The 56,932-nt window shown below is 75.0% G+C and carries 50 protein-coding genes and 1 pseudogene (2 of these 51 only partly in view); 34 read left to right on the forward strand and 17 right to left on the reverse strand.

Translation table 11 applies throughout. The features are described 5' to 3' along the window. From GA0070610_RS29585 to GA0070610_RS29605, 5 genes are all read left to right on the forward strand, one after another. On the forward strand, window positions 1–837 hold the 3' portion of the coding sequence (locus GA0070610_RS29585) for a CapA family protein (protein ID WP_089003064.1). Its footprint begins 327 nt before the window's first position; 837 of the gene's 1,164 nt are visible here — the last part of the coding sequence; the start codon falls outside the window, past its left edge; the stop codon is at window positions 835–837. A 61-nt stretch (window positions 838–898) separates the two neighbouring features. Next, window positions 899–1,687, forward strand: a complete 789-nt coding sequence (gene nth / locus GA0070610_RS29590) for an endonuclease III (RefSeq protein ID WP_172896620.1) — start codon at window positions 899–901, stop codon at window positions 1,685–1,687. A gap of 55 nt (window positions 1,688–1,742) precedes the next feature. Further along, entirely contained in the window at window positions 1,743–2,405 is a 663-nt protein-coding gene (locus GA0070610_RS29595; RefSeq protein ID WP_089003066.1) for a TlpA family protein disulfide reductase, read from the forward strand. Continuing rightward, on the forward strand, window positions 2,402–3,094 hold the full coding sequence (locus tag GA0070610_RS29600; RefSeq protein ID WP_089003067.1) for an NUDIX hydrolase: 693 nt from the start codon (window positions 2,402–2,404) through the stop codon (window positions 3,092–3,094). The genes GA0070610_RS29595 and GA0070610_RS29600 overlap by 4 nt, the downstream gene beginning before the upstream one ends. Window positions 3,095–3,157: 63 nt before the next feature. Continuing rightward, on the forward strand, window positions 3,158–4,336 hold the full coding sequence (locus tag GA0070610_RS29605) for a MarP family serine protease (RefSeq protein WP_089003068.1): 1,179 nt from the start codon (window positions 3,158–3,160) through the stop codon (window positions 4,334–4,336). 118 nt (window positions 4,337–4,454) lie between these two features. On the opposite strand, the pseudogene GA0070610_RS29610 reads toward GA0070610_RS29605, so the two are convergent. The 3 genes and pseudogenes from GA0070610_RS29610 to eccCa form a co-directional block, all read right to left on the reverse strand. After that, a pseudogene (locus tag GA0070610_RS29610) lies at window positions 4,455–5,180 on the reverse strand (phosphatase PAP2 family protein); the annotation flags it as partial. A 46-nt stretch (window positions 5,181–5,226) separates the two neighbouring features. After that, a complete protein-coding gene (gene mycP / locus GA0070610_RS29615; protein WP_089003070.1) occupies window positions 5,227–6,633 on the reverse strand; it encodes a type VII secretion-associated serine protease mycosin in 1,407 nt (468 codons plus the stop codon). Between the two features lie 110 nt (window positions 6,634–6,743). Next, a complete protein-coding gene (gene eccCa, locus GA0070610_RS29620) occupies window positions 6,744–10,709 on the reverse strand; it encodes a type VII secretion protein EccCa (RefSeq protein ID WP_089003071.1) in 3,966 nt (1,321 codons plus the stop codon). Between the two features lie 101 nt (window positions 10,710–10,810). Here eccCa and eccD point away from each other — a divergent pair, with 101 nt between their 5' ends. Further along, window positions 10,811–12,211: a type VII secretion integral membrane protein EccD gene (gene eccD / locus GA0070610_RS29625; protein WP_089003072.1), complete on the forward strand. Its 1,401-nt coding sequence runs from the start codon at window positions 10,811–10,813 to the stop codon at window positions 12,209–12,211. 34 nt (window positions 12,212–12,245) lie between these two features. Here the strand turns inward: eccD and GA0070610_RS29630 are convergent, their stop codons facing one another. Then, a complete protein-coding gene (locus tag GA0070610_RS29630) occupies window positions 12,246–12,752 on the reverse strand; it encodes an inorganic diphosphatase (protein ID WP_089003820.1) in 507 nt (168 codons plus the stop codon). Between the two features lie 528 nt (window positions 12,753–13,280). Here GA0070610_RS29630 and dacB point away from each other — a divergent pair. From dacB to GA0070610_RS29650, 4 genes are all read left to right on the forward strand, one after another. Beyond that, window positions 13,281–14,738: a D-alanyl-D-alanine carboxypeptidase/D-alanyl-D-alanine endopeptidase gene (gene dacB / locus GA0070610_RS29635; RefSeq protein WP_231926257.1), complete on the forward strand. Its 1,458-nt coding sequence runs from the start codon at window positions 13,281–13,283 to the stop codon at window positions 14,736–14,738. A 99-nt stretch (window positions 14,739–14,837) separates the two neighbouring features. After that, a complete protein-coding gene (locus GA0070610_RS29640) occupies window positions 14,838–15,908 on the forward strand; it encodes a zinc-dependent metalloprotease (RefSeq protein WP_089003074.1) in 1,071 nt (356 codons plus the stop codon). Window positions 15,909–15,918: 10 nt separating this feature from the next. Beyond that, a complete protein-coding gene (gene tilS / locus GA0070610_RS29645; protein ID WP_089003075.1) occupies window positions 15,919–16,911 on the forward strand; it encodes a tRNA lysidine(34) synthetase TilS in 993 nt (330 codons plus the stop codon). 127 nt (window positions 16,912–17,038) lie between these two features. After that, window positions 17,039–18,682: a gamma-glutamyltransferase family protein gene (locus tag GA0070610_RS29650; RefSeq protein ID WP_089003076.1), complete on the forward strand. Its 1,644-nt coding sequence runs from the start codon at window positions 17,039–17,041 to the stop codon at window positions 18,680–18,682. Between the two features lie 57 nt (window positions 18,683–18,739). Here the strand turns inward: GA0070610_RS29650 and GA0070610_RS29655 are convergent, their stop codons facing one another. Then, complete coding sequence (locus GA0070610_RS29655) at window positions 18,740–19,699, reverse strand: GlxA family transcriptional regulator (protein ID WP_089003077.1); 960 nt, start codon at window positions 19,697–19,699, stop codon at window positions 18,740–18,742. Between the two features lie 138 nt (window positions 19,700–19,837). Between GA0070610_RS29655 and GA0070610_RS30775 the strand changes: the two genes are divergently transcribed. The 4 genes from GA0070610_RS30775 (at window position 19,838) to folE (ending at window position 23,904) form a co-directional block, all read left to right on the forward strand. Next, complete coding sequence (locus GA0070610_RS30775) at window positions 19,838–19,987, forward strand: hypothetical protein (RefSeq protein ID WP_157747276.1); 150 nt, start codon at window positions 19,838–19,840, stop codon at window positions 19,985–19,987. 101 nt (window positions 19,988–20,088) lie between these two features. Next, a complete protein-coding gene (gene hpt / locus GA0070610_RS29660; RefSeq protein WP_089003078.1) occupies window positions 20,089–20,664 on the forward strand; it encodes a hypoxanthine phosphoribosyltransferase in 576 nt (191 codons plus the stop codon). 511 nt (window positions 20,665–21,175) lie between these two features. Continuing rightward, the gene (gene ftsH, locus GA0070610_RS29665) at window positions 21,176–23,200 is read left to right on the forward strand and encodes an ATP-dependent zinc metalloprotease FtsH (RefSeq protein ID WP_089003079.1); all 2,025 of its coding nucleotides are present in this window, start codon (window positions 21,176–21,178) and stop codon (window positions 23,198–23,200) included. Between the two features lie 38 nt (window positions 23,201–23,238). Continuing rightward, on the forward strand, window positions 23,239–23,904 hold the full coding sequence (folE, locus tag GA0070610_RS29670; RefSeq protein WP_089003080.1) for a GTP cyclohydrolase I FolE: 666 nt from the start codon (window positions 23,239–23,241) through the stop codon (window positions 23,902–23,904). A gap of 66 nt (window positions 23,905–23,970) precedes the next feature. Here the strand turns inward: folE and GA0070610_RS29675 are convergent, their stop codons facing one another. Both GA0070610_RS29675 and GA0070610_RS29680 read right to left on the reverse strand, forming a co-directional pair. Then, a complete protein-coding gene (locus GA0070610_RS29675) occupies window positions 23,971–24,771 on the reverse strand; it encodes a hypothetical protein (protein ID WP_089003081.1) in 801 nt (266 codons plus the stop codon). After that, window positions 24,768–27,314, reverse strand: a complete 2,547-nt coding sequence (locus GA0070610_RS29680) for an FtsK/SpoIIIE domain-containing protein (protein ID WP_089003082.1) — start codon at window positions 27,312–27,314, stop codon at window positions 24,768–24,770. Before GA0070610_RS29680 ends, GA0070610_RS29675 begins: the two co-directional genes overlap by 4 nt. 195 nt (window positions 27,315–27,509) lie before the next feature. Here GA0070610_RS29680 and GA0070610_RS29685 point away from each other — a divergent pair, with 195 nt between their 5' ends. Beyond that, the gene (locus GA0070610_RS29685) at window positions 27,510–28,073 is read left to right on the forward strand and encodes a hypothetical protein (protein WP_172896731.1); all 564 of its coding nucleotides are present in this window, start codon (window positions 27,510–27,512) and stop codon (window positions 28,071–28,073) included. A gap of 3 nt (window positions 28,074–28,076) precedes the next feature. Here the strand turns inward: GA0070610_RS29685 and GA0070610_RS29690 are convergent, their stop codons facing one another. The 7 genes from GA0070610_RS29690 to GA0070610_RS29720 are packed head-to-tail and all read right to left on the reverse strand — an operon-like array spanning window position 28,077 to window position 36,514. After that, complete coding sequence (locus GA0070610_RS29690) at window positions 28,077–28,679, reverse strand: hypothetical protein (RefSeq protein WP_089003084.1); 603 nt, start codon at window positions 28,677–28,679, stop codon at window positions 28,077–28,079. Window positions 28,680–28,692: 13 nt separating this feature from the next. Further along, window positions 28,693–29,859: a M23 family metallopeptidase gene (locus GA0070610_RS29695; RefSeq protein WP_089003085.1), complete on the reverse strand. Its 1,167-nt coding sequence runs from the start codon at window positions 29,857–29,859 to the stop codon at window positions 28,693–28,695. Further along, the gene (locus GA0070610_RS29700) at window positions 29,856–30,404 is read right to left on the reverse strand and encodes a hypothetical protein (RefSeq protein WP_157747277.1); all 549 of its coding nucleotides are present in this window, start codon (window positions 30,402–30,404) and stop codon (window positions 29,856–29,858) included. Before GA0070610_RS29700 ends, GA0070610_RS29695 begins: the two co-directional genes overlap by 4 nt. A 5-nt stretch (window positions 30,405–30,409) precedes the next feature. Beyond that, window positions 30,410–32,371 (reverse strand): MFS transporter, encoded by a 1,962-nt coding sequence (locus GA0070610_RS29705; RefSeq protein ID WP_089003087.1) that lies wholly within the window; start codon window positions 32,369–32,371, stop codon window positions 30,410–30,412. A 1-nt stretch (window position 32,372) separates the two neighbouring features. After that, complete coding sequence (locus tag GA0070610_RS29710; RefSeq protein ID WP_089003088.1) at window positions 32,373–35,774, reverse strand: ATP-binding protein; 3,402 nt, start codon at window positions 35,772–35,774, stop codon at window positions 32,373–32,375. 49 nt (window positions 35,775–35,823) lie between these two features. Then, window positions 35,824–36,186: a hypothetical protein gene (locus GA0070610_RS29715; protein WP_089003089.1), complete on the reverse strand. Its 363-nt coding sequence runs from the start codon at window positions 36,184–36,186 to the stop codon at window positions 35,824–35,826. A gap of 13 nt (window positions 36,187–36,199) precedes the next feature. Continuing rightward, entirely contained in the window at window positions 36,200–36,514 is a 315-nt protein-coding gene (locus GA0070610_RS29720; protein ID WP_089003090.1) for a hypothetical protein, read from the reverse strand. Between the two features lie 343 nt (window positions 36,515–36,857). Here GA0070610_RS29720 and folP point away from each other — a divergent pair, with 343 nt between their 5' ends. The 7 genes from folP to GA0070610_RS29755 all read left to right on the forward strand — a co-directional run bounded on the left by folP (window position 36,858) and on the right by GA0070610_RS29755 (window position 41,487). Continuing rightward, window positions 36,858–37,775 carry a dihydropteroate synthase gene (gene folP, locus GA0070610_RS29725; protein WP_089003091.1) on the forward strand — a complete coding sequence of 306 codons (918 nt, stop codon included), beginning with the start codon at window positions 36,858–36,860 and terminating at the stop codon, window positions 37,773–37,775. Continuing rightward, a complete protein-coding gene (folB, locus tag GA0070610_RS29730; RefSeq protein ID WP_089003092.1) occupies window positions 37,772–38,137 on the forward strand; it encodes a dihydroneopterin aldolase in 366 nt (121 codons plus the stop codon). Before folP ends, folB begins: the two co-directional genes overlap by 4 nt. Beyond that, on the forward strand, window positions 38,134–38,661 hold the full coding sequence (gene folK / locus GA0070610_RS29735; RefSeq protein ID WP_089003093.1) for a 2-amino-4-hydroxy-6-hydroxymethyldihydropteridine diphosphokinase: 528 nt from the start codon (window positions 38,134–38,136) through the stop codon (window positions 38,659–38,661). Before folB ends, folK begins: the two co-directional genes overlap by 4 nt. Window positions 38,662–38,680: 19 nt before the next feature. After that, window positions 38,681–39,223, forward strand: coding sequence for a DUF3180 domain-containing protein (locus GA0070610_RS29740; protein WP_089003821.1), 543 nt, complete (start codon window positions 38,681–38,683; stop codon window positions 39,221–39,223). A gap of 122 nt (window positions 39,224–39,345) precedes the next feature. Then, window positions 39,346–40,560: an ABC transporter permease gene (locus tag GA0070610_RS29745; RefSeq protein ID WP_089003094.1), complete on the forward strand. Its 1,215-nt coding sequence runs from the start codon at window positions 39,346–39,348 to the stop codon at window positions 40,558–40,560. A 54-nt stretch (window positions 40,561–40,614) separates the two neighbouring features. Continuing rightward, a complete protein-coding gene (locus tag GA0070610_RS29750) occupies window positions 40,615–40,929 on the forward strand; it encodes a hypothetical protein (protein ID WP_089003095.1) in 315 nt (104 codons plus the stop codon). 60 nt (window positions 40,930–40,989) lie between these two features. Then, complete coding sequence (locus GA0070610_RS29755; RefSeq protein ID WP_089003096.1) at window positions 40,990–41,487, forward strand: hypothetical protein; 498 nt, start codon at window positions 40,990–40,992, stop codon at window positions 41,485–41,487. 59 nt (window positions 41,488–41,546) lie between these two features. On the opposite strand, the gene GA0070610_RS29760 is transcribed toward GA0070610_RS29755, so the two are convergent. Next, a complete protein-coding gene (locus GA0070610_RS29760; protein ID WP_089003097.1) occupies window positions 41,547–42,548 on the reverse strand; it encodes an ABC transporter ATP-binding protein in 1,002 nt (333 codons plus the stop codon). A gap of 2 nt (window positions 42,549–42,550) precedes the next feature. Between GA0070610_RS29760 and GA0070610_RS29765 the strand changes: the two genes are divergently transcribed. The 4 genes from GA0070610_RS29765 to GA0070610_RS29780 all read left to right on the forward strand — a co-directional run bounded on the left by GA0070610_RS29765 (window position 42,551) and on the right by GA0070610_RS29780 (window position 47,234). Beyond that, entirely contained in the window at window positions 42,551–43,234 is a 684-nt protein-coding gene (locus GA0070610_RS29765) for an ABC transporter permease (RefSeq protein WP_089003098.1), read from the forward strand. A 114-nt stretch (window positions 43,235–43,348) separates the two neighbouring features. Further along, window positions 43,349–44,071, forward strand: a complete 723-nt coding sequence (locus GA0070610_RS29770; protein ID WP_089003099.1) for an ABC transporter permease — start codon at window positions 43,349–43,351, stop codon at window positions 44,069–44,071. A 248-nt stretch (window positions 44,072–44,319) separates the two neighbouring features. Continuing rightward, on the forward strand, window positions 44,320–45,324 hold the full coding sequence (locus GA0070610_RS29775) for a glycine betaine ABC transporter substrate-binding protein (protein ID WP_089003100.1): 1,005 nt from the start codon (window positions 44,320–44,322) through the stop codon (window positions 45,322–45,324). Window positions 45,325–45,446: 122 nt separating this feature from the next. Beyond that, window positions 45,447–47,234 carry a hypothetical protein gene (locus tag GA0070610_RS29780; protein WP_089003101.1) on the forward strand — a complete coding sequence of 596 codons (1,788 nt, stop codon included), beginning with the start codon at window positions 45,447–45,449 and terminating at the stop codon, window positions 47,232–47,234. A gap of 103 nt (window positions 47,235–47,337) precedes the next feature. Here GA0070610_RS29780 and GA0070610_RS29785 read toward each other — a convergent pair whose 3' ends face one another. Together GA0070610_RS29785 and GA0070610_RS29790 are read right to left on the reverse strand one after the other, a co-directional pair. Continuing rightward, complete coding sequence (locus GA0070610_RS29785; protein ID WP_172896621.1) at window positions 47,338–48,507, reverse strand: NADH-quinone oxidoreductase subunit D; 1,170 nt, start codon at window positions 48,505–48,507, stop codon at window positions 47,338–47,340. After that, complete coding sequence (locus tag GA0070610_RS29790; RefSeq protein ID WP_089003103.1) at window positions 48,504–49,592, reverse strand: SAM-dependent methyltransferase; 1,089 nt, start codon at window positions 49,590–49,592, stop codon at window positions 48,504–48,506. Before GA0070610_RS29790 ends, GA0070610_RS29785 begins: the two co-directional genes overlap by 4 nt. A 183-nt stretch (window positions 49,593–49,775) precedes the next feature. Between GA0070610_RS29790 and GA0070610_RS29795 the strand changes: the two genes are divergently transcribed. From GA0070610_RS29795 to lysS, 8 genes are all read left to right on the forward strand, one after another. Further along, window positions 49,776–50,729, forward strand: a complete 954-nt coding sequence (locus GA0070610_RS29795) for a Rossmann-like and DUF2520 domain-containing protein (RefSeq protein ID WP_089003104.1) — start codon at window positions 49,776–49,778, stop codon at window positions 50,727–50,729. A gap of 56 nt (window positions 50,730–50,785) precedes the next feature. Then, the gene (panC, locus tag GA0070610_RS29800; protein WP_089003822.1) at window positions 50,786–51,634 is read left to right on the forward strand and encodes a pantoate--beta-alanine ligase; all 849 of its coding nucleotides are present in this window, start codon (window positions 50,786–50,788) and stop codon (window positions 51,632–51,634) included. A 36-nt stretch (window positions 51,635–51,670) separates the two neighbouring features. Continuing rightward, entirely contained in the window at window positions 51,671–52,096 is a 426-nt protein-coding gene (gene panD, locus GA0070610_RS29805) for an aspartate 1-decarboxylase (protein ID WP_089003105.1), read from the forward strand. Between the two features lie 168 nt (window positions 52,097–52,264). Continuing rightward, window positions 52,265–53,155 carry a septum formation family protein gene (locus tag GA0070610_RS29810; RefSeq protein ID WP_089003106.1) on the forward strand — a complete coding sequence of 297 codons (891 nt, stop codon included), beginning with the start codon at window positions 52,265–52,267 and terminating at the stop codon, window positions 53,153–53,155. Between the two features lie 146 nt (window positions 53,156–53,301). Then, window positions 53,302–54,996, forward strand: a complete 1,695-nt coding sequence (locus tag GA0070610_RS29815; protein WP_089003107.1) for an L-aspartate oxidase — start codon at window positions 53,302–53,304, stop codon at window positions 54,994–54,996. Further along, window positions 54,993–55,889 carry a carboxylating nicotinate-nucleotide diphosphorylase gene (gene nadC / locus GA0070610_RS29820; RefSeq protein ID WP_089003108.1) on the forward strand — a complete coding sequence of 299 codons (897 nt, stop codon included), beginning with the start codon at window positions 54,993–54,995 and terminating at the stop codon, window positions 55,887–55,889. The genes GA0070610_RS29815 and nadC overlap by 4 nt, the downstream gene beginning before the upstream one ends. A gap of 32 nt (window positions 55,890–55,921) precedes the next feature. Continuing rightward, complete coding sequence (locus GA0070610_RS29825) at window positions 55,922–56,680, forward strand: type III pantothenate kinase (protein WP_089003109.1); 759 nt, start codon at window positions 55,922–55,924, stop codon at window positions 56,678–56,680. Window positions 56,681–56,809: 129 nt separating this feature from the next. Next, window positions 56,810–56,932 carry the start of a lysine--tRNA ligase gene (gene lysS, locus GA0070610_RS29830; RefSeq protein ID WP_089003110.1) on the forward strand. 1,386 nt of this gene lie beyond the right edge of the window, so 123 of the gene's 1,509 nt are visible here — the first part of the coding sequence; the start codon lies at window positions 56,810–56,812; its stop codon lies off the right edge, out of view.

Below are 56,932 nucleotides of genomic sequence, written 5' to 3' on the forward strand. Positions count from 1 at the left end.
CTGGAGGAGCCGCTCACCGTCGACACCGGCACCGGCAAGTGCGGGCCGAACTCGACCCGCTGCTTCCAGTTCCGGGCCCCGCCCGAGTACGCCGCACACCTGCGCGACGCCGGCTTCGACCTGCTCAACCAGGCCAACAACCACGGCTACGACTTCGGCCCGAAGGGCTACGAGAACACCCAGAAGGCGCTGGAGAAGTACGAGCTCGCGCACACCGGGGCGCCCGACCAGATCACCGTCGTCGACGTCAAGGGGGTCAAGGTCGCGGTCGCCGGCTTCTCGTCGTACGTCTGGTCCAACAGCCTCACCGACATCGCCGCGGCGAAGAAGGTGATCACCAAGGCGGCCGGCATGGCCGACGTGGTCGTCGTGCAGGTGCACATGGGCGGCGAGGGGGCCGACAAGACGCGGGTCAAGCCGGGCACCGAGATGTTCCTCGGCGAGAACCGGGGCGACCCGGTCAAGTTCTCCAAGGCGATGATCGACGCCGGGGCGGACCTCATCGTCGGGCACGGCCCGCACGTGCTGCGCGGCATGGAGTTCTACAAGGGCCGGCTGATCGCGTACAGCCTGGGCAACTTCGCCGGCGGGGGCAACTCCCTGAGCAACGCCGGCCGGCTCGGCTGGGGCGGGGTGCTGAAGGTGTCGCTGAACCCGGACGGCAGCTGGGCGGGCGGCTCGTTCGTCTCGACGTACATGAACTCCATCGGCAAGCCGACCATGGACCGCGACGACCGCGGGCTGGGCCTGCTGAAGCAGCTCACCAAGAGCGACTTCCCGGAGACCGGCGCCCGCTTCGACGACGCGGGCGCGATCAGCGCGCCGCAGGGCGGCTGACCGGGCCGGTACGGCGCGTGGCCCCGGCCGACCGTCGGCCGGGCGACGTAGGCTGGCCGGCGTGACCACGAGTTCCTCCGGCTTCACCGAGACCGACCTCGGGCGCACCCGTCGCGCCCGGCGGATCGGCCGGATGCTGACCGACACCCACCCCGACGCGCACTGTGAACTGGACCACTCCAACCCCCTGGAGCTGGCCGTCGCGACGATCCTCTCCGCCCAGTGCACGGACAAGAAGGTCAACGAGGTCACCCCGAAGCTCTTCGCCCGCTACCCGACCGCTGCCGACTACGCGGGCGCGGACAGGGCGGAGCTGGAGGAGCTGATCCGGCCCACCGGCTTCTACCGCAACAAGACCGACTCGTTGATGAAGCTCGGCCAGGCCCTCGTCGAGCGGCACGGCGGCCAGGTCCCCGGCAGGCTCGCCGACCTGGTCGAGCTGCCCGGCATCGGCCGCAAGACCGCCAACGTCATCCTCGGCAACGCCTTCGACGTCCCCGGGATCACCGTCGACACCCACTTCCAGCGGCTGGTGCAGCGCTGGCGGCTGACCGCCGAGACCGACCCCGTCAAGATCGAGCACGCGATCGGGGCGCTCTTCCCCCGGCGCGACTGGACCATGCTGTCGCACCGGATCATCTTCCACGGCCGGCGGGTCTGCCACGCCCGCAAGCCGGCCTGCGGCGCGTGCACGCTGGTGAAGCTGTGCCCGTCGTACGGCACCGGCCCGACCGAGCCGGCGGCGGCCGCGAAGCTGCTCAAGGGCCCCCGGGCCCGGGACCTCGCGGTGGCGGCCGGGGTCGACCCGGAGCTGGTGCCGGTCCAGGCCGTCGTGGCGGAGGCACCGTGAGCGCGAGGAGTGAGCCGGTCTTGCGAGCCCCGCAGTCGCGAACCACGGTGAACCGATGAGCGCGAGGAGTGCGCCGGTGTCGCGGGCCCCGCAGTCGCGACGCCGGCTCGTCGCCCTGCTCGTACCCGTGCTGTTGGCCGTCGCAGGGTGCACCGCCGGCACCGAGGAGAAGGACCCGGGCCCGTCCGAGCGGCAGAAGGCCGCCGCCAACCGCCCGTCGCCCTTCCAGGACTGCTCCGCCCTCGGTACGCCGCCCGCGTCCGCCGCACCTGCCCCACCGTCCGGCGGCGGGGGGCAGACGCTGCCCGAGCTGACCCTGAACTGCTTCACCGGCGGCGCCCCGGTAGCCCTGCGCGACCTGCGCGGCCCGGCGGTGATCAACGTCTGGGCGTCCTGGTGCCCGCCCTGCCGCAAGGAACTGCCCGCCTTCCAGCGGCTCAGCGAGCGGGCCGCCGGCCAGCTCCGGGTCGTCGGGGTCAACAACCAGGACGGCCGCGAGGCGGCCCAGGCCATCGGCGAGGACTTCGGCATCCGCTTCCCGGTGCTGGTCGACCAGGGTGAGGGCCTGAAGCGGGAGCTGAACCGCAAGGCCATCCCCCTGACCGTCTTCGTCGACGGGCAGGGCCGCGTACGGCACGTCGACTCCACGGGCGCCCTCGACGACGCCCGGCTGGCGGAGCTGGTCCGCCAGCACCTCGGCGTGACGGTGCCGGCGTGAGCCGGCGGCCCCCGGGTTGGTTCGACCCGCTGCTGACCCGGCTCGGCAGCGCGCGCAGCGAAGACTTCACCCGGCTGGTCACCCCGGAGAACGGGGGGCGGGAGAGCGCCGTGCTGGTGCTGCTCGGCGAGGAGCCCGGCGCCGGCCCCGACGTGCTGGTCCTCCAGCGGGCGGCCACCCTGCGCAACCACGCCGGTCAGCCGGCCTTCCCCGGCGGCGCGGCCGACCCGGAGGACGCCGACGCCCGGGCCACCGCGCTGCGCGAGGCGAACGAGGAGGTCGGCCTCGACCCGGCCAGCGTCACCGTCCTGACCGAGCTGCCGAAGCTCTGGATCCCGGTCAGCGACTTCGTGGTCACCCCGGTGCTCGCCTGGTGGCACGCCCCGCACCCGGTGCACCCCCGGGAGCCGGCCGAGGTGGCGCACGTGGCCCGGCTGCCGGTCACCGAGCTGGTCGACCCCGCGAACCGGATGCGGGTCCGCCACCCGAGCGGCTGGATCGGCCCCGCCTTCTCGGCGCGCGGGATGCTGGTCTGGGGCTTCACCGGCGGGGTGCTGGCCACCCTGCTGGAGATGGGCGGCTGGGCCCGGCCGTGGCCGCGCGACCGGGTCGTGGACCTGCCGCCGAGCGGGGAGGCTCCGGCGCCCTCCGCCGGCACCGACGCGGTGGACGAGACGCCGGTGCGCTGACCGGACGGTCACCTTCGGCAAGCGATGGTCATCTCGCGGGCCCGGTGCCCGTACGCTTGACGCGTGTCCGCCGTGGATCTCGTACTGCTGCTGCTCATGCTCGTGTTCGCGATCAGCGGATACCGCCAGGGCTTCGTCATCGGGGTGCTGTCGTTCTCCGGCTTCTTCCTGGGCGCGCTCCTGGGCCTCCAGCTGGGGCCGTTGCTGGCCCGGCAGTTCGTCGACAGCGGCACCCGGGTGCTGGTGTCGCTGGTGGCGATCTTCGGGCTGGCGGTGGTCGGGCAGGCGCTCGCCGGCTGGCTCGGTTCACACCTGCGCAAGACGATCACCAGCGACGTCGGCAAGCGGGTCGACGACGTCGGCGGGGCGTTCGTCTCGCTCTTCGCCGTCCTACTGGTCGCCTGGCTCGTCGCGGTGCCGCTCGGCTCGTCGTCGCTGCCCTGGCTGGCCTCCTCGGTACGCAACAGCGCGCTGCTCACGGTGGTCGACCGGGTCCTACCCGATGAGGCGCAGCAGCTCTCCACGGCGCTGCGCGACACCGTCGACACCAACGGCTTCCCCGACGTCTTCGGCGACCTGGCACCCACCCGGGCCCGGCAGGTGTCGCCGCCCGACCCGGCGCTCGCCGGCTCCCAGGTGGTCGTCAACAGCCAGCGATCGGTGGTCAAGGTGCTCGGCTCCGCCCCGAGCTGTTCGCGCCGGATCGAGGGCTCCGGCTTCGTCTACGCCGACGACCGGGTGATGACCAACGCGCACGTCGTCGCCGGCACCCGGTCCACGGTCGTGGAGCTGAACGGCGACCGGTACGACAGCAAGGTGGTCGTCTACGACCCCGACCGGGACCTGGCCGTGCTGCACGTGCCCGGGCTGCCCGGCCCGTCGATGCGCTTCGCCGCCGGCAACGCGGGCAGCGGCGCGGACGCGATCGTGCTGGGCTTCCCGCTCGACGGCCCGTACAACGCGCAGTCGGCGCGGATCCGGGACGTCGACCGGATCACCGGGCCGGACATCTACTCCGCCGGCAACGTGACCCGGGAGGTCTACACGATCCGGGCGCTCGTGCAGAGCGGCAACTCGGGCGGCCCGCTTGTCTCCTCGAACGGGCTGGTTCTCGGGGTGATCTTCGCGGCGGCGGCCGACGACCCGAACACCGGCTTCGCGGTGACCGCGGCCGAGGCCCGTCCCGTCGCCCTCGCCGGCGCCGAGCGCACCCGGGCCGTCGGCACCGGCGAATGCACCTGACCGGTCAGGCTCCCGCCGTCGGCCCGTGACCTGCCGTCGGCCCGTGACCTGCCGTCGGCCCGTGACCCGCCGTCGGTTCCCGGCCCGCCAGCGGTTCCCGGCCCGACGGCGGCGCGGGGCGGCCGGGTGGGGCGGCCCGCCAGACGGTGAGGGCGGCGGCCGTCGCGGCCACCACGGCCGCGCCGAGCAGCCAGCCGGCCAGCACGTCGCTGGTCCAGTGCACGCCGAGGGCCACCCGGCTGAACCCGGTCACCAGGGCCAGCAGCAGGGCGGCCGTCCACACCACCGGGCGCGCCGCCGGCCGTGCGCGCGGGAGGAACACCACCAGCAGCACCCCGGCGGCGAGGGCGGCGTTGAGCGTGTGCCCGGACGGGAAGGCCAGGCCGGGCGCCTCGGCCACCGGATCGGGCAGATCCGGCCGGGGCCGACCGACGAGCAGCTTGAGCAGCGGGCCGAGCAGGCCGCCGACCGCCATGGTGACGGCCACCCAGACGGCCAACTGCCGGGCCTGGCGGTGGAGCAGCCAGAGCACCAGGACCAGGGCCGCCGCGCGCAGCGGCATCGGGGCGAACACGTCGGTCACCAGGGCCATCAGGCGTACCCACGCCGGATGGTCGGCGGCGAGGCCGGCCAGCGCGCCGGTGACCGCCGTGTCGAGCTGGCGCAGCGGGGGCCAGTCTCCCAGCACCAGGAACGCCAGCAGCGTGAACGGCACCGCCACCAGGAACGCGGCGGTCGCGGCGAGGGTCAGCCGCAGGCCCCGCGCGTGCTCCGGGTGCAGGCGGCGGTCACGCCACGAGGAACGCGGCGGGGCGACGAGGGTACGCGGGCCGGACGGGCTCATGACATCCGTCCTACCCGCGACGCGGCCCGGTCAGACCCGTTGCGGCTCAGCCTGGCGGCAGGCGGCGCCATGTCGCGGCGGCGCGCCGGTGCGAGGCCAGCGGAGTCCACTGGCGGAACCGGCGCACCATCAGCGCCGCCCCGGTCAGCAGGGCGACGAAGAACGCGGCCCCGGTCCAGAGCTGCTCCGGCGTGGTCTCCTCCTGCGTACCCGCAGGCTGCGCCGCCCACCGGGACTGCTGGCGCGGCACGGTGAAGCCACGCGGGTCGCCGCCGACCCCCGCGACGTCGGGCTGCGCCGCCCCCGGTGCCGGCCCGAACCCGACCACGCCCGGGGAGGACTGGTCGTCCAGCGGGTTGCGGCCCACCGGGCCCACCTCGGCGTCAAGCGCGGCGACCGGGTCGACCATGCCGTACCCGAAGCGGTCGTCCCGGCCGGTCGGACCGATGTCGCGGGCGGTGGTGAGCAGGCGGTTGACCACGTCGCCGGCGGGCATCTCGGGGTAGCGGGCCCGCACCAGCGCGGCGGTGGCGGCGACCAGCGGCGCCGCGAAGCTGGTGCCCTGCACCCGCCAGTAGCCGCCCGGCCGGGCCCCGACGAGGCCGGTGGCGGGGGCGGTCAGCACGGTGGCCCGCCCGGTGATCGAACCGGACCAGAGGTTGTCGCTGTCGCGCTCCGAACCGGCGACCGCGATGACGCCCGGCTCGCGGGCCGGGTACCAGACCTTCGCGTTGGCCGCGTCGCCCAGGTTGCCGGTGCAGGCGACCACGACGACGTCCCGGACGAAGGCGTAGTCGAGCGCGGCCGCCAGGGCGGGGCTGTCGCCGCTGCCGCCGAGGGACAGGTTGATCACGCGGGCGCCGTTGTCGACGGCCCAGCGCACGCCCTTGGCGACGATCAGCGCGTCGTCGTAGCGGTTCTCGGCGTCGAGGACGCGCACCGGGAGGATCCGGGCGTCCGGCGCGAGGCCGACGGCCCCCCGCTCGTCGTCGTTTCGGCCGGCGATCAGCGCGGCCACGGTGGTGCCGTGGCCGACCGGATCGGGACTGCCGGTCGCACCCCGGGGCGCGACCAAATCGAGGCCGGGCAGCACCTGGCCGGCCAGGTCGGGATGGGTGGCGTCCACACCGGAGTCGACCACCGCGACGGTGACGCCCTCGCCGGTCGAGCTGCGCCAGGCGGTCTTCGCCCGCAACACGTCGAGCTGCCACTGCTCGTCGCGGACCTGGTCGGGGCGCTTCCTGCCGTCGGGCGCCGCGAACGCCACCGGAACGACGGCGACCGGCTGATGGAGGACGGGTAGGGCGGCGGGCTGCCGAGGGGCGGCGCCGGCTGCCGGCACCGGAGCCGCGACCGACACGACGGCGGCCGCCAGGCCGAGCAACGTACGTCCGGCGATCCGCCGAGCCGCTGGCGGACAGCTGTGCCGCACGGTCGTCACATCCTCAGGCATTCATCGCGACGCAAACATGACGATCGGAGATTACCGGTTCTCCGCCGCCTCGCGGGGCGTTCCGGGGACACTGGTCACGACCGCCCCACGGGACGCTCCCGGGGCACCGGTCACGGCGGCGGCAGATGGGCCAGCTGGACCAGGCGTACGCCCTCGCGCCGGGTGACCAACCGGCCGCGCCCCGGGGGCAGCGGGCCGGGCCGGACCGGGCCGACCAGCGCCCCCTCCTCCGGGCTGCCCGCCATCACCAGCCCCGAGGTGGAGAGCTCGCGCAGGCGCTGCACGAGCGGCTCGTACTGGGCCCGGCCGGCACCGCCCGAGCGGCGGGCGAGCACCAGGTGCAGCCCGACGTCCCGGGCGTGCGGCAGGTGCTCCTCCAGGGCCCGCAGCGGGTTGGACGGCCCGCTCGCGACCAGGTCGTAGTCGTCGACCAGCACGAACAGCTCCGGCCCGGACCACCACGACCGCTGCCGCAACTGCGCAGGCGTGACGTCGGGCCCCGGCACCCGCCCCGCCATGTAGCCGGCGGCCGACTCGATCAGGTCGGTGGTGTGCGCCGCGGCGGAGCCGTACCCGATCAGGTGCGGCGACGCCGACTCCGTCAGGTCCACCAGGCTGCGGCGGTAGTCGACCAGGATGACCCGGGCCTGCTCGGGGGTGAACCGGGTCATGATCGAGGTGGCCAGCGCACGCAGGAACGACGACTTGCCGCACTCGGCGTCGCCGAAGACCACGAAGTGCGGCTCGGTGGCGAAGTCCAGCACCACCGGGCGCAGGTCCGCCTCGGCGATCCCCACCGGGATGCGCAGGCCGGTGGTCGCGGTCAGGTCCAGCTCGGCGTACGGGAGCACCGGCGGCAGCAGCCGCACCGGGGGCGCGACGGGGCCGGTCCAGCTTCCGGCGGCCTGCTTGACCAGGTCCGTCGTGTCCCCGCCGGACGCGGCGAGCTGCGGCAGCGCGGTGAGGAAGTGCAGGCTCTCCGCCGTGATGCCCCGGCCGGGGGTCTTCTCCGGCACGTTCGTCGCCGCCCGGCGGGCCACCAGCGAGTCGGCGGGGTCGCCGAGGCGCAGCTCCAGCCGGGAGCCGAAGAGGTCCCGGATCGCCGGCCGGAAGTCCAGCCAGCGCACCGCCGTCGCCACCACGTGCACCCCGTACGACAGCCCCCGGGTGGCGAGGTCGGTGATGAGCGGCTCCAGGTCGTCGTACTCGCCGCGCAGTGTGGCCCAGCCGTCCACCACCAGGAACACGTCGCCGAACGGGTCGGCCCCGGGCTGGTCGGTGCCCGCCAACGCGGCCCGCCGCTGCCGCCAGGTCGCCATCGACTCCACGCCCAGCTCGGCGAAGCGTCGTTCCCGGTCGACCAGCAGCGTCGCGATCTCGCCGACCGTACGCCGCACGGCCGTCGGATCGGCGCGGCCGGCGACCCCGCCGACGTGCGGCAGGTCGCGCAGCGCGGCCAGCCCGCCGCCGCCGAAGTCGAGGCAGTAGACCTGCACCTCGGCCGGGGTGTGGGTGAGCGCCAGGGCGCAGATCAGCGTGCGCAGCGCGGTCGACTTGCCGCTCTGCGGGCCGCCGATCACCGCGACGTGGCCGGCGGCGCCGTCCAGCGCCAGCCAGAGCAGGTCACGGCGCTGCTCGAAGGGCTTGTCGACGACCGCCACCGGCACCTGGAGCGCGCCGTGCAGCTCCGGGTTGCCGAAGGTGAGACCGCGCGCCGGGTCGGCGCCGACCGGGCCGAGCAGCTCGTCCAGCGCCGGTGCCCGGCCGAGCGGGGGGAGCCAGACCTGGTGGGCGGGCGGCCCCTGGCCGGCGAGCCGGTCGACCATCAGCTCCAGCAGGCTCTCCGTGCCGCCCTCTTCGGCCGTGGCGGGCAGGGCGGGCGGCCCGACCGGCTCCGGCTTGGGCACGAGGTGGGTGGAGAAGGCGAGCAGGCGCGGGGCCCCGGTGCCGCCCGCGCCCGGTGCGGCGCCGCGTCGGCGCAGCGCCCCCGAGACGTACGCGGCCTTGAACCGCACCAGCGGTTCGGTGCCGAAGCGCAGGTAGCCGTGGCCGGGGGAGCGGGGCAGTTCGTGCGCGTCCGGCACCCCGAGCACCGTGCGGGACTCCAGCGCCGAGAAGGTCCGCAGCCCGATTCGGTACGACAGGTGGGTGTCCAGCCCTCGGAGCCGGCCCTCCTCCAGCCGCTGCGAGGCCAGCAGCAGGTGCACGCCGAGCGACCGGCCCAGCCGGCCGATCTGCACGAACAGGTCGATGAAGTCGGGCTTGGCCGAGAGCAGCTCGGAGAACTCGTCGCAGATCAGCAGCAGCGACGGCAGCGGGGCGAGCGGGGTGCCGGCGGCCCGGGCCCGCTCGTAGTCGCGCAGGCTCGCGAAGTTGCCGGCCCGGCGCAGCAGCTCCTGGCGGCGGACCAGCTCCCCGTTGATGGCGTCGACCATCCGGTCGACCAGCGGCAGCGCGTCGGCCAGGTTGGTGATCACCGCGGCGGTGTGCGGCAGCCGGTCGAAGGAAGCGAAGGTCGCACCGCCCTTGAAGTCGATCAGTACGAAGTTGAGCTGCTCCGAGCTGTGCGTGGCGGCCAGCCCGAGCACCAGGGTGCGCAGCAGTTCCGACTTGCCGGAGCCGGTCGCCCCGATCAGCAGGCCGTGCGGCCCCATCCCGTCCTGCGCCGACTCCTTCAGGTCCAGCTCGATGGCGCCGCCGTCGGTGCCCACCCCGATGGGCACCCGCAGCCGCTCCCGGGCGGACCGGGGCGCCCACCCCTGCTCGGCCGTGAAGCTCTCCGGGGCGCCGAGACCGAGCAGCTCGGGCAGGCCCAGCTCGGCGCCCGGCGGGGCGTCCGGGCCGCGGGCCGCGGTGGCCAGCCGCAGCGGGGCGAGCCGGCGGGCGACGGCCTCGGCGTCGACGAGGTCCAGCCGGTCCGCCGTACCCACCTCGGCGTGCCCCTCCGCCGAGTGGGAGCGCAGCCGGCCCCGGCGCAGCTCCAGCAGCAGCGCGAACCGGTCCAGCAGGCGCGGCGGCGGGGTGTCCAGGTCGATGATCGTGACGGCGTCGATCCCGCCGTCGCCGGTCAGGTCGGTGGCCCCCGTCAGGTCGCCCCCGTCGAGCACCACCACCACGTGCGGGCCGTCGGTGGCCGGGCCGGCGGGGCTGAACCGGGACCGGCTGGCCAGCACCTCGTCGAGCAGCCCCTCCAGCTCGGTCCCCGCGCTGGTGACCAGCCGGACCGGGCCGAGCGCGTCGGTGCGGGTGGGGTGGTGGGCGTGCGGCAGCCACTTGACCCACTCCCAGGCGGCCCGCCGCTCCGGCCCGGCGCAGACGGCGACGAGCAGCTCGTCGGGGGCGTGGAAGACCGCGAGCTGGGCGAGCATCGCCCGGGCCAGCGCCTGGGCGGCGGGCCCGTCGCCGCCGGTCGGGCCGGCGTCGCGTACGAAGACCCGGGCGAAGCTGCGCAGCGACAGCGCCACCGGCAGGTCGGGCACCACGGCGTACGCGTCCAGGAACCGGCGCAGCGCGCCGGCGGTCATCGGTTCCAGCTCCTCCAGCGGGCGGGTGACCGGCGGGACCAGCGGGGTGGCGAGGGTCTGCGGGCCGACGGCGACCCGGACCACCGCGAAGTCCGGGTCGGTGGGGCGGCGTTCCCAGACCCGGTGGCTGTCGACGGTCGACCAGAGCCGGCCGGGGTCGGGGTGCCGGTAGTAGAGCCCGGCGCGCTGCTGCCCGGCGGTCTGCCGGACCCGGCGCCGCAGCACGGTCAGGTGCCGCAGGTAGTCCCGCCGGGCGGCCATCATCTCCGATTTCTTCGGGGTGCCGGAGGCGCTGCCCCACGAGGTCACCAGCATGGCCAGCGAGGAGAGCCCGAACATCCCACCGACCACGTACGAGTAGGCGCCCCCGCCGCGGCCGAACATCATCGCCATCGCCACGGTGCCGCCGAGCATGGGCAGCACCATGAGCAGTTGCTGCCAGCGCCCGCCGGCGACGGCGGGGATCTCCGGCGGCGCGTCCACCGGCAGCTCACCCACCGGGATCTCCGGCGCCGGTCGGCGGGGTGGCCGCTTGATGACGACAGTGGACACTCGACCTCCTGACAGCGCTCGGTAACCCGAGCCTGGCTCATGGTAGGTAAAGTCCTGTCGTCCGCGCAGCCACCAACCCCGCCGGAGATGGAGATCAGTCGATGACGATCGGGTTGGCCCGGGTCACCATCAGCGCCCCTCAGCGGCGGGTGGACGTCGCCCTGCCCGAGCAGGTGCCCCTGGCCGAGCTGCTGCCCGAGGTGCTGCGGCACGCCGGCGAAGGGCTCGCCGACGACGGCGAACGGCACGGCGGCTGGGTGCTGCGGCGCACCGACGGCGCCGTCCTGGCCACCGCGCAGGCGCTGCTGCCCCAGGGGGTCCGCGACGGCGAGGTGCTGCACCTCGTGCCGGCCCGCGCCGAGTGGCCCGAACTGGAGTACGACGACGTGGTCGAGGCGATCGCCGACGGTGCCCGGCGGCGCGGCGGGGCGTGGTCACCCGCCGCCACCCGGGCCGCCGCCCTGGCCGGGGCCGCCGTGCCGCTCGCCGTCGGGCTGCTCGCCGTGACGGCCGGCGGGCCGGCGCACGAGGCGGCCTGGCCGGCCGCCGCCGTGGTGGCGCTCCTGCTCACCCTCGCCGGGGTGGTGGCGTCCCGGGCCCACGACGACGGGCCGGCGGGCGCGACCCTGGGCGGCTACGCCCTGCCGTACGCGGCGGCGGCGGGCGCCCTCGCGGTCACCTCCGGCGACCCGGTCGGGCCGGTGCCGGGGCTGCGCTGGATCGGCGCGCCCGAGCTGCTGGCCGGCTCGGTGGCGCTGCTGTTGGTGTCGGTGCTCGGGCTGGTCGGCGTCGCCACCCGGCTACGGGTCTTCGTGGCGGGCGCCACCGTCGGGGCTGCCGGCGCGCTGGCGGCCCTCGGCGGGCTGCTGCTCAGCCCGGCCGGCACGGCGGCGGTGCTGCTCTGCGTGCTGGTCTTCGCCGTGGGGGCGGTGCCGCTGCTGGCCATCCGGCTCGGCAAGGTGCCGCTGCCCCCGATCACCCTGCCCACCGGCGATCCGGGTGGCGCCGACCGGGCCCGCGACCTGCCCGACCGGGACCGGGTCTACGCGGCGGTGGCCCGCACCGAGGAGATGCTCACCGGAATGCTGCTCGGGCACGCGGTGCTGGCGGTCGCCGCCGCGGTGGTGCTGGGCCTCTCGGGCGGGACGGCCGGCCGGCTGCTGGTGGCGGTCGCCGCGGCCGTGCTGCTGCTGCGCTCCCGGCTGTTCGTGTCGCTGCGCCACCGGGTGCCGACCGTCGCCGCCGGGCTCGCCGGGTACGCGGTGCTGGGCGCCGTCCTCGTCGACGGCTCCGGTCCGACGGGCCGGCTGGCGCTGGTCGTCGGCGGGCTGATGCTGGCCCTCGTGGCGGTGGCCGCCGGCACCACGTACGCCCGCCGGCCGGTCTCCCCGTACGTCGGCCGGCTCGCGGACCTGACCGACACCGCCCTGGTGGTGTCGGTGGTGCCCGTGGCCTGCGCGGTCCTCGACCTGTACGAGCGGGCCCGGGGGCTGCTCAGCTGAGCGGCCCCCGGGCCCGTCGGTGGTCTGTGCCGGGTCAGTGCGTGGACTCGCCGCGCGCCTCGGCCTCCCGGGCGCGCCGGTAGGACGCCGCGATCTCCGCCTCGGCCTCGATGCGCCCCACCCACGTGGCGCCCTCGACCGACTTGCCGGGCTCCAGGTCCTTGTAGACCTCGAAGAAGTGCTGGATCTCCAGCCGGTCGAACTCGCCGAGGTGGTGGATGTCGCGCAGGTGCTCCTGGCGCGGGTCCTCGTAGGGCACGCAGAGGACCTTGTCGTCGCCGCCCTTCTCGTCCGTCATCCGGAACATGCCGATGGTGCGGCACCGGATCAGGCAGCCCGGGAAGGTGGGCTCGGGGACCAGCACGAGCGCGTCCAGCGGGTCGCCGTCCTCGCCCAGCGTCCCCTCGATGAAGCCGTAGTCGGCCGGGTACTGCGTGGAGGTGAAGAGGGTGCGGTCCAGCCGGATCCGGCCGGTCGCGTGGTCGACCTCGTACTTGTTGCGGTGACCCTTGGGGATCTCAACCGTCACGTCGAAATCCATCTGCACGCTCCCTCGTTTGCCCACGCTGGCCAACGGAAACCAGCGGCACGCCGCTCCACGGATGAATGCCCACCCGCGGGCTCCGGCCGCCGCATAGTGTTCGGACCGAAGTAGTGTCACCCAAGCAGATTTTCGCGGGGCGAGGAGGGGGCCGTGGGGAGGGAAGATTCACACTACCGTCCGGATGCCGATGCTGGACGGCGTACCGGCCGATCTGCTTCCGGCGGCGCGGCCGGGCGGTTCCCGGTGCCCGACGCCCACCTTCCCCGCCCGCCCGCGTCCCCCGGCCCCGCCGACCTGACGCCCGGCCCGTCCCCGGCCAGCGGAGTCCTCGCTGGCCCCGGCGCCCTGGGCGGTCCCGGCGTCCCGGCTGGTCCCGGATCCTCGGGCGGTCCCGGATCCTCGGGCGGTCCCGGCGTTCCGCGCGGTCCCGGCGGACCAGCGGGCCAGGGACCCTCGTCGGGGGCGGCGGACCTCTGGGCCGCCGCCGCGAACCGGCCGGCCGGCGGGCCGCCCGGCCCGGGCGCCCTGGAGTCGCCCGCGCCGACCCCCCGCCGTCGCCAGCGGGTGCCCGTACTGCTGGCCGCGGTGCTCGTGCTGGTTCTGGCCGCCGTCGGGATCGCCGTGCTCCGCCCTGGACCGGTGGCGGGGTGGCTGGGCGACGAGCCCGCCGGCCCGGGAGTCGCCGAACCGGCGGCGGAGCCGGCGCCGGTGGCGGTGCTGGCCGCCGCGGACGCGAACGCCCCGATGCCCACCCCCGAGGGCGTACGCGCCGCGCTCGCCCCGCTCGTGGGCGTGCCCGCACTCGGCGACCGGGTGCACGTGTCGGTGGCCGACGTGGCGACCGGTCAGCCGCTCTTCGGCCGGGGCGAGGACGACGGCACGGTGCCCGCCTCGGTGACCAAGCTCGTCACCGGGGTCACGGTGCTCGCGGCGCGTGGTCCTGCGTACCGCATCCCGACCCGGGCGGTGGCCGGCGCGGCCCCCGGTGAGGTGGTGATCGTCGGCGGCGGGGACCCCACGCTGGCGGTCGACAAGAAGGGCTTCTACCCGGGCGCGGCCCGCCTGGACGACCTGGCCGCCCAGGTGCGCGACGCCCTCGGCGGCACGAAGCCGACGAAGGTCACGGTCGACTCGTCGCTCTACTCGGGCCCGGTCTTCGAGCCGGGCTGGGACGACGACATCCCCACCGGCGGTTACGGCGGCGCGATCACGGCGCTGATGACCGACGGGGCCCGCAGCGACGTGACGCGCGCGAAGAAGGACGAGGCGGCCGGCAACCACTGGGCCGAGCGGGTGTCCCAGCCCGACCTCGCCGCCGGTCGGGCCTTCGCCCGGCTGCTCGGCGTGCCGCCCAGCGCCGTCGCGCGCGGCACCGCCCCCGCCGCCGGCGCCGCCACCCCGGGGCCCGGGGCCGAGCTGGGCAAGGTGGAGTCGCTGCCGATGGTCCGGCTGGTCGACATCATGATCAGCGACAGCGACAACATCGTCGCCGAGGCGCTGGCCCGCCAGGTCGCGCTGGCCCGCGACCAGCCCGCCTCCTTCGTCGGCGCGGGCGCGGCGATGGACGCGGTGGCCGCGGAGCTGGGCCTGCCGGCCGACGAACTGACCCTCGCCGACGGCAGCGGCCTGTCGCGCAGCAACCGAATCAGCCCCTCGCTGCTCACCGACCTGATCGCGCTCGCCGGTGACGGCAGCCGCCCCGAGTTGGCCGCGATCTTCGGCGGCCTGCCCGTCGCCGACTGGTCCGGCACCCTCGCCGACCGGTACGGGACGGCGGCGACGAAGGCCGGCGCCGGGGTGATCCGGGCCAAGACCGGGACGTTGACCAAGGTGCACGCCATCGCCGGCCTGGTGAGTACGAGCGACGGGCGGCTGCTCACCTTCGCGGTGCTCACCGACGCGGTGCCGCCGGACGGGCTGACGGCCGCCCGGGGAGCGCTGGACCGGATCGGCGCGGCACTGGCCGGCTGCGGCTGCCGCTGACCGCCGGCGCGGTCAGGGGCGGGCGTCGGCGCGGGACCGGCGTCGATCCCCGGGCGCGAGCCCGGGCCGGGGTGTCGCGGCGCGGGTACGGTGGGGTGCATGGCGCAGTTCGTGGACTGGGATCTGGCCGCCGCGACCGCGGGGGCACTGAGCAAGTCGGGCCCCCGGGTGTCGTACACCGAGGCCACCGACGTGGTCGCTGAGCTGCGGCGGCTGACCGACGAGGCGGCCGGGCACGTCGCCGACTACACGGGGCTGCGTTCGCAGGTCTCCCACCCGCCCGTGCGGGTGGTCGACCGGCGGGACTGGGCGGCCACCAACATCGCCGGGCTGCGCGAGGTAATCACCCCGTTGGTCGGCCGGCTCACCAAGGACAAGCAGCCGGGCGCGCTGACCGAGGCGATCGGCTCCCGGGTCACCGGCGTGCAGGCCGGCACCGTGCTCGCCTACCTCTCGGGCCGCGTCCTCGGCCAGTACGAGGTCTTCTCCGCCGACCCGGGGCAGTTGCTGCTGGTCGCGCCGAACATCGTCGAGGTGGAGCGCAAGCTGGGGGCCGACCCGCGCGACTTCCGGCTCTGGGTCTGCCTGCACGAGGTGACCCACCGCACCCAGTTCACGGCCGTGCCGTGGATGCGCGCGTACTTCCTCAGCGAGGTGCAGGCCTTCGTGGACGCGTCGTCCAGCGGCGGCGAGCACCTGCTGGAGCGGCTGCGCCGGGGCGTCGCCACGCTCTCGGACGCGGTGAAGGACCCCGAGAGCCGCACCAGCGTGCTGGACATCGTCCAGACCCCGGGGCAGCGGGCCGTGCTGGACCGGCTCACCGCGCTGATGACCCTGCTGGAGGGGCACGCCGAGTTCGTCATGGACGGCGTCGGGCCGCAGGTCGTCCCGAGCGTGGACCGGATCCGGGCGGCGTTCAACCGGCGCCGGGAGGCCGGCAACCCGCTGGAGAAGGCCATCCGCCGGCTGCTCGGCATCGAGGTCAAGATGCGCCAGTACGCCGAGGGCCGCAAGTTCGTGCACGGCGTCGTCGACCGGGTCGGCATGGAGGGCTTCAACAAGATCTTCGGCTCGCCGCTCACCCTGCCCCGGCTCGAGGAGCTGGGGGACCCGGACGCCTGGGTGGCGCGGGTGCACGGCCCGGTCGGCCCGGCGCCGACCGTCGGCTGACCGTACGCCCGTGGCCGCGCTCGCCCCGCCGGTGGCCGCGATCCGGGTCGCGGTCCGCCGCGCCCTGGCCGACCTGCCGCCCGGCGGACCGGTGCTGGTCGCCTGCTCGGGCGGCGCAGACTCGCTCGCGTTGGCCGCCGCCACCGCGTTCGTGGCGCCCCGGACGGGTCGCACCGCCGGCCTGGTGACGATCGACCACGGGCTCCAGGAGGGGTCGGCGCAGCGGGCCGCGGCAGTGGCGACGTGGGCCCGCGAGGTCGGCCTGGCGCCGGTCGAGTCGGTGCGGGTCGAGGTGGCCGGCCGGCCGGGCGGTCCCGAGGCGGCCGCCCGCGAGGCCCGCTACCGTGCGCTAGCCGAGGTCGCCCACCGGCTCGGGGCGGCGGCGCTGCTCACCGGGCACACCCGCGACGACCAGGCGGAGACGGTGCTGCTCGCGCTCGCCCGGGGCGCCGGCCCGCGCGGCCTGGCCGGGATGCCCGCCCGACGGGACCTCGACGGGGTGCCGCTGCTGCGACCGCTGCTCGAGGTCGGCCGGGAGCAGACCCGTACGGCGTGCGCGGTGCTCGGGCTGAGCCCGTGGGAGGACCCGCACAACGCCGACCCCTCGTACGCCCGGGCCCGGGTCCGGGCCGACCTGCTGCCCGCCCTGGTCCGCGCCCTCGGGCCGGGGGTGCTGGACAACCTGGCCCGGACCGCCCGGCTGGTGGCGGCGGACAACGCCGTCCTCGACGGGCTGGCCGCCGCCGCGCTGGCCGACGTCCGCCACCCGGACGGCGGCCTCGCCGTACGCGGGCTGGCCGATCTGCCGGCGGCGGTGCGCGGCCGGGTGCTGCACGCCTGGGCCCGGGAGCTGGGCGCCCCGCCCGCCGCCCTGTCGCACCGGCACGTGACCGCCCTGGACGCGCTGGTCACCGGCTGGCGCGGGCAGGGCGCGGCGCACCTGCCGGGCGGGCTGCGGGTGCTGCGCCGCGACGGCCGGCTCGCCGCCATCGTTCCCCGCTGATCCGTTCCGCCGGACGGTGCCCCCGTGGCGCCCCGGAGCCGGGCCCGTGGCCCCGGCGCCGGGTCCCGTCGGCACGGGGCCCGGTTCCGGGGCCACGGGATCCGCCGGGAGGCGGTAGACATGGCGCATGGCGTACCCCCGACAGCCGCTCTTCGCGCCGCACGGCGCGGTGGCGACGAGCCAGCCGCTGGCCGCGGCGGCCGGCCTGGCCGTGCTGCGACGCGGCGGCAACGCCGTCGACGCGGCCCTGGCCACGGCGATCACCCTGACCGTGGTGCAGCCCCCGTCCAACGACATCGGCGGCGACCTGTTCGCGATCGTCTGGGACGGCGAGCGGCTGCACGGCCTCAACGCCTCCGGCCGGTCCCCGGCGGCCCTGACCCGCGAGCGGGTGCTCGCCGCGACCGGGGGGCGCGGTGCCGCCGCGGTCGACGCGTTGGGCGGCGCGCAGCGGGCGGGCCCGGCGATGCCGGCCCGGGGCTGGCTGCCGGTGACCGTGCCCGGCGCGCCGGCCGGCTGGCGCGACCTGCACGACCGGTTCGGCTCGCTGCCCTTCGCCGACCTCTTCGCCGACGCGATCGGCTACGCCGAGCACGGCCACCCGATCTCCCCGGGGGTGTCGGCGATCTGGTCCCGCGCGCTCGCCGCGCAGGTCGACGCCACCGGGCCTGAGCTCGCGGAGTTCGACCGGGTGTTCGCCCCCGGTGGCCGGGCGCCCCGGGCGGGGGAGCGGTGGCGCAACCCGGACGCGGCGCGGACCCTGCGGCTGATCGCCGAGACCGGGGCGGAGGACTTCTACCGGGGCGGGATCGCGGCGGCGCTGGCCGCGCACGCGGCCCGCACCGGCGGCCTGCTCACCGGCGACGACCTGGCCCGGCACGCCTCGACCTGGGTGACCCCCGTGTCCGCCCGCTACCGGGGCCACGAGGTCTGGGAGCTGCCGCCCAACGGGCAGGGCCTGGCGGCGCTGCTGGCGCTGCACATCCTGGACGGTGCGGAGCTGGCCGGGCTGCCGCTCGCCGAGCGGCTGCACCGGCAGATCGAGGCGACGAAACTCGGCTTCGCCGACGCGCACGCCCACGTCGCCGACCCGGAGCGGGTGCCGGTGCCGACGGAGGCGCTGCTCTCGCCGGCCTACGCGGCGGCCCGCCGCGCGCTGATCACCGAGCGGGCCGGGGAGCCGACGGCCGGCGACCCGGAGCGCGGCGGCACGGTCTATCTCTGCACCGCCGACGCCGACGGCATGATGGTCAGCCTGATCCAGTCGACCTACCTGGCCTTCGGCTCCCGCGTGGTGCTGCCCGGGCACGGCTTCGCGTTGCAGAACCGAGGGCTGGGGTTCCGCCTCGATCCCGCCCACCCCAACGTGGTGGGGCCGGCGAAGCGGCCCTACCACACCATCATCCCGGGCTTCCTCACCCGCGACGGGCGGCCCGTGGGCCCGTTCGGGGTGATGGGCGGGCACATGCAGCCGCAGGGGCACGTGCAGCTGGTCTCGGCGACCCTGGACGGCGGGCTCGACCCGCAGGCCGCGCTGGACGCGCCGCGCTGGTACTGGCACGCCGGCCGCTCGGTGCTGGTCGAACCGGAGCTGGTCGCCACCGCCGAGGGGCGTGCCGCCGTCGCCGAGCTGCGGGCCCGGGGTCACGAGGTCGCCGTGGCGGAGGAGCCGGCGGTCTTCGGCCACGGGCAGGCGATCTGGCGGCTGCCGGACGGCGGATACGCGGTCGGCTCGGAGCCCCGGGTGGGCGGGGGAATGCTCGGCTGGTGACCGGCGGGCCGCCGGCCCCGCTCCCGGTGCCGTGGTCCGTCGCTGCGGGGCCGGGGCTCAGGCCTGCACGCGTTTGCGGAAGGTGGTCCGGTAGGTGTGCGGGGTGGCGCCGACCCGGCGGGCGAAGTGGTGCCGCAGCGCCGCCGAGTCGCCGAAGCCGGCCCGGTCGGCGACGGCCTCGACGCTGAGCCCGGTCTCCTCCAGCAGCCGTCGGGCCAGCAGCACCCGCTGGTTGGTCAGCCAGTCGTGGGGCGTGGTGCCGGTCTCGGCGCGGAACCGCCGGGCGAACGTGCGCGGGGACATCCCCGCCCGGGCGGCCAGCTCGTCGACGGTGACCGGGCGGTCCAGGTGCCGCATGAGCCACTCCAGCACCGGTTCCAGGGTCGGCGCCTCGGGGGTAACGGGGACGGGCGCCTCGACGTACTGCGCCTGCCCGCCGTCGCGGTGCGGGGGCACCACCATCCGGCGGGCCAGCCGGGTGGCCGTGGCGGAGCCGTGCTCCTGGCGGACCAGGTGCAGGCAGGCGTCGATGCCGGCGGCCGTTCCGGCGCTGGTGAGCAGGCGGTCGTCCTGCACGTAGAGCGCGTTGCACCGGACCCTGGCGCTCGGGTGGCGGCGTTGCAGCTCGTCGACGTAGCGCCAATGGGTGGTGCATTCCCGGCCGTCGAGCAGGCCGGCCTCGCCCAGCACGAACGCGCCGGAGCAGACGCTGAACACGTACGCCCCCCGGTCGGCGGCCCGGCGCAGCGCGGCGAGCGCGGTGGCCGGCACGACGGTGCCGTCCTGGTGGGCCGGGACGGCGACCAGGTCCGCCTCCTCCAGCGGGCCGAGGTCGGCGTGCGGGGTCAGGTGGAAGCCCGACGAGGTGCGGACCGGAGCCGCGTCGGGGCTGCACACGTGGAAGCGGTAGCCGGGGAACCCGTCGGCGGTGCGGTCGGTCCCGAAGACCTCCGCGAGGACTCCGAGCTCGAACGTGGCGACCCGGTCCAGAGCGAGGACGGCGACCGATCTGAGCATGTGACGAGGGTAACCGTCCGGTTGGCAGGAAATCGAGGGGAGGTGGCAATCCTGCCACTGTCCGGGCGGCGGTGACCGGCGGAAACTGGTTCCAGTCCGGTGCGCACCGGCGGCGAAACCGACAGCAACCATGCGAAAGTGAGCGCCGCCATGGAGATCCTGCTCTTCCTCTTCTTCCTCGTCCTCCTCGCCCTGGCCTCGGCCGTCGGCCTCACCGCCGACAGCCGGGACTCGGCCGACTGGAAGCCGTCCGACGACGGTCGGCGCTGGCGGTCCCGTCCCTGCTGAGGTGGAATGCGGCCTTCGTGGCGTTAGTCCGGGGTGGGACCGCGCCCAAAAGGGGCGGCCCCGCCGACGGGGGCCATCCGGCGTACGGCAGGCTAGGAGCCATGGCTGACGGCTCCTGGTACGACGCCGACATCGACCACGTGATCATCTCCGAGGCGCAGATCCGCGAGAAGACCGCGGAACTCGCCAAGCAGGTCTCGGCGGACTACGCCGACGTCGATGACGGGCTCCTGTTGGTCTGCGTCCTCAAGGGCGCGGTGATGTTCATGGCCGACTTCGCCCGGGCGCTGGGCCGCAGCGGGCCGCCCGCCGAGCTGGAGTTCATGGCCGTCTCCTCCTACGGCCAGGGCACCACCTCCTCCGGGGTGGTCCGCATCCTCAAGGACCTGGACCGGGACATCGCCGGCCGGCACGTGGTCGTGGTCGAGGACATCGTCGACTCGGGTCTCACCCTGTCGTGGCTGCTGCGCTACCTGGAGTCCCGCTCGGCCGCGAGCGTCGAGGTGGTGGCGCTGTTCCGCAAGCCCGACGCGGTCAAGGTGCCGGTGCCGGTGAAGTACGTCGGCTTCGACATCCCGACCGAGTTCGTCGTCGGCTACGGCCTCGACTTCGGCGAGCGCTACCGCGAACTGCCCTACGTCGGCGTGCTCAAGCCCGAGGTGTACGCCCGGACCTGAGCCCGCCCGGACCTGAGCCCGCCCGCGTCGGGCCCGCCACATCGCCGCCGGTCGAGCGGACGTTCAGCGGGCTCTCAGCGAGCCGGACTACGGTGGAGGCCGGTGGCGTGGAGGCTCCCTCCACGCCCGACCCCCGAACCGCGGGACCGGGCGGACGGGAGGCCGGGCGCGGAGCTCGCGTCACGCCGGCTGGACCCGGTTCGCCCTACGCGTAATTGTTGGGCTCGCAGGCCCGCTCCGCGCGCGAACGATGATCGGATCGTGCGCGTACGCGGGGCTCGCAAGCTCGCTCGTGCGCGCACAGCTGTTCCCTTTGTGCGTCACTGCGGGGCTCGCAAGCTCACTCCTCGCGTGCACGGTGTACCGTCGAATGACCGCGGCGCGGCAGTTTCGCGCCTCGGGGTCGAGCCGGCCCGCACGGCGGCTCCGGCCGCCGCCGCAGGCGGCGACACCATCAGACGGTCAGGACGTCGATCAGGAGGATGCGGGCGCCTCGGCGCTCGACAACAGCATGGAACGTACGCGTTTCTTCCGCCGACCGGTGGTCTGGATCATCCTGGTCATCCTCGGCGCCGTTGTGCTCAGTCAACTGTTCACCGCTGGTCCCAGCTACCACCGGGTGGACACTTCCATTGCGCTCGACCAGCTCAACAAGGGCGGCATCGACAAGGTCGTCTTCCAGGACAAGGAGCAGACGCTCCGGCTCGACCTGAAGGACAAGGCCAAGTTCGGTGACACCGACACCGACCGGATCGAGGCGCAGTTCCCCTACGAGGTCGGCGACGAGGTCTGGAACGAGGTCCTCGAGGCCAAGGCGAACAACCGGGTCACCGGCCCGGCCAACGTCGAGGTGTCGTCTGACAGCATCTGGGTGAGCCTGCTGGTCAACCTGCTCCCGATCGCCCTGCTGGTGCTCCTGCTGCTCTTCTTCATGTCGCAGATGCAGGGCGGCGGCTCCCGGGTGCTCAACTTCGGCAAGTCCAAGGCGAAGATGATCACCAAGGACACGCCGAAGACCACGTTCGCGGACGTGGCCGGGGCCGAGGAGGCCGTCGAGGAGCTGCACGAGATCAAGGACTTCCTGCAGAACCCGGCGAAGTACCAGGCCCTGGGCGCCAAGATCCCGAAGGGTGTGCTGCTCTTCGGCCCGCCCGGCACCGGTAAGACGCTGCTGGCCCGCGCCGTCGCCGGCGAGGCCGGGGTGCCCTTCTACTCGATCTCCGGCTCGGACTTCGTGGAGATGTTCGTCGGTGTCGGCGCCAGCCGGGTCCGCGACCTCTTCGAGCAGGCCAAGGCGAACGCGCCGGCCATCGTCTTCGTCGACGAGATCGACGCCGTCGGCCGCCACCGCGGCGCCGGCATGGGCGGCGGTCACGACGAGCGCGAGCAGACCCTCAACCAGCTGCTCGTCGAGATGGACGGCTTCGACACCAAGGGCGGGGTCATCCTGATCGCCGCCACCAACCGGCCGGACATCCTCGACCCGGCGCTGCTGCGCCCGGGCCGCTTCGACCGGCAGATCCCGGTGGATGCCCCCGACATGGAGGGCCGCAAGGCGATCCTGCGGGTGCACGCCAAGGGCAAGCCGTTCACCCCCGACGTCGACCTCGACGCGGTGGCCCGGCGTACCCCAGGCTTCAGCGGTGCCGACCTGGCCAACGTGATCAACGAGTCCGCACTGCTCACCGCCCGTAAGGACCAGCGTGCGATCACCAACGACTCCCTGGAGGAGTCGATCGACCGGGTGATCGCCGGTCCGCAGCGCCGCACCCGGGTGATGAGCGACCAGGAGAAGAAGATCACCGCGTACCACGAGGGTGGGCACGCGCTGGTCGCCTGGGCGTTGCCGCACGCCGCGCCGGTGCACAAGGTGACGATCCTGTCCCGCGGTCGGTCGCTGGGCCACACCCTGGTCCTGCCCACCGAGGACAAGTACACCCAGACCCGCGCCGAGATGGTCGACACCCTGGCGTACGCACTGGGTGGCCGGGCCGCCGAGGAGTTGGTCTTCCACGAGCCGACCACGGGCGCCGGCAACGACATCGAGAAGGCCACCCAGCTGGCCCGCGCGATGATCACGCAGTACGGCATGAGCTCCAAGCTCGGCGCGATCAAGTACGGCACCAGCGGCGACGAGCCGTTCCTCGGCCGCAACATGGGCCACGAGCGGGACTACTCCGACGCCGTCGCCGCCGAGATCGACGGCGAGATGCGGGCGCTGATCGAGCTGGCCCACGACGAGGCCTGGGAGATCCTGGTGGAATACCGGGACGTCCTGGACAACATCGTGCTGGAGCTGATGGAGAAGGAGACCCTCTCCACCGCCGACATGGCCCGGATCTGCGCCCGGGTGGCCAAGCGACCGCCGATGGCGCCGTACAACGGCTTCGGCAAGCGCCAGCCCTCCACCGAGCCGCCGGTGCTCACGCCGGCCGAGAAGGACGCGCTGAAGGTGCAGGCCCAGGCCGACGGCGCCCAGGCCACGGTGGGCGGCGGCACCGCGAGCAACTCCAACAACTCGGACGGTACGCACTGAGCACCGACCCGACGGCCAGTTCCCGGGAGCACCGGGAACTGGCCGTCTCCGCGACCGAGCCGGACGGCGACGACACCCTCGACTACGTCGCCGCGCGCCTGATCAGCGGCAAGCTCACCGGCAGGCCCATCGAGGAGACCATGGACCTCGGGCGGATCGAGAAGGCGGTCCGCGAGATCCTCATCGCCGTCGGGGAGGACCCGGACCGCGACGGGCTCCAGCAGACGCCGGCCCGGGTCGCCCGCGCGTACGCGGAACTCTTCGCCGGCCTCCGGGTCGACCCGGCCCAGGTGCTCAGCACCACCTTCGAGGCCAACCACGAGGAGCTGGTGCTCGTCCGGGACATCGACGTGATGAGCCTCTGCGAGCACCACCTGCTGCCGTTCCGGGGCAGCGCGCACATCGGCTACATCCCCGGGCCGGACGGCCGGATCACCGGCCTGTCCAAGCTGGCCCGGCTGGTCGAGGTCTTCGCCCGTCGGCCCCAGGTGCAGGAGCGCCTCACCTCCCAGATCGCCGACCTGCTCATGGATCGCCTCGCGCCGCGCGGCGTGGTGGTGGTGCTCGAGTGCGAGCACATGTGCATGGCGATGCGCGGCATCCAGAAGTCGGGCGCCAAGACCATCACGTCCGCCGTACGCGGCACCCTTCAGCGCGACGCCAAGTCCCGCGCCGAGGCGATGGCGCTGATCATCCCCCGCTGACACCGCACGGACCGGCCGGCCGCCCCGCAACCCGGGTCGGCCGGCCGTCGCTCTGCGCGGTGGTGCTCAGCCGGCCAGCATCGCGAGCAACAGGCCCGCGCTGACCAGCACCGCCGGGACCAGGCACACCAGGGCGCCCAGCCGGGCCGTGCGCGCCATCCGGCCGCCCTCCGGCGGCGGGAAGAGCCGACCCACGCCGATCCAGCCCGCCGCGAACGCCACCGCCGGCATCGGCAGACCGCAGACCAACGCGGCCACGCTTGCCGCCCCGGTACCGGTCGCCACGAACAACGCCACCTGGATCGCCGGCACCAGCAGCGCCAGCGGCCCGTACACGAGCAGGTTCCGCAGGTGCGGCGGCCAGGCGGCCAGGCGCGGCAGGCCGCGCGCGGAGAGCGTCGCGTCCGCGGCGTCCGCCCGGCCCCGGGCGGCGCGCAACGCGGCCAGCACCGCCGCCGGCCCGCCCGCCATCGCCCGGGCCGCCTCGGTCAGCTCCGGCGGCGTCGGGACCAACGAGATCGGCGGTACGCCCCGCTCGCGCAACCGGGCCTCCTGCGAGGCCAACCGGGTGCGTACGGCGGTCAGCTCCTCGCGGGCGGCCTGCACCGACCGGGCCTGCTCGCCGGCGGCGGTGGCCGCGTCGCGGCGCACCCCGTCGAGCTGACGGGCGGCGGCGAGGTACTCGGTCCACGCGGCGGCCACCGCGTCGGCGTCCCCGCCGGTGCCCGCCTGCCCGCCGGTGCCCGCCTGCCCGGCCGTGCCCGCCTGCCCCGCCGGGTCGGTGCGTTCCGGTGCCGGATCGACCCCGGAACGCTGCCGCCCCGGCGCGGACTGTCCCGCCGTGGTCCGTGCCCCACCGCGGGTCATGCCGCCTCCTCCTCGCCGAAGGGGACCAGCATGGTGCCCTGCTCGCCGGGGCCGTCCCAGAGCACCGCCCGGCCCGGGCGGGGCCGCCACTGCACCTGCCGGCCGAAGACCGATGCGAGCTGCGCACCCGGCAGGTCCACCACGGCCACGGCGGCGAGCTTGTCCACCTCGCCCTCGGGTTCCAGCAGCGCGGCGAACGACGGCACCGTCCGCCAGCGGCCCAGCAGGTGCCGGCCGATGGGCGGCCCCTCCCGCAGCAGCGCGCGGAGCCGCTCCGGGGGCAGTTGCTCCGGCGTCGGCACGTCCAGTCCGAAGACCACCAGGAAGGCCGGCGCGGGGTCGTCCACGGCGGCGAGCAGGCCCGGGAGGTCCACCGTCTCCACCGGGTGGCGCCCCGCCAGGTCGGCTGCCAACGCCTCGACCACCGGGCGGCACTCCTCGTCCGGCGCGGCCAGCACGAAGCGGGCGCCCCCGGGGGCGTGGTGCACGGCCGCGCTGCGTACGGCGGTGACCAGCAGCCGGGCCGCCTCCGGCCCGGGCCCGAGCACGGCCAGGTTCCGCCCCGGCGCCGGCCCGAGCGACACCGCGACGGTGGTCCGGGGCACGTCCACCGCCCGGCCCAGCAGGGCGGCGGGCCCGGGTGCCTGCCCGGCGAGCGCCGCCCGGTACCGGGGATCGTTGCGCAGCATCGGGCGGGCGTAGCCGGCGAAGACCACCGGCGGGGACGCCCCCTCCGGGCGGGCCGACCAGAGCCGCTGCCGCAGCGCCTCGACGGTGTCGGGATGGTCCTGCGGGTCCGGGAACCGGACCATCCGCTCGTGCCCCCGGATCGCGCCCCGGGGCCCGCCGAGCCCGCCGGCGGTGTTCACCACCGCGCTGCCCACCGGCAGCCCGGCGGCCGAGTCGTTCGTCGGCTCCAGCACGGCACCTCCGCCGGGCAGCGCCACCCGCACCGGGAACTGCCCCAGCACCGAGTCCCGGTCGGTACGCGAGCCCAACCCCAGGTCGCCCTCGCCGGCCAACACCAGGTGCACCCCGTACGCACGTCCGGTGCGGGCCAGCGCGTCCAGCCGGGCGGCGGCCTCGGCGGCCAGCCGGTCCCGCTCGACGAAGAGCAGCGGCAGGTTGTCGAGCACGCACACGACCCGGGGCATCGCCCGGTGCTGGCGCAGCTCGGCGAAGCGTTGCCCGCCGGCCCGGGCGCCAGCCTCCTCGCGCCGGCGCACCTCCGCCACGAGATCGTCCAGCAGACTCAGCACGTACTCCCGGTCGGCCGCCATCGCGGCAGCCCGCACCTGCGGGATCCACGACCGGTCCCGCTCGGTCTGGAGAAACTCCACGAAGGACTCGGCGTCGGCGAGGTCCGCCAGGTAGAGGGCCAGCTCGTCGGGACCGTAGCGGGCGGTCAGGCCGAGCAGCGCGGTGGTGAGGAAGGTGGACCGACCCGCGCCCGAACGGCCACTGACCAGCCAGTGCGGCGTCAACTCCGAGAAACCGAGGGACACCGGCCGGCCACCGGCGTCCCCGACGGTCGTGGTCAGCCCGCCCACCCCGCTCGCCGTCCACAGCTCCTCGTCGGCCGCCGGCAGCAGGTCGGTCAGTGCCAGCCGGGAACCCGCCTCCACCTGCGCGGCCAGCCGGCGGCAGACCGCGTCGACGAGTTCGCCCGGCGGATCGGTCTCGATGAAGACCGGCGAGTTCAGCCCGCCCGGCGGCTCGGCGCCCGGCCCCGCGAACGGGCTGCCCGGCGGATCACCCAGCAGCGCGTACGCGGTGCGGACCGCCAGCGTCGTCGCCCTCGGCAGCGGCTCCCGGCCGCCCGCCGGGGGCCAGCCCGCCACGACGAGATGCAGGCCGGCGGACCGACCCGACCCGGCCAGGGCCACGATGCGGGCCAGGTCGGTGGGCCCGGTCGACTCGGGCAGTGCGGCGATCACCAGCAGCAGCGTCCGGTCGTGCCGGCGACGCCCGCTCGTCCCCGGGGCCACCCACTGCTCGGCCTCGGTGAGCACCGCCCGCAGACCCGCCACGTCCACCGCCGGCGGCGGCAGCAGGCCCGCGTCCGCGAGCGGCGCGAACGGCGCGAGGGCCGTGCCGGTCGCGTCGATCGCGCGGACCAGCAGCGCCCCGGCCGGGGTCGCCGCCAACAACCGCAGCAGTACGCCCCGCAGCAGCCCCGCCACCCGGGGATCGCGGGCGTCGACGTCCACCGCGAGGTGACCCGTGCCGAGCAGCGGCACCAAAGCGGGGAACCGGGCGTCGTCCAGCGGTGCCGCCGTACCGACCCGGACGAAGGGAGGCGGCCCCTCACCGGCCGGTGTGGTCGGTGCCGTCGTCTCCAGGGGAGCGCCCGCCCAGCCGGGAGCCAGCACCGCCGCCGCGGACCGGAGGCGGTCCGCCAGCTCGTACTGGCGGCGCTGATCGGCAGGGACGGGCCGGGTGTCGTCGAGGACGCTCGCGGCGGCAGTCGCGGTGGCGGCGGCCCGCCGATGCAGTGCGGCGGCGCGGTTGGTGCGTGCCTTCGGACCGACCACCGCGTCCACCCCCTCCGCCCGAGGTCGGCAACCCCTCCCCGCGCAGAGACCGTAACCCAGCCGGGCCGACTCGTCCGGGATGCGCGGCGACACTGCGCCGGGGATGTCGTGGATCTCACCGATGGGGAGTGGTCCGTCACGATCCGCTGCATCTGGGGCATTGGGTCTACCGCGTCCAGCCGCTAGCCTCAGAGGGTGGAATCAGTGCAGCCCCCCGCCGGTTCCCAGGTCTCCCGCGTACCGGCGCAACGGCCCCCCTCCGACCACCTGGCGCCGCCCTCGCCGGCCCCGGCGCCGGAGCGGCCACGGCGGCGGCTGCGCACCGTGCTCACGGTGGTCACGAGCGTCGTCGTGGCACTCTGCCTGGGCGGGGTGGCCGCCGGATTTGTGCTCTACAACCGGGCTGCGGCACCCGACCGGAGCGCGCCCGACGTGGTGGTGGACAACTACCTCCGTGCCTTCCTCGTGGACCGCAACGACACCCGGGCCAACCTCTTCACCTGCGAGGGAAACGGCGATCGAACAGCGGTCTCCGGCTTGCGCAGCGAGATCGAGCAGCGCGAGGCCGATTTCGGAGTCGTGGTCAGAGTCAGTTGGGGGCCACTCACCCGAACCGAGACGCGCGAAGGCGAATCGGTGGCCACGACGCTCACCATCTCCGGCTCAGCGAATGGCCAGCCTCGCAGTAGCAGGCACGAGGACTGGGTGTTCGAGGTGGTGGAGGGGAAGGAAGGCTGGCGGGTTTGCAGTGGACAGAAGGCCGGTTGAGCGTCACTCAATCCAGAGCAGATGCACCGGAACCTCTAGTGTGGTTGGTGACTGGCCTCGCCAGGCCCACCGGTACCAATCCACCTCCGGCGTCACCCGGACGCAGATGTCGCCTTCCGCTCCGGAGTAGGTCTCGGTGACGGCTCGCAGGTCCCGGTGCTCGACGGCGTCGACGACGTGCACCACCCGGCGACCCGTGACGGCGTCCGACTCGAAGACCGGGGTCGGAGCGCGGTGCGCCGGGGCGTCCAGGGAGACCAGGCGGACGCCCGTCTCGCGGTCCACCGACGCGTCCGGCCGCCGGGCCCCCACCGTCTCCACCCAGACCCGCTCAACTGGGATGAGCGGCGCGAAGACCTCCACCTGGTCGGACTCCGCCCGGTACCACTCGTGCTCGGGGATGACCGGAACGTAGGTCCGGCTGTTCTGCACCACCCGGTCGTCCGCGCGAAGGTCACCGCGCCAGCCGAGCCCCGGGAGGCCGACCAGCACACGCCGCCCACGGAGCTCGACGCGGCCGGTGGCCGGCACGATCTCGATCGGTCGGGGCGGCTGGGGCGCCCAGTCCGGATGGTCGGCGAACGGGTCGGGAAACGGCTCGTTCATGACGGCGAGCGTCTCATCCGACGCCCTTGAGCGGCGCGCCGCGCGACCGCATGAACGGCACCGGATCGATGGCGCCGCGGCTGCTCCGGTCCCCGTCCTCGTGTACCTCGAAGTGCAGGTGCGGGCCGGAGGAGTTGCCGCTGCTGCCCACTTCCCCGATGACCGCGCCGGCCTCGACGAGCTGGCCGACCTTGACCCGTGGCTTGCTCACCATGTGGCAGTAGCGGGTGATGAAGCCGCCGGCGTGCAGGACGTCGACGAACCAGCCGCAGCCCCCCTTGTTCGGCCAGCCGTCGACGTTGCACGTGAGCAGGTTCCGATTGTCCGGGTCGCAACGGGACACCAGGACGCGTCCGGTGGCGGCGACGCGGATGTCGGTGCCCTTCGGGGCGGCGATGTCGACCCCGTTGTGCCCCGGTCGGCTCGCGGTGCGGAAGCCCGAGCCGACGCCGCCGGGAATGGGAGCCGTCCAGCCCGAGGCCGCGATCTGCCCGGCGGCGGCCCGGTCGCACGCCTTCTTCCCGTCGACCAGCGCGATCCGGGCGGCCCCACCGGCCAGCGCGTTGACGATCCGGGCGGCCATGTCCTCGTGCTTGGCGTACGCGTCCGGGAAGGCGCTGATCTGCACGGCCTGAGCGGCCCGGGTCAGCGGCATCGTCTCCCAGCCGGGCACCTTGACGAGCTTCTCGTAGAACTTCCGGGCGGCGTACTCGGGCGTCATCCGCTGCGCCACGGTGCCCCAGCCCGCCCGCTGCTGGAACAGCCCGACGGAGTCGTGATCGGCACCGACGCCCTCGTTGGGCAGGTTCTCGGACTCGCCGACGGTCCGGTTCGCCAGGTTGCGCAGCCGGGACTCCTGCATGGCGGTCGCCACGGCGATCACCCAGCCGCGCGGCGGCACCTTCATCTCCTGCCCGACCTTGATGATCCGAGCGGCGTTACGAAGCTGGACCTGACCGTAGCCGGACATCCGGGGGATCTTGCCGCGAACATCAACCTGGTAGTTCTCCTTGCAGTCCATGCTCACCGGGGCCATGTCCGTGGACTCGCCGCCCAACTCCGTGAGGAAGAAGGCCCCGGCACCGCCGGTGCAGCAGAGCAGGGCGAGCGTCGCCGTCAACGCGGCGGCCAGTGCGCCGAGTCGGAGCTGTCGACCGCGCGGTCGCGTCCCGTCGCTCATTTCTGCTCCCAGTCCACGGCGTCCACCAGCCAGCGCCCGTCGGGCGCCACCAGTTCGAGGCGGAGCCGACCCGTGTCGAGCGGAACCAGCACCTCGACGAAGTTCTCGGCCCGGGGCTGAAGAGTGACGTCACCGTCGACCTGACCGGTCGGCACCCCGGACGGGTCGACGCCGGCCAGCTTGTCGGTCAGCACCGGGGTGGACAGGGGACGCAGGCCCTCCTGCCACTGCTCCGCCGTGGTGCCCGGTTTGCCGAGCCAGGCGGCGACGAAGCGTTCGGCGGTCTGCTCCGGTGTGAGTTCGCCGGGGCGGGTGACCGGGGACGGCGGAGCGCCCGTCGAGAACGCGCCGTCATCACCGGTGGTGGGGGCGACCGTGGTGATCGGTCGGTCGGGGCGGTTGCTGAGCCCGGAGGTGGGATCGCCCGGCCCGGACACGAGCCGCGCCGCGCCGATGATCCCGAACACGAGTACGGCGATGCCGACCGCGATGCCGAGCCGGGACCGGAGTACCCGGGTGACCAGGAATTCGACTGTCCGCCGCATCGCACTCACCGCGCCTCGGAGCGGATCCGCGGGGTGGGTCGGTCAGGCGCGCGCTCGGCGGACCCGGGACGGTAGATGGCGAACGAGGGGCTCTCGTCCGGCACGTCCGGCTCGGTCCAGGCGGCCGGCTGCCGCCGCCGGGGCCTGGGTGCGACCGGGCGCGAGGTCTCCCGGTCCTCGGTCGGCGTCGGCTCTTCGGTGGCCTGCTCGCGGCCGTTGGGACGCTGCCGCTCCTCTGTGCCACGGGTGGCGGGGCCGCCACGGTTGGCGGCGTGTGCCGGATCCTCCAGCCGTGCCTCGGGTCGGAGGGTGCGCTGCTCCGCCACCACGGTCCGACGCCGGCCCATCGTCGGCTCGGCCGTCCCGCCGGGTTCCGCGACGTCGAGCCGGGCGGCGGTGCGCATGTCCCGGAAGAAGCGCCGGTGCCACGAGCCGGCCGAGCCGACCGCCTCGCTGCTGTCCTTGCCCCCGAGTTGGGTGATCCGGCGGTAGGGGCGCAGCAGCAGCCAGCCGACCACGCCGCAGAGCCAGACCAGCACCACCTGGAGCCAGCCGGGCAGGGTCGGCGTGCTCATGATGAGGTCGACTGCGAAGAGATAGATGGCGGCGCCGGTGCCGAAGATGGCGATGTTGAAGACGGCGGCGACCACCGCGTTCGCCAGCCGTCGCAACCCGGCGCTGGCCGGGCGCATCAGGCCCACCGTGCCGAGGATCGGCGCGGCGATCACCGCCCACCGGAAGATCAGGAAGCCCAGCAGCACCAGCAGCGAGGCGGTCAGGTCGAACATCGCGAAGAGAACCGCGGCCACTACGGCGATGAATCCGGCACCCACCCGGTCCATGTCCCGAACACCCTGGAGGTACTCGTACGCCTCCGGGTCCTCGGTCTCGATCTGCTGCGCCACCCGCGCCCACTGCTGTTGCTTCGCCTTGATGGTGGCAGGTCGCGTGGCCGGGTTCGACCGGAGCTTCGCCGCCTCCTCCCAGGAGAGCGACTTCGCGTCGTAGAGCGCCGGTCCGTACTTCTTCGCGGTCTCGCTGTCTGCTGAGCCGAGCACGCCTCGCAGCCAGTTGCGGTAGAGCATCGCCTCGGTGGCCGTGTCACTGGCCCGTACGGCTGGCGGACGATTGTCTTTACAGGCCGCCGGGTTCGGGTCATCGCACTGGCCGGGTGGCGTGTCCTTGGTGGCGGGGCCGACCGCGTCGTGGACCACGCCCAGGGTGGTGACGAGGGTGCCGTCGGCGATGTTGGCCGACTTGACCGGCCAGGCGGCCAGGGCGGTCACCGCCACCATCACCAGCAGGGCCCAGCCCGCCGTGGTCATCGCGTTGCTCATGTCCGACTGGCGGGAGCGCCAGAGCAGGTACAGGCCGACCACGCAGAGGGTCACGATGCCGAAGACGCTGAACACCTTCTGGTAGACGGCCTTGGTCGCCTGGTCCACCAGCGGGTCGGCCCAGCCCCACATCGAGCGCGGGTCCCAGGCACGTTCCCGCAGCGCGTTCGAAGCGCCCACGATCGCTGTGGCGATCATGAACTCGCCGTTGGCCACCGTGTTGGTGAACTTGTAGTCGGGGTGCAGCACCGCGGTCGCGCAGCCGTCGACGTCGTACGTCGAGTAGCTGTACCCCGCGTAGCCGTAGTCGCTGTAGAAGCCCTTCGGGCCCAGTTGCTTGGCCGACTCCGGGCGGGACGCGAACCAGCCGGCGAGCCCGGAGTCGGGGGCGCCGGGAGTGGGGGCGTTCCGGCACTTGACCTCGGAGTCGGCGACCTCCTTGAGCTTGGCGACGCAGGCGCGGAAGTCGGCCTGCCACTCCGGGGTGGTGCAGAGGTCGGCGTTCGCCTGGGCCGTCAGCGGTGCGGGGGCGGCCGCCGCGGCACCGACTGCCGGCCAGCCGATGGTCGCCCCGGCGAGTACGCCGACCGCGAGCAGGAACGCCGCCAACCGTGCCCGGGCCCGCGCCATGTCACGCCTCCATGTTCGGCAGGATGGCCGGCAGCACCCCGGCCGCCGCGGCGATCGCGGCGGGGGTGGTGTCGAGGTGCTCCAGCAGCCCGTCGACGTACGAGACGTCGACGCGGACCTTCTGCACGCGGCCGTCGACGTCCCGCATGACGAATTCCCGGAAGCCGAGCCGGGTCGCGCTGGTGGCGTCGGCGGTGGAGAGGGAGGCCAGCGTGGCCTCGTAGCCGTCGTTGACGGGCACCCGCAGCAGGCGGAGCGCTTCGGAGGCGATCTCCGCGTCCTCGGCGATGCGGCCGACGAAGACGGTCGAGACCAGGTTCTGCACGTCGAGGCCGAGGATGTCGCGCGGGTTCTGCGAGGCGACCAGCGCGGCGAGGTTCCACTTGCGGGAGTCGCGCGCGAGCCGGACCAGGAACGACCGCCCGGAGCGCCATCCCTCCATGAAGTGCGCCTCGTCCAGGCCGACCAGCTTCCGCGAAGACATGGAGCCGCCGTAGCAGCGGCGTACGGCCAGCCGGTGCGCGGTGTGCAGCATGGGCAGGGCCAGCGACTCCTCAGCGGACCAGTATTCCCGCTCGATCTTCAGGTCGGGCAGTCGCAGCCCGGCCATGGTGATCACGGTGAGGGCGGCGTCCGCGCCGAGCAGCCCCTCCGGCGGCCGGCCGAAGAAGAGCATGGCCAGCGGCATCTCGGCGGTGTCCAGCAGCAGGTTGGCCAGTTCCTTGCCGGCGTCGTCGTCGAGCTGACTGAGGCAGGCGACCACGTCGTCGAGGGTGGAGGTCTCCTCCGCCGGCACCTGGCGTACGGCGTGGCGGAAGAGGGTGGCGGTGGACGCCTCCCGGGCGACCTGCGGGGGCACCAGCATCATGCAGATGTCCTGCACCAGCATCCGCCGTTCGGCACGGGCGTTGGAGACCGCGATCTCGAACTCCCGGTCGCCGGCGGCCCCGGTGCCGAACTCGCTGCGAAGCGGCGTCGGGATGAGCGAGTACGGGGCCAGGGTGCCGTGCTCGGAGCCGGTCAGGTTCAGCACCCGCGCGTACGGCCGCAGCTCCGGCATGGCGCAGAGCCGGGCGAGCGGGCCGGACGGGTCGAGCAGCGTCACCTGGACCCCGCGCCGCGCGGCGAGGTAGCCGAGTGCGCCGAGCAGGGTCGACTTGCCGCCGCCCGGTTCGGCGACGAAGACGGCGAGCCCGGAGCGTTCGCGTACTTCCATCGGGAAGTGCAGGTCGAGGAAGACCGGCCGGCGGCAGGTGCCGGCGGTGCGTCCGATGAGGTCGCCGCGCCGGTCGCCGACGGTGGAGGCGGCCTGGGGGAGCGCGGCGGCGAGCAGGTTGACCGGCATCCGCCGGACGTAGCCGGTGTTGGCGATCGGCTCGCCGGGGATGAACTCGCGGGCCAGCCAGTCCTGGTTCTTCGGGTGTTGCAGCGAGATGCGCAGCTCGCGCGAGTAGAGCTGGATGAGCCGGCGGGCCCGCTCCAGGCACTCCTCGCGGTTGCGGCCGCCGACGGCGATCCGGTGCCAGCCGTGCGCGCGGGCGGAGTCGACCGGCAGGCCGGTGGTCATCTCGTCGCCGATCACCAGGGCCCGCTTGGCCAGCCGCTCCAGCTCGGGCGGGGCGTCGATGCCGTGCTCGGCGTAGTCGAGCTGCTGGGAGCGGATCATCCGCAGCCGGTGCTCCAGGTTTCGGAAGGAGTCGCCGGAGCCGAGGATGTCGACGCGGGTGGAGAGCTCCATCGGCCACGGCAGCCGCTCGTGGAAGTGCAGCCAGGGCTCGTGCCGCTCGGGGATCTCCAGCGGCTCCATCCGGCCGACCGCCAGCACGGCGACGTGTCGCTCCTCGCCGGTCATCCGGTTGACCAGCTTGACGGTCGAGCCGTACGGGGTGCGGTAGCGCTCGACCTGCTCGGTGAGGGCGAGCAGGTCGCCACGTTCCCACCGGCCGTCGGTGAGCGGGGAGAGTTCCCCGGGCGGCGCCATGCACAGCGCCACCGAGCGGTAGAGCAGCCACTCCAACTCCTGGGCGGTGACGCGCCGGCCGCGCATGCCGAACGCGCCGAGCACCTCGTCGAACTGCTCGACGGTGCGGCTGAGCTTGCGGCGTTCGCCCTCGGCGACGCCCCGGCCGAAGGTGCGCAGCAGCCGTTCGGTGAGCGAGTCGCCGAGGGAGCGCCGGGCGAAGGTGACGCCTAGGTAGGTCTGCCCCTCGGCGTGGTTGACCGAGAGCAGGTGCCGCTGTGCGGCCACGAGGTGGTCGCCCCAGCCGGCGGTGCCGGGCACGTCGGGCAGCGGCGAAGGGGTGTGCGCGTCGATGGTGCGGGCCCACTCGTCGGCCGGGAAGGGCCGGGTGGTGCGCCGCAGGTGCAGCCGGAAGCCGGCCAGCCCGGCGTACTGCTCGGAGATCGCCGAGAGCAGCGCCTCCCGTTCGGCGTCCGGCCGGAACGCCCAGCGCACCTCCGGCAGCCAGTACCAGGCGGTGACGGTGTTGGGGGTGAAGGTGAGGTGGCCGGCGATCTCGGTGATGGCCAGCTCGACCGCCGGGTCCCGGTCCCCGAACTTGATCTTCGGTGCCTTGACCCGGACGGGCTTGGTGGGCCGGTCGCGCCGGCCGGCGGAGCGTTGCCGCGGCGGCGCCACCTCCCGGCCGGCCCGCTCCGACGGGCGCTCTCCGCTGCGGCGGGACGCCGGCTCGGCCGCCTGGTCCGGCGCGGGCGGGTCGAGCGGTGCCGGCTGCAGAGAGGCGGGGTGGGACGACGGCGGTGCCGCCGCGACGGGCGGCACGCCGGCCGCCGCGTTCTCCGCCACCGCCGGTGGGCGGAGCGTGGGCAGCCGGTCCCCTGACTGGTGCGGCACCCGGGACCTGGCCGGTCGGGCGGGCGGCTCGTACGCGTCGGCCGGGGGCTGTTCGACGGCCGGTGTGATCGCCGGGGACGTCCGGTGGGTCGCGTCGGCCGGGTGGTCGGTCCGGTAGGCGTCGGCCCCGTGGCCCGCCCGGGCGGGCGGCGGCAGGGGAGCGGCGGGAGCCGGCGGGAGCGCGGCCGGTGCGGCGGCCGGCTGCTGCCCGATGGCGGGTTGCTCCCGCCCGCCGGCTCGCTGCGGGGGCGCCGTCGGCCGGGTCGCGCCGGGACGCGTGCCGCCGAACAGGTCGAGGAAGGGCGAGTCGATGTCGGCGCTGTCGCCGGTGCCGGCGGGTTGCGGCTCGGCCGGCGGCGTCCGGCGCGGCGCCGGACGGGGTGCCTGGAACACGCCCACTCCGCCGTGCCCGGGTGTCGTCACCAGGGCCGGATCGAGGACGACCTCGTCGGCCTCGGGCTCGTCCGGGTAGTCGAACGACCGCGCACGGTTACCGTGTGGGACGGCCGGACGCCCTGCCGGGGAACCCGGCGTGGAACTGCGATTCATGCGACCGCCTCATCCGCGTCGTTCGACTGCCTGGTCGGGGTGCGACCGGTCATGCCAGTTCCTCCCGGATCCTGATCCGACTGCCGACCAGGCGGGGGTCCCGCTGCTCCGCGGCCGGCTCCCGGGTCCGCCGCCAGTCGGTCAGCGCGGTGCGGATCACCATGCGCGCGGGCCGGTCCGGGTCGACGTACCGGAAGATGAACGAGGTGCTCACGATGGCGAGCGCGATCTCCCAGGCGGGGAAGAGCTCCACCTGCAACGTGAACAGCCAGTGGATGAACATGTAGAGGGGAACGAGCAGCATGAACAGCCCGTACTGGGCGTACGGCAGGTGGACGGGAAGGGTGTAGCCGGGCGGCCCGAGGTAGACCAGGCGAGCCCGGTAGATGTCGTCGTCGGTGCGCAGCCGCATCTCGTGCCCGCGCCTATTCGAAGATCAGGTCGATCAGGTAGTCGCCGATGAAGAAGAGTGTGGCGGCTCCGGCGATGAAGGCGAGCCCGACGATCGCGATCGCCGAGCTGGTGAGGACCTTGGAGATCTCACCCCGGCTGGCCCGTCCGATGAAGATGACGCCCAGCACGGCCAGCAGGATCGGTGCGATCTTGCTGGCGAAGAACGTGACGACACCCTCGGTGTCGATGCCCTTGGGCGCGGGCTCGGCGAGTGGAGTCGACGCCAGGGTGGAGAGCGTGTGGGCGGCGGCGGACGTCGCCGTCTCCATCAGCTCGATGGCGATCACTGGAACCTCCCCAAGTCGCGGCCGGCGGCGCCGCGGTGGTGCAGTAGGCATGCCTGGCGGGAACGGTGCTCCCTGTGCGCAGCGTCGGCGACCCTGCGTTCGTTACCCACCACGGAGGGTGGTGAGCTTTGGGCGGATTTTCCCGCTTCGGCCCTCCCTCCAGGCTTCGCCATCTCGATGCCGGGCAGTTCCAAAGCGTACGGGCACCCACTGTTTGCGACAAGCCGCGAAGAGTCTGCCCGATCCGACCCGGACGACCGATCGTACACCTGTTCGAATGCGCATGTCATCGCCCTCGACCCGGCCGATCCGGGGCGGCCCGCGCGACCGGTACCGTCTAGCCGTGACCGATCTGGTACGGGCCTCGGCCCCGGTGGTGATGGGCGTCCTCAACGTCACGCCCGACTCCTTCTCCGACGGCGGACGGTACGCCGACCTCGATGCCGCCGTCGGACACGGCGTGCGGTTGCGGGCCGAGGGCGCCCACCTGGTGGACGTGGGCGGCGAGTCCACCCGGCCCGGTTCCGACCGCGTCGACGCGGCGACCGAGACGGCCCGGGTCGTCCCCGTGATCCGGGAGCTGACCGCCGCCGGCGTGCCGGTCAGCATCGACACGACCCGCGCGCGGGTCGCCGAGGCGGCCCTCGCCGCCGGTGCGGCCGTGGTCAACGACGTCTCCGGCGGCCTCGCCGACCCCGACATGGCCCGCGTGGTGCGCGACGCCGGCTGCCCCTGGGTGCTGATGCACTGGCGGGGCCACTCCCGCCAGATGGGGGAGCTGGCCCGCTACGGCGACGTCGTCGCCGACGTGCGCGCCGAGCTGCGCCACCGCGTCGACGAGGCGTTGCGCGCGGGGGTCGGCGCCGATCGCATCGTCATCGACCCGGGCCTCGGCTTCGCCAAGACGGCCGCGCACAACTGGGAGCTGAGCAGGCACCTGTCCGACCTGCTGGACCTGGGCTTCCCGCTGCTCTTCGCGTCCAGCCGCAAGTCGTACCTGGGGCGGCTGCTGGCCGGCCCCGACGGCACCCCGCGCCCCACGGACGACCGCGACGTGGCCACCGTCGCCACCAGCCTGCTCGCGGTTGCCGCGGGCGCCTGGGGCGTACGCGTGCACGACGTCCGGGCCACCGTGGACGCCCTCGCCGTCTGGCAGGCCACGGGCGCGCCCCGCCTGGCGTCCGCGTCCACCGGCGGGGCCCCGGCGGCCCACGCCGGCGCCGGACGGGACCGCACCGCGGACCACGGAGGAGACCGATGACCGACCGGATCCAGCTGACGGGCCTGCGGGCGCACGGCCGGCACGGGGTGTACGACTTCGAACGCGAGCAGGGGCAGGACTTCGTCGTCGACGCCGTGCTGGAGATGGACCTCGCCCCGGCGGCCCGCTCCGACGAGGTGGGCGACACCGTCCACTACGGCGAGTTGGCCGAACGGCTGGTCGCGGTGGTGACCGGCGAGCCGGTCAACCTGATCGAGACGCTCGCCGACCGGCTGCTGGCCGTGTGCCTGGCCGACCCCCGCGTCGAGGTCGCCACGGTCACCGTGCACAAGCCGGAGGCGCCCGTGCCGCACGTCTTCACCGACGTGGCCGTCACGATGACGCGGCGGCGGGACCGGTGACCCGCGCCGTCCTCTCCCTGGGCAGCAACCTCGGCGACCGGCTGGCCCACCTGCGCTCCGCCGTCGCGGCGTTCGGCGACAGCGTGCTGCTGGTCTCCGGCGTCTACGAGACTCCACCGTGGGGGGACGCGGACCAGCCCGCGTACCTCAACGCCGTGCTGCTCGCCGAGGACCCGGCAGCGGGCCCGTACGACTGGCTGGAGCGGGCCCGGGCGGCGGAGCGCGCCGCCGGGCGGACCCGTGACCCGCAGCGGCGCTTCGGGCCGCGCACCCTCGACGTGGACGTCGTCGCGGTGTGGGGCGACGGCGACGAGCCGGTGCTCAGCGACGACCCCGAGCTGACCCTGCCGCACCCCCGGGCCCACCTGCGGGCCTTCGTGCTGCGGCCGTGGATCGACCTTCAGCCCTACGGGCGGCTGCCCGGGCACGGCTGGCTGACCGACCTGCTCAACAACGGTCCCGCCGCCGACGACGCGCTGGATCTGCGCCCCCGGCCGGATCTGGCGATAGAGTCGACGGCATGACCCAGTGGAGCCGTCCGGCATGACGCAGGCGCAGTCCCCAGGACCCGGCGGGACGGGCCCCGAGCGGTCCCGGATGGGCCCCACCCGGGCCTCCACCCTGCTCGTGGCCGGCCTCGGCGCCGCCGCGCTGGCCTGGCTGCTGATCAGCACCCTCTACTACGACTACCTGCCGGAGCTGCCCTGGCTGCCCGTGGTCACGCTCGCCGCGCTGGCCGTGCTGGAGGCGTACGCCGCGGCCAACACCCGGGCGCGCATCGAGCGCCGGCCGGGCCGCGACCCGGTCAACCCGCTGCTGGTGGCCCGGTTCGTGGTACTGGCCAAGGCGTCGGCGCTGGCGGGCGCGATCTTCGCCGGCTTCTACGCCGGGCTGACCGGCTGGCTCTTCGTGGAGCGCACCGACGCCGCGGTGGGCGACCGGCCGGTCGCCGGCGCCGGCCTGCTCGCCGCCCTGGCGCTGGTGGCGGCGGCGCTCTGGTTGGAGCGCTCCTGCCGGGTTCCGGAGCAGGAGGACGACGAGGACCGCGAGCCCGGCAACCGGGAGGGCCGCCCCGGCCCGCGCTGATCCCGGGGGGTTACGCCCGGCCGTCCACGCGGGTACGGTGCCTGCGACCGGAGAGCAACGCCGCCCCGGTCCGCCCGTGCGTCGGACCTGGCTGGACGGGCGGCCACGTGGGAGGCGGCGTCATGCGGTACGACGAACCGGGGCGGGAGCCGTCCCCCGAGCCCTCGTCCAGCATCCCGGCCTCCGTCCTGGAGAACGTCTTCGACGACCCCGCGCACGGTGAGCCCGGCCGCGACCGGTTAGCCGTGCACGTCGTCTGGGAGTTGCTGCTCCTGGCCGGGCTGGGCGTCCTCGCGTACCTGCTCTGGGCGGAGGACCCGGCCGCGCTGCGTGGCGACGCGCTGCGTTCCCTGCTCCTCGACGCGGTCGTGCTCGGGCTGCTGGCGCTGGCCGCCGGGCTGACCCTGCGTACGGCGGCGGTGAACCTGGCCGTCGGGCCCGTGGCGGTCGCCGCCGCGCTGCACGTGGCCGAGCAGGGCGACCGGGGCGTCGGCGCCGCCGTCGGCCCTGCCCTGCTGGTCGCCGCGCTGGGCGGGCTCGCCCTGGGGCTGGTCGTGGTGGTGCTGCACGTTCCCGGCTGGGCCGCGTCCCTCGCCGGCGCGGGCGGGGTGATCGTCTACATCCAGCAGCGCTCCGCGTCGGTGCTGCCGCAGGGCGACTACGACCCGGAGCGCGGTGCCCTGCACCTCTTCGTCGGGTTCGCGGCCGTCGCGGTGCTCGGCGGCCTGTTCGGGTCGGTGCGGGCCGTCCGCCGGATGGTCGGCCGGTTCCGCCCGGTCGTGGATCCGGCCCGCCGCCGGGGCGCGGTGGCGGCGGTGGTCACCGCCGGCGCGTTCGTCGGCTCCACGGTGCTGGCCGCGCTGGCCGGCATGCTCGTCGCCAGCCGGGACCTCGCTCCGGTCGCGCCGGAACCCGGGCTCGACTGGACGGTGCTCGCGGTCGGTCTGGCGCTGCTCGCCGGCACCAGCGCCTTCGGCCGGCGTGGCGGCGTCTTCGGCACGCTGCTGGCGGTCTGCCTGGTCACGGTCCTCCTGGCGTACGCGCGGGCCCGCGGCTGGACGGTCAGCCGGTGGGGGGTCGGCGCCGCGGCGCTCGGCGTCGGGCTGCTGGTCACCCGGCTGGTGGAGGCGTACGGGCGGCCGGCGACCGGCGCCGCGGCGGAACCGGTCCCCGCCGGGGACGCCCGGATCGGCGGGGGCTGGACGGCACCCCCGGCCGACCCGGTCGGCGACTGGCCGCCCGCCGTGCCGAGGCGACCCTCCGAGAGTCCCGTGGACCCCTGGAGCGACCCGGGCTGGGAGAACGGCCCACGCCGGTGGGACGCCGACGAGCGGTGAGCCGGCGCCGCGTCCACCGGGCCGGAAGTGATCTCGCCGGTTAGGCTCGGCGACATGACCGACACACCATCGACCTCCGCTGGCCCGTCGTTCGAGGAACTCGACGCGTTGTCCACTGAGGAGCTGCGCGAGCGGGCGTTCGCGGTCGCCCGGGAGCGCCGCGACGTGCGCTTCTTCTGGTCCGTGCTGCGGCACCTGCCGAACGCGGACGAGGCCGCGGCCCTCGACGGCGCACCCAACTCCGTGGGGCCGACGATCGACGAGGCCGCGGCGCTGTGGCGGGAGTTGACCGGGCACGGCTACGAGGAGTCGGCGCCGCTGCTGCGGGCCGCGTTCATCGACTACCTGATGAAGCACCCGCGACGGTGACGGCGACCGGCGGCCCCGGGCAGGTTTGCCTCCCACGGTCCGCCGGGAACTGACCCGATCATGGCGCTCACCAACCCGCCCCGGACCGGCGGTCGCTACGGGACGGCGGCGGGCACGGGCGCGCTCGCGGCCCTGCTGCTGGTCGCGGTCTGCGGCAGCCCGGCGTACGTCGGCTGGGCCGCCGGCACCGACCCGAACTCCGCCGGCGGCTGGTACCTGCAACTGCTCTCCTGGCCGGCGTGGCGCTTCGACGGCGACGGGGCGACCGGCGGCCTGCTCGTGGCGAACCTGCGGGCCGTCCTGCTGGTCATCCTCGCGGCGCTCTTCCTCTACCTGCTGCCCACCTCGCAGGTGGCCCGGGTGCAGGGGTCGGGGACGCAGTTCTTCTCCGGCTGGGCCGCGTACGTCCTGGCCAGCGGCTTCGCCTCACTGATCGCCGCCTTCCTCGGCCCGGAACCGGCCCTGCTCACGGCGATCCAGGCGGGCGGCGCCGGCGCGACCTACGGCTTCCTCTCGGGCTGGATCATCGGCACGGCCAGCCTCGGCGGCCGCGCCTGACCGGCCGCCGCCCACCCGCTCGGGCCCGCACCCTTCGAGGGCGTTTCACCCGGCTGCCCTCACCCCTCGCGGTCGCCCAGTTCGAGCAGCCGCGTCCGGCTGAGTACGCCGACCGGCCGCCCCCCGTCGGTCACCACGATGCGTTCCGCGGCCGAGCTCAGCAGCGTCCCCAGCGCGTCGTACGCCGAGCCGCCGAGCGGCATCGTCGGCAGCCCGGCCACCCCGGTCTCGGGCAGCGGCTCGACGGTCTCGCCGGTGACCGGGGTGACGGCCAGCCGGCGGATGCCCCGGTCGGCGCCCACGAACTCGCGTACGAAGGGTGTGGCGGGGGCGCCGAGCACGGCGGCGGGGGTGTCGTACTGCTCCAGCCGCCCGCCCTCGGAGAGCACCGCGATCCGGTCGCCCAGCCGGACCGCCTCGTCCAGGTCGTGGGTGACCAGCACGATGGTCTTGCGCACCTCGGCCTGCAACCGGAGGAACTCCTCCTGCAACCGGGTCCGCGCGATCGGGTCGACGGCCGAGAACGGCTCGTCCATCAGCAGCACGACCGGGTCGGCGGCCAGCGCCCGGGCCACCCCGACGCGCTGCCGCTGCCCGCCGGAGAGCTCGTGCGGGTAGCGCCGGCCGAACGTGGCCGGGTCGAGCCCGACGAGTTCCAGCAGCTCGTCGACGCGGCGGCGGCTGCGCTCGCGGGGCCAGCCGAGCAGGCGGGGCACGGTGGCGACGTTGGCGCTGACCGTCTGGTGCGGAAAGAGCCCGACGTTCTGGATCACGTAGCCGATCCGACGGCGCAGCCGGACCGGGTCGACCCGGGTGACGTCCTCGCCGCCGAGCAGGATCCGGCCGCCGGTCGGCTCGATGAGGCGGTTGACCATGCGCAGCACCGTGGACTTGCCGCAGCCCGACGGTCCGATCAGCACCGCCAGCTCGCCGGCGGCGATGTCCAGGCTCAGCTCGCGTACGGCCTCGGTGCCGTCGGGGTAGCGCTTGCGGATGCCCTCCAGCACGATCGACGCCGCGCGCGGTTCGGCGGGGGCGGTGCCCTCCGGGGTAACGTCCACACATGTCCTTCCGCCTGAGCTACCGGGCCGACCCGGGTAACCCGTGGTTCTCCTGGCAGTACGTGCGGGACAACTCTGACACGATCCTCGCCGCCGTGCGTGAGCACGCCTCGCTGACCGCTCGCGCGGTGCTGATCGCCGCCCTGATCGCGCTGCCACTGGCGGTGGCCGCGTACTGGTACCGCTCGCTGGCCGGGCCGGTCCTGGCCCTCACCGGGGTGCTCTACACGGTGCCGTCGCTGGCGCTCTTCGCGTTCATCGCCCCCTACCTGGGCATCGGCGCGCTGACCGCGCTCAGCGTGGTGGTCCTCTACGCGCTGCTGGTGATCGTCCGCAACGCCGTCGCCGGGCTCAACCAGGTGCCCCCCGAGGTCCGCGAGGCGGCCGAGGGCATGGGGTACGGCCGCTGGGGCCGGCTGTTCCGGGTCGAGCTGCCGCTGGCCCTGCCGGGCATCCTCACCGGGCTGCGGCTGGCCACCGTCTCCACCGTGGCCCTGGTGACCGTGGGCGTGGTGATCGGGCGCGGCGGTCTCGGGCAGCTCATCTTCGCCGGCTTCCAGAACAACTTCTACAAGGCGCAGATCATGACGGGGACGCTGCTCTGCGTCCTGCTCGCCCTGGTGCTCGACCTGGTCCTGGCGGGGGCGGGCCGGCTGCTGACCCCCTGGCTGAAGCGGGCCCGGTGAGCGCGAGGAACGCAGCGCAGCGGAGTCCCGCAGTCGCGAACGAAGAGGTTGGCCGGTGAGCGCGAGGAACGTAGCGCGGCGGAGTCCCGCAGTCGCGAACGAAAGGCGGGCCCGGTGAACCCGGTCGAGGCGGCGTTGGTCTGGCTCAACGATCCGCTCAACTGGACGAACCCGGGCGGTGTCCTGGACCGGCTCGGCGAGCACCTGTCGATGTCGGCGGCGGCGGTGGCCCTCGGCTGCCTGGTCGCCTGGCCGATCGGGCTCTGGCTCGGGCACACCGGCCGGGGCGGCGGCCTGGTGGTGCTGGTGTCCAACGTGTCGCTGGCCGTGCCCACGCTCGCCCTGCTCACCATCCTGCCGCTGACCTTCCTCGGCTTCGGCCGGCCGTCGGTGGTGGTCGCGCTGGCCGTGTTCGCGGTGCCGCCGCTGCTGGCGAACGCGTACACGGGGGTGCGGCAGGCCGATCCGGAGGCCCGGGACGCGGCGCGCGGGATGGGCTTCTCCGGCTGGCAGTTGCTGCGCCGGGTCGAGCTGCCGCTGGCGGTGCCCTACCTGGCGGCCGGGTTCCGCACGGCGGCGGTGCAGGTGGTGGCGACCGCCGCGCTGGCGTCCTTCGTCAACGGTGGCGGCCTGGGCCAGATCATCCGGGCGGGCTTCGGGCTGGACATCGCGGCCGGCGGCGGACAGATCATCGCCGGCGGCGTGCTGGTGGCCGGGCTCGCCATGTTGCTGGAACTGGTACTGGCCCTGGTCGAGCGGCTGGTCACGCCGCGCCCGCTGCGGGCGGACCGCCGTCGGGCGCGCCGCCGGGCGGCGCAGGCGGTGGCCGGCGGCTGAGCGTCTCCGCCCACCCCGACGCCGAGCCCGAGCGGGCGTGCGACGGCGAATCCGGTTCACCTCCGGTGACGATCCGGTGACGAACTCCGCCTCGGGTTGTCGGTCCAGCGTGGAAGATGTTGGGGTGGGAAACCGGGCGGTCGCACAGCGGGCGCCCGTGGCAGACAGCGGGCGGCCGGACGAGATCGCCCGTCGGACACGCGGCCGGCCCGGCAGGGCCGCGCCGGGACACGGAAGGCGGGCACTCGATGCGCGCACGTACACGCCTGGCCGTCGGTGCGGTGGGAGCCCTCGCCGCGGCGGGGATGCTGACCGGTTGCGGCGACGCCGGCTCCTCCGGCACGGACGCCCCCGAGCAGGCGGCCTCCGGCGCCGGCTGCGCGCCGGTGGCCGGTGACCAGCTCGTCGTGCTCGACGACGACAAGAAGCTCCAGAACACCGACAACGTCATCCCGGCGGTCAACGCCGACGCGGCCAACCCGCAGTTGCTCGCGGCGCTGGACAAGGTCTCGGCCGCGCTCGACACGCCGAAGCTGATCCAGCTCAACAAGGCCGTCGACGTCGACCGCAAGACGGCGCAGAAGGCGGCCGAGGAGTTCGCGGCGGCCAACGGCGTCACCACGGGCATCGCCAAGGGGCCCGGCGGCAAGATCGTGATCGGCGCGGCCAACTTCACCGAGAACCAGATCCTGGCCGAGCTCTACAAGATCGCCCTGACCGCCGCCGGCTACGACGCCAAGGTGCAGCAGATCGGCAACCGCGAGCTCTACGAGCCGGCCCTGGAGAAGGGCGAGATCCAGGTCGTCCCCGAGTACGCGGCGACCATGGCCGAGTTCCTCAACACCAAGGCCAACGGCAAGGACGCCCAGCCGGTGTCCTCGCCGGAGCTGGAGAAGACCGTCGCGGCGCTCAAGGCGGCCGGCGACAAGGTCGGTCTCGTCTTCGGCACGCCGGCCGCGGCGCAGGACCAGAACGCCTTCGCCGTGACCAAGGCGTTCGCCGACAAGTACGGCGTGCGTACCCTCTCCGAGCTGGCCGCCAAGTGCTCGGGCCAGGCCACGGTGCTGGCCGGGCCGCCGGAGTGCCCGCAGCGGCCGAAGTGCCAGGCGGGGCTCGTCCAGGTCTACGACTTCAAGGCCGGCTCGTTCAGCTCGCTGGACCAGGGCGGCCCGCAGACCAAGAACGCGCTGAAGACCGGGGCCGCGAGCGTGGGCCTGGTGTTCTCCTCGGACGGCGCGCTGGCCGTCGGCTGATCCCGGCCCGGCCACCGGCGGCGTTCCGTCGCCGGTGGCCGGCGTGGCGTTCGGCGGTGAAGATGCCGGATGCCCCGTTCACCCTTTCCGGGGCGGCACGACCCTCGGTAGGCTGCGGACCCATGCCAGCCCCGGTCGCCCCCGCCGACAAGCGCAGCCCGTCGCTGCTCACCATCCTCTTCTGGGCCGGTGTCGCCCTGGCGCCGGTGGCGGCGTTGATCCTGCTCGTCGCCGACGGCAACGGCCCGCTGCGGTTCGCCGCCGTGCTCGCCATCATGGCCGTCGTCCTGATCGGCCTGTCGATCGCGCTGCGCGCCGACGGCGCGGGCCCGGACCGGACCGACGAACTGCTGGACGAGATCGAGCAGCTCCGCCGCGAGCTGCGCGGGGAGGTCGTGGCCGCCGCCCAGCGCGGCAACCAGGCACTCGACGACGCCCGGCGGGCCCAGGAGGAGGTCGCCGCGCTGCGCCGGCGGCTGGACGCCAGCAGCGCCGCGCTGGCCGGCGTCGCCGTCCCGGCCGGCGCAGGCCGTGCCCGGGCGGCCGATGAGGCGGGCGCCGGCCGGGCGCGGGCGGCCGTCGACGACCCGGGCTTCGGCCGGGCGCGGGCGGCCGTCGACGACGCGGGGGCCGGCCGGGCGCGGGTGCCGGACCAGGACGACGTGGCACCCCGGCGGGGGCGCGCCGACCGGGACGACGAGGAACCCGCCCGCAGGCCGCAGCCGGGTCCGCCCGCCGAGCGGTCCGCGCCGGCCGGCGGCTACGGCACCGATCGGACGGCCGGGGCACCGGCTGGCGGGTACGGCCAGGAGGCCCCGGCACCCACCGGCGGGTACGCGGACCGGCGGGCGGCCGGCGGCACGGCCGGGGTGTACGGGGCGACCCGGCCGACGGAGCCGGGCAGCCAGCCAGGGGCCCGCCCGCTCGGCGTGGTGCGGCACACCGAGACCGTGCACGTCACCACCCGGCACACCATCGTCGACGGCTCCGCGTCCGTGCCCGCCGACCGGGGCGCCGGGTACGGCGGCGGGTACGCGGGGCGCTGGTCGCCGGCGCCGGAGGAGCGACCGTGGTCCGGCGAGCAGGACGACCGTTCCTGGGCCGGTCACGGGCACGCCGAGGTCGACGACCGGTCCCGCCGCGGCGACCGGCCGCGCCGGGACGACGACGGCCTGCGGCCGGGCCCCGGATCCGCCCCGGACGACCGGAGCCGGCCGGAGCAGCCCGGCGGCGGGGAGTGGTCGACCCAGGGCGACGACCGGGACTGGTCCGCCGCACCGGGTGCACGGGAGCGGTCCGCCGGGCGTGCCGACCGGGAGCGGCCGGGTCGGCACGACGGGCGCGGGCAGCAGTGGGACGCGCCGGCATCCGCCGGACCGGGCTGGGCGGCGCCGGCCGGACCGTCCGGGCGCGGCCGGGCGTACGCGCCCGACGAGGCCGGTGGGGAGCAGTGGTCGCAGCTGAGCGCCGGGGACCGGTGGGCGGCCGTGCGGGACGACGAGCGGGGCCGGGAACTGCGGGTCGGGGAGCGGCGCGCCGAGATGCACGCCGACGCCAGCGGCACCGAGTACCGGGTCGCGGACCGCTGGGCGGCGGTCCGCCGGGACGAGCCGCGCCGGGGGCCGGAGCGGGGCGACGACGGGTGGCGCGGCGGCTGGTCGGAGACGGATGACGCTCCGGCCCTGCCGGCCGGCGGGGTGCCGGTGCCCGACGAGTGGCGCCCGCCCCGCCAGCGGGGACACCAGCCCGAGGCGCGGCACGACGCCCGCCAGCCCGAGGCGCACCGCTCCCGCCGGGCGGAGCCCGAGCCGGAGCGGTACGGCCGGCGGCGGGAGGAGCACTACGGCTACCCGCTGCGGGACGACGAGCCCCGTGGGGGCGGTGCCCGCCCCACCGACCGCTGGCGCTGAGCCCCCCGTCAGCCCTTCGCCAGCGCCCGGGAGATCGTCGACGTCGGGCGGGGACGGCATGCCCGGCCGGCCCGCCCGCGTCCCGGGGCGGTGCCGGGGCGGGTCACTTGTCGATGTCGCCGACCACGAAGAACATCGAGCCGAGGATGGCGATCAGGTCCGGCACCAGGCAGCCGGGGAGCAGGGTGGCCAGCGCCTGCACGTTTGCGTACGACGCGGTGCGCAGCTTGAGCCGCCACGGCGTCTTCTCGCCCCGGGAGACCAGGTAGTAGCCGTTGATGCCGAGCGGGTTCTCCGTCCAGGCGTAGGTGTGCCCCTCGGGGGCCTTGAGCACCTTCGGCAGCCGGGTGTTGATCGGCCCGGTGAGCCGGTCCACCCGGTCCATGCACTGCTCGGCGAGGTCGAGCGAGGCGTACACCTGGTCGAGCAGCACCTCGAAGCGGGCGTGGCAGTCCCCGGCGGTCTTCGTCACCACCGGCACGTCGAGCTGGTCGTAGGCCAGGTAGGGCTCGTCGCGGCGCAGGTCGAAATCGAGGCCGGAGGCCCGGGCGACGGGCCCGGACGCGCCGAACGCGGCGGCGTCGGCGGCCGAGAGCACCCCGACGCCGACGGTGCGGGCCAGGAAGATGTCGTTGCGCCGGATGAGGTCGTCCAGGTCCGGCATCCGCCGACGGACCTCGGCGATGGCGGCCCGGGCCCGGCCCGTCCAGCCGGACGGCACCTCCTCCTTGAGCCCGCCCACCCGGTTGAACATGTAGTGGATGCGGCCGCCGGAGACCTCCTCCATGACCGCCTGGATGGTCTCCCGCTCGCGGAACGCGTAGAACATCGGCGTGATCGCGCCGATCTCCAGCGGGTAGGAGCCGAGGAACATCAGGTGGTTGAGCACCCGGTTCAGCTCGGCCAGCGCCATCCGCAGCCAGGTGGCCCGCTCCGGCACCTCCATGCCCATCAGCCGCTCGACGGCGAGCACGACGCCCAGCTCGTTGGAGAACGCCGAGAGCCAGTCGTGCCGGTTGGCCAGCACGATGATCTGCCGGTAGTCGCGGACCTCGAACAGCTTCTCCGCGCCCCGGTGCATGTAGCCGACGATCGGCTCGCAGGCCACCACCCGCTCGCCGTCGAGCACCAGCTTCAGCCGGAGCACGCCGTGCGTGGAGGGGTGCTGCGGCCCGATGTTGAGCACCATGTCGGTGCCGAGCTGCTCCCCGCCGGCCCCGGTGCCGACGGTCAGCTCGCGGAGGTCGCCGGCGTCCGTGGTCATGTCCGTCATCGTGCCATGAACCGCGCCGGGTCGACGCCGACCGGTTGCCGCAGCCACCAGTGCCCGCCCAACCCGGCCGGGTCGGTCAGTTCGGCCACCGCCGACGCGGCGGCGAGCGCCCGCACGTACCCGGCCGGGTCGCCGACGGCCAGGCTCAGCGGCGGTCGCCCGCCGTCGGCCCCGAGCGCCCGCAGCGCCTCCCGCTGCGGCCCCAGGTCGTACGCGCACCGCGCGACCCGGGCGCCGGCGGAGGCGACCGAGTCGACGGCGACGTGCGCGGTGACGTCGCGGCTCCCGTCCGGCACCGGCGGCACCTGCCGCCCGCCCCGGTACCCGGTCAGCGTCCCGTCCACGGGCCGGCCGCCGAGCAGGTGCCCGTAGTCCACGGCCAGCGCCAGCCCTTGGTCGACGTGGCCCACGGCGTCAGCCCATGCCTCGTCGCGCGTCCGGCCGATCTCTGCCCGGAACCCCGACCCGGTCGAGCCGGTCCCGTCCGCGCCGGCACCCGGTTCCGGCCACCACCGGGTGAGCCAGTCCGCGTCGGCGGGGTCGACCGGGTCACCGACGGTCTCCTCGCCGGTGGCCGGGTCGACCAGCAGGTAGCGCCAGCCTCCGGCGGTGTGCACCGCCACGTCGAGCGGCACGTTGTCCAGCCACTCGGTGGCCACCAGCAGGCCGGTGATCCCGGCGGGGATCTCGTCAAGCCAGTCGATCCCGTCGGGCAGGTCGACCGGTCGGGGAGCCTTCTCGACCGCGGTGAGGCGTACCCGGAAGGCGAGCGGAACCGACGCGGAGGGCGCGGGACCGGCGGACGACGGGCCGGACGAGGCCGAGGGCCGGGCGGCAACCCCCAGCGCGGCAGAGAGCGCGCGCAGCAGCTCGCCCCGCCCGGCGCCCACGTCGACCACGCGGAGGTCGGCGGGGTGGCCGAGGACGGCGTCGACCTGCTCGACGAGCCGCAGCAGCGCGGCGGCGAAGGCCGGCGACGCGTGCGCGCTGGTGCGGAAGTGGCCGGCGGGCCCCGACCCGGAGACGAAGAAGCCGCCCGGCCCGTAGAGCGCCCGTTGCATCGCGTCCCGCCAGCGGATCGACATCGGTTCCTTCCCCACGCGGCGTGCGGTACCGGGCCGACCCTACGCAGCCGGTCGGGGGCGATCGTCGTCCCCGGGCCGCCGGTGCCATCGGTGAACGTTTTCACACATCCTTGTCCCGGTTCCGTGGCCCCGGCGCATACTTGCGATCGACCGGTACCCCTTCTCGAGGACTGGATCGTCGCCATGAGCGCACCCCTGCGCCCGCGCCCGGCCGCCCCCCACGGGGCCGCCGTCCCGCCGGCCGCCATCCCCCGCTTCCTCACCGTCGGCGTCGTCGGCTCCGGCCGCGTCGGTGCCGTGCTGGGCGCCGCCCTCGCCGCCGCCGGCCATCGGGTCGTCGCCGCCACGGCCGGCTCCGGCGCCTCCCGGGCCCGGGCGGCGCTGCTGCTTCCCGGCGTGCCCCGCCGGTCCGCCGACGCCGTGGCACGGGCGGCCACCGACCTGCTGCTGCTCGCCGTGCCCGACGACGCGCTCGCCGGGGTGGTCGCCGCGCTTGCCGGCTCCGGCGCGCTGCGCCCCGGCCAGGTGGTCGCGCACACCTCCGGCGCGCACGGGCTGGCCGTGCTCGCCCCCGCCGCCGAGGTGGGGGCCCGTCCGCTGGCCCTGCACCCCGCGATGACCTTCACCGGCACGCCGGACGACCTCGCCCGGCTGGCCGGCATCTCGTACGGGGTGACCGCCCCGGCGGAGCTGCGCCCCCTGGCCGCCCGGCTGGTCGCCGACCTCGGCGGGGTGCCGGAGTGGGTCGGCGAGGCGGACCGGCCGCTCTACCACGCGGCGCTGGCGCACGGCGCCAACCACCTGGTGACCCTGGTCAACGAGGCGGCCGACCGGCTGCGCGACGCCGGGGTGACCCAGCCGGAGAAGGTGCTCGCCCCGCTGCTGCGGGCCGCCCTGGAGAACGCGCTGCGCCTCGGCGACGACGCGCTGACCGGGCCGGTGTCCCGGGGCGACGCCGGCACGGTCGAGCGGCACCTGGCCCGGCTCGCCGCGACCGCTCCCGAGTCGGTCGCGCCCTACCTGGCGCTGGCCCGGCGTACGGCCGACCGGGCCATCGCGGCGGGCCGGCTGCGGCCGGTCGACGCGGAGTCGCTGCTCGGCGTGCTCGCCGCCGACCGACGGCAGGTGGCGGCGTGACCGGGCCGACCGCGGGTGGCGGCGTGGACGGGCCGACGGTGGACGGAGGGGATCACGTGACGGAACTGGTGCACGGCCGCGCCGCACTGGCGGCGGCGCGGGACGGGCTGAAGGGCACCGTCGGCGTCGTGATGACCATGGGCGCGCTGCACTCCGGGCACGAGACGCTGCTGCGGGCGGCCCGGGAGCGGGCCGACCACGTGATCGTCACGATCTTCGTCAACCCGCTGCAGTTCGGCCCGAACGAGGACTTCGACCGCTACCCGCGCACCCTCGACGCCGACCTGGAGATCTGCCGGCGGGCGGGTGCGGACGTGGTCTTCGCCCCCTCGGTGACCGACATGTACCCGGACGGGCAGCCCCGGGTGCGGGTCAACCCCGGCCCGCTCGGCGAGGACCTGGAGGGGCAGAGCCGCCCCGGGTTCTTCCACGGGGTGCTCACCGTGGTGCTGAAGCTCCTCCAGCTCACCCGCCCCGACCTGACGTTCTTCGGCGAGAAGGACTACCAGCAGCTGACCCTGGTGCGGCGGATGGCCCGGGACCTCGACGTGCCGGTCGAGGTGGTCGGCGTACCCACCGTGCGGGAGCCGGACGGGCTGGCCCTGTCCAGCCGCAACCGCTACCTCTCCCCGGCCGAGCGGGAGGCCGCGCTGAGCCTGTCGGCGGCGCTGCGGGCCGGGGCCGCGGCGGCCGACGAGGGCGCCGACGCGGGGGCGGTGCTCGCCGCCGCGCACGCGGCCTTCGGTGCCGGTGCGCCCGGCGCGCGCCTCGACTACCTGGTGCTCACCGACCCGGACCTGGAGCCGGGGCCGGTCTCCGGGCCGGCGCGACTGCTCGTCGCCGCCTGGGTGGGGGCCACCCGGCTGATCGACAACGCGGCGATCCGGCTCGCCCCGCGTTCCTGAACCCGACCCCGCCACCATCCCGCGAAAGGCACCCCGATGCTGCGCACCATGCTCAAGTCGAAGATCCACCGCGCCACGGTGACCCAGGCCGACCTGCACTACGTCGGCTCGGTGACGGTCGACGAGGACCTGCTCGACGCCGCCGACCTGATCCCCGGCGAGCAGGTGGCGATCGTGGACATCACCAACGGGGCGCGGCTGGAGACGTACGTGATCCCGGGCGAGCGGGGCAGCGGCGTGATCGGCATCAACGGTGCCGCCGCCCACCTGGTGCACCCGGGGGACCTGGTGATCCTCATCTCGTACGGGCAGATGGACGACGCCGAGGCCCGGTCGTACCGGCCGCGGGTCGTGCACGTGGACGCCGACAACCGGGTCGTCGAGCTGAACACCGACCCGACCACCGCCGCCCCCGGCACCGCCGGCGCTCCGGTGCCCAACCCCTTCGCCGCCGCCGTCTGAGCGGACCGCTTCCTCCTTGTCGTCCGCGCCGCGCCCGTTCGTCCCCTTCGTGATCCCTAGGGTCGTCCGGGCCGCCGAAGTGGGCACCTGTGCGGTCTGTCATCGGAAGGTCATCCCTGGGTAGTCTGGTTGCCCGTCGACAGACGCGGGTGGCTGGGGGAGGCCGCGATGCGCCGTGCGATTGCCCTGCTCGCTGCCGTCGTCACGGCATCGCTGCTGGCCGGGTGCGCCGACTCGGGCGGGCTGGACGGTGACCTGGTCGACGACTGGGCGGCCCCGTCCGCCCCCGGGCCCTTCACCCCCGCCGCCGGGGTGTGCCAGGTCGCCGACTTCGCCGACGTGGTGACGCTGGCCGCGTACGCGCCGGTGGACTGCGCCGCGCCGCACCGGGTCGAGACGGTGCACGTCGGCGCCTTCCCGGCCGGGCGGCCCGCCCCGCCGCCGGGCGGCTCGGCCGAGCTGCGGGGCGCCTTCGCCGACTGCGACGCCCGGGCGACCGGTCACGTCGGCGCCGACTGGCGGGCGGGGCGGTTGCGGCTGGCGGTGGCGGTGCCGTCCGGGGCGGGCTGGGCGGCCGGCGCCCGCTGGTACCGGTGCGACCTGACCGAGGTGAGCACCGTCGAGGCCGCCGCCACCGTGGTGCTGCGCACCGGCAGCCTCCGGGACGCCCTGCGGCGGCCGTCCACGCTGCGCCTGGGCTGCCAGCGGGCCCGCGCCGACGGCGGGTCGGTGCGGACGCTGCTCCCCGTCGACTGTGCCGCCCGGCACGACGCCGAGTTCGTCGGGGTGTGGCGGGCGCCCGACCGCCCGTACCCGACCCGCCCCGCCGACTGGGCCCCGCTGTACGCCGGCTGCCGCTCGGTGCTCGGCCGCTACGTGGGGGTGCCCGACGACGCCGACCTGCGCTTCCGCAGCGGCGTGGTGGTCCGCCCGCCGGGGACCGGCCGGTGGCGCGTCGGTGACCGGGGCGTCCGCTGCTACCTCTGGCTCGACGACCGTACGGTGACCGGCTCGCTGCGGGGCGCGGGCCCGGCGGCCCTCCCGGTCCGGACCCGGTAGCACCCGCCAGACCGGGCCGCGCCAGACCGGGCCGCGCCGGCCTGCCGCCGTGCGTGGCGTCGGCCGGCGCGTCCGGACGCGATGGCGCGTACCACTCGTCCCGCCCCGGCCGCCCCTCGCGAGGGCGCTTCGGGTTGACTGTGGGCATGGAGCTTCCGACCGTCGACCTGCCGGCGCTGCCCAGACTGCTGGCCGCCCCCGCGCCCGGCTGGGTGGAGACCACCGACGTGATCGTGGTCGGTTCCGGGGTGGCGGGGCTGACCGCCGCGCTGCACCTGCGCGAGGCGGGGCTGCACGTCACGGTGGTCACCAAGGTCAACATCGACGAGGGTTCGACGCGTTGGGCGCAGGGCGGCATCGCCGCCGTGCTCGACCCGCACGACACCCCGGCCGCGCACGCCTCGGACACCGAGATCGCCGGCGTCGGGCTCTGCGACCCGGCGGCGGTGCGGGTGCTGGTCGAGGAGGGCCCGACCCGGCTGCGCGAGCTGATGCGGATCGGGGCGGAGTTCGACCGCAACGCCGACGGCTCGCTGATGCTCACCCGGGAGGGCGGACACCGGGCCGACCGGATCGTGCACGCCGGCGGCGACGCGACCGGGGCCGAGGTGCAGCGCGCCCTGCACGCCGCCGTACGCCGCGACCCCTGGATCCGGCTGGTCGAGCACGCCCTGGTGCTGGACCTGCTGCGCGCCCCCGGCGACTCCCCGGAAGGGCTCGGCGCGGCGTGCGGCATCACCCTGCACGTGCTCGGCGAGGGCAGCGAGGACGGCGTGGGCGCCATCCTGGCCCGCGCGGTCGTCCTGGCCACCGGCGGGATGGGCCAGATCTACGCGGCCACCACCAACCCGGCCGTGTCGACCGGTGACGGGGTGGCCCTCGCGATGCGGGCCGGCGCGGCGGTGACCGACGTGGAGTTCGTCCAGTTCCACCCGACCGCGCTGATCACCCCGGCCGGTGCCGGCGTTGAGGGCGCCGGGCACGCCCAGCAGCCGCTGGTCTCCGAGGCGTTGCGCGGCGAGGGCGCCCACCTGGTCGACGGCGACGGCAAGCGCTTCATGCTCGGGCAGCACGAGCTGGCCGAGCTGGCGCCCCGGGACGTGGTGGCCAAGGGCATCCACCGGGTCCTGCTGGCCACCGGCGCGGACCACGTCTTCCTCGACGCCCGGCACCTGGGCGGCGACTTCCTGGCCCGGCGGTTCCCGACCATCGTGGCGTCCTGCCTGGCCATCGGCGTCGACCCGGCGACCGACCTGATCCCGGTCGCCCCGGCCGCGCACTACGCCTCCGGCGGCGTCCGCACCGACCTGCGCGGCCGCACGTCCATCCCCGGGCTGTACGCGTGCGGCGAGGTCGCCTGCACCGGTGTGCACGGCGCGAACCGGCTGGCCAGCAACTCGCTGCTGGAGGGGCTCGTGTTCTCCCGGCGGATCGCCGAGGACATCGCGGCCGGGCTGCCCGAGCAGGCCCAGCCGGCGCCGACGGGCGCCTGGGTCGGCGGCGAGGGCTGGGTGGTGCCGGCCGAGGCGACGCCGGAGCTGCAACGGGCGATGACCCGGGGCGCGGGCGTGCTCCGCTCGGCCGACACCCTCGCCGGGACCGCCGCCGTACTGGGCCGGCTCGGCGAGGGCCGGGGGCGGCCCCGGACGGCCGACTGGGAGGCGACGAACCTGATCACCGTGGCGTCGACGCTGGTCGCCGCCGCGTACGCCCGGCGGGAGACCCGGGGCTGCCACTGGCGGGAGGACTTCCCGACGGCCGACGAGCGGTGGCACGGCCACCTGGTCGGCGCCGTCGGGGCGCAGGGCCGGCTGACGCAAGCGTGGGAGGGGACCCGATGACGGAGTCGACGGAACGGGCACTGCGGGACGCGGGCCTGGACCCGGCGCAGGTGCGGCGGGTGATCGAGGGCGCGCTCGCCGAGGACCTGGGGCCGGACCTGCTCGACGTCACCAGCGTCGCCACCATTCCGGCGGAGCAGACCGACACGGCCGACCTGGTGGCCCGCGCCGACGGCGTGGTGGCCGGGCTGGCCGTGGCGGCGGCCGTGTTCGAGCTGGTGGGCGAGGCGACCGGCGCCGGCCGTACGGTCGAGGTGTCGGTGGTGGCCCACGACGGCGCGCGGGTGGCGCGGGGCGACGTGCTGGCCACGGTGGCCGGCCCGACCCGGCTGCTGCTGACCGCCGAGCGGACCGCGCTCAACCTGCTCTGCCGGATGTCCGGGGTGGCCACCCACACCCGGGCCTGGGCGGACGCCCTGGCCGGCACCAAGGCGATGGTGCTCGACACCCGCAAGACCACGCCGGGCCTGCGCGCCCTGGAGAAGTACGCGGTGCGCGCCGGCGGCGGCACGAACAAGCGGATGGGCCTGCACGACGTCGCGATGATCAAGGACAACCACAAGTTCGCGGCGGGCGGCATCACGGCGGCCTTCCGCCGGGTCCGGGAGACCTTCCCGGAGGTGCCGGTGCAGGTCGAGGTCGACACGGTCGCCGAGGCCCTGGAGGCGGTCGAGGCCGGGGCGGACTTCCTCCTGCTGGACAACATGACCCCGGAGATGCTGACCGAGGTGGTGGCGTCGGTGGGGGACCGGGCGGAGCTGGAGGCGACCGGCGGGCTGACCCTCGACGTGGCGGCGCGGTACGCGGCGACCGGCGTCGACTTCCTGTCGGTCGGGGCCCTGACGCACTCCTCGCCGATCCTCGACATCGCCATGGACCTGCGCACCGGGTGAACCGGCGGCCGGCCGTTGTCTAGGCTGCGTGCGTGCTGCTCTGCATCGACATCGGAAACACCAACACCGTGCTGGCGACCTTCGACGGCGACAAGCTGGTGCACTCCTGGCGGATCAAGACCGATGCGCGCTCGACGGCCGACGAGCTGGGCCTGAAGTTCCGCGGGCTGCTCGCCGGGGACGCGGTCGAGATCACCGGGGTCGCGGCCTGCTCCACCGTGCCGGCCGCGCTGCGCTCGCTGCGCACCATGCTGTCCCGCTACTACGCGGACCTGCCGAGCGTGATCGTCGAGCCCGGGGTGCGCACCGGGGTGCAGCTCGCCATCGACAACCCGAAGGAGGTGGGCGCCGACCGGGTGGTGAACACCCTGGCCGCCTACACCCTCTACGGCGGGCCGTCGATCGTGGTGGACTTCGGCACCACCACCAACTTCGACGTGATCAGCGGCCGGGGCGAGTTCCTCGGCGGCGCCTTCGCCCCGGGCATCGAGATCAGCTTCGACGCGCTCGCCGCCCGGGCCGCCCAGCTGCGCAAGGTCGAGGCGACGAAGCCCCGCTCGGTGATCGGCAAGAACACCGTCGAGTGCCTCCAGTCCGGCCTCTACTTCGGCTTCGCCGGGCAGGTGGACCGGATCGTCGAGCGGATGATCGAGGAGATCGGCGAGGTGAGCGCCGTGATCGCCACGGGCGGGCTGGCCTCGCTCGTGATCAACGAGTGCCGCACGATCACCCACCACGAGCCGATGATCACCCTGATCGGCCTGCGGATGGTCTACGACCGCAACGTCTGAACCCCGGCCGCCGGAGAGGGCGTGAGTGGGGCCGGTCATGCGGGCGGGTTATCCCGTAACGCCCTCCGGGCGCCTTGAGTACGCTCGGGGCCTGACCCCGCCCGAAATCTCCTTCTGAGGAAGCGTGCCGTGACCGAGCAGAACCCCGTGCCAGTCGATCCCGCCGACGACCTTCCCGAGCAGATGAAGGTCCGCCGGGAGAAGCGGGACCGGATGCTCGCCGAGGGCGTCGAGCCGTACCCGATCGGTTTC

The sequence above is a fragment of the Micromonospora echinofusca genome, from assembly GCF_900091445.1.
Classification (GTDB): domain Bacteria; phylum Actinomycetota; class Actinomycetes; order Mycobacteriales; family Micromonosporaceae; genus Micromonospora; species Micromonospora echinofusca.

Excerpts from the sequence above, each read along its gene's own strand:
- GA0070610_RS29690 (WP_089003084.1), bottom strand. The coding sequence starts at position 28,679 with ATGAACGAGCCGTTTCCCGACCCGTTCGCCGACCATCCGGACTGGGCG.
- panD (WP_089003105.1), top strand. The coding sequence starts at position 51,671 with ATGCTGCGCACCATGCTCAAGTCGAAGATCCACCGCGCCACGGTGACC.
- GA0070610_RS29810 (WP_089003106.1), top strand. The coding sequence starts at position 52,265 with ATGCGCCGTGCGATTGCCCTGCTCGCTGCCGTCGTCACGGCATCGCTG.
- GA0070610_RS29745 (WP_089003094.1), top strand. The coding sequence starts at position 39,346 with ATGCGGTACGACGAACCGGGGCGGGAGCCGTCCCCCGAGCCCTCGTCC.
- eccD (WP_089003072.1), top strand. The coding sequence starts at position 10,811 with ATGACGATCGGGTTGGCCCGGGTCACCATCAGCGCCCCTCAGCGGCGG.
- GA0070610_RS29755 (WP_089003096.1), top strand. The coding sequence starts at position 40,990 with ATGGCGCTCACCAACCCGCCCCGGACCGGCGGTCGCTACGGGACGGCG.
- folB (WP_089003092.1), top strand. The coding sequence starts at position 37,772 with ATGACCGACCGGATCCAGCTGACGGGCCTGCGGGCGCACGGCCGGCAC.
- GA0070610_RS29705 (WP_089003087.1), bottom strand. The coding sequence starts at position 32,371 with ATGGCGCGGGCCCGGGCACGGTTGGCGGCGTTCCTGCTCGCGGTCGGC.
- GA0070610_RS29675 (WP_089003081.1), bottom strand. The coding sequence starts at position 24,771 with ATGACCCGCGGTGGGGCACGGACCACGGCGGGACAGTCCGCGCCGGGG.
- GA0070610_RS29700 (WP_157747277.1), bottom strand. The coding sequence starts at position 30,404 with ATGCGGCGGACAGTCGAATTCCTGGTCACCCGGGTACTCCGGTCCCGG.
- GA0070610_RS29595 (WP_089003066.1), top strand. The coding sequence starts at position 1,743 with ATGAGCGCGAGGAGTGCGCCGGTGTCGCGGGCCCCGCAGTCGCGACGC.
- GA0070610_RS29750 (WP_089003095.1), top strand. The coding sequence starts at position 40,615 with ATGACCGACACACCATCGACCTCCGCTGGCCCGTCGTTCGAGGAACTC.
- GA0070610_RS29650 (WP_089003076.1), top strand. The coding sequence starts at position 17,039 with ATGGCGTACCCCCGACAGCCGCTCTTCGCGCCGCACGGCGCGGTGGCG.
- GA0070610_RS29765 (WP_089003098.1), top strand. The coding sequence starts at position 42,551 with ATGTCCTTCCGCCTGAGCTACCGGGCCGACCCGGGTAACCCGTGGTTC.
- GA0070610_RS29695 (WP_089003085.1), bottom strand. The coding sequence starts at position 29,859 with ATGAGCGACGGGACGCGACCGCGCGGTCGACAGCTCCGACTCGGCGCA.
- GA0070610_RS29715 (WP_089003089.1), bottom strand. The coding sequence starts at position 36,186 with ATGCGGCTGCGCACCGACGACGACATCTACCGGGCTCGCCTGGTCTAC.
- GA0070610_RS29815 (WP_089003107.1), top strand. The coding sequence starts at position 53,302 with ATGGAGCTTCCGACCGTCGACCTGCCGGCGCTGCCCAGACTGCTGGCC.
- GA0070610_RS29740 (WP_089003821.1), top strand. The coding sequence starts at position 38,681 with ATGACGCAGGCGCAGTCCCCAGGACCCGGCGGGACGGGCCCCGAGCGG.
- GA0070610_RS29710 (WP_089003088.1), bottom strand. The coding sequence starts at position 35,774 with ATGAATCGCAGTTCCACGCCGGGTTCCCCGGCAGGGCGTCCGGCCGTC.
- GA0070610_RS29640 (WP_089003074.1), top strand. The coding sequence starts at position 14,838 with ATGGCGCAGTTCGTGGACTGGGATCTGGCCGCCGCGACCGCGGGGGCA.
- mycP (WP_089003070.1), bottom strand. The coding sequence starts at position 6,633 with ATGCCTGAGGATGTGACGACCGTGCGGCACAGCTGTCCGCCAGCGGCT.
- GA0070610_RS29790 (WP_089003103.1), bottom strand. The coding sequence starts at position 49,592 with ATGTCGATCCGCTGGCGGGACGCGATGCAACGGGCGCTCTACGGGCCG.
- GA0070610_RS29780 (WP_089003101.1), top strand. The coding sequence starts at position 45,447 with ATGCCAGCCCCGGTCGCCCCCGCCGACAAGCGCAGCCCGTCGCTGCTC.
- nadC (WP_089003108.1), top strand. The coding sequence starts at position 54,993 with ATGACGGAGTCGACGGAACGGGCACTGCGGGACGCGGGCCTGGACCCG.
- GA0070610_RS29785 (WP_172896621.1), bottom strand. The coding sequence starts at position 48,507 with ATGACGGACATGACCACGGACGCCGGCGACCTCCGCGAGCTGACCGTC.
- GA0070610_RS29775 (WP_089003100.1), top strand. The coding sequence starts at position 44,320 with ATGCGCGCACGTACACGCCTGGCCGTCGGTGCGGTGGGAGCCCTCGCC.
- ftsH (WP_089003079.1), top strand. The coding sequence starts at position 21,176 with ATGGAACGTACGCGTTTCTTCCGCCGACCGGTGGTCTGGATCATCCTG.
- GA0070610_RS29795 (WP_089003104.1), top strand. The coding sequence starts at position 49,776 with ATGAGCGCACCCCTGCGCCCGCGCCCGGCCGCCCCCCACGGGGCCGCC.
- hpt (WP_089003078.1), top strand. The coding sequence starts at position 20,089 with ATGGCTGACGGCTCCTGGTACGACGCCGACATCGACCACGTGATCATC.
- GA0070610_RS29655 (WP_089003077.1), bottom strand. The coding sequence starts at position 19,699 with ATGCTCAGATCGGTCGCCGTCCTCGCTCTGGACCGGGTCGCCACGTTC.
- GA0070610_RS29630 (WP_089003820.1), bottom strand. The coding sequence starts at position 12,752 with ATGGATTTCGACGTGACGGTTGAGATCCCCAAGGGTCACCGCAACAAG.